This is a genomic window from Streptomyces sp. NPDC107562 (assembly GCF_055657325.1).
Map to the genome: position 1 here is coordinate 1 of NZ_JBVKBE010000014.1, position 55,219 is coordinate 55,219.

52 protein-coding genes and 3 tRNA genes (1 of these 55 cut by a window edge) are annotated in these 55,219 nt (G+C 71.5%); 25 read left to right on the plus strand and 30 right to left on the minus strand.

Translation table 11 applies throughout. The features are described 5' to 3' along the window. The first annotated feature begins 464 nt into the window (after positions 1 to 464). From ACZ7LV_RS30385 to ACZ7LV_RS30395, 3 genes are all read left to right on the plus strand, one after another. A complete protein-coding gene (locus ACZ7LV_RS30385; protein WP_471943984.1) occupies positions 465 to 827 on the plus strand; it encodes a hypothetical protein in 363 nt (120 codons plus the stop codon). Between the two features lie 163 nt (positions 828 to 990). Continuing rightward, a complete protein-coding gene (locus ACZ7LV_RS30390) occupies positions 991 to 1,572 on the plus strand; it encodes a bifunctional DNA primase/polymerase (protein WP_471943987.1) in 582 nt (193 codons plus the stop codon). Beyond that, a tRNA-Lys gene (locus tag ACZ7LV_RS30395) sits at positions 1,563 to 1,636 on the plus strand. The genes ACZ7LV_RS30390 and ACZ7LV_RS30395 overlap by 10 nt, the downstream gene beginning before the upstream one ends. A 77-nt stretch (positions 1,637 to 1,713) precedes the next feature. On the opposite strand, the gene ACZ7LV_RS30400 is transcribed toward ACZ7LV_RS30395, so the two are convergent. Then, entirely contained in the window at positions 1,714 to 3,057 is a 1,344-nt protein-coding gene (locus ACZ7LV_RS30400; RefSeq protein WP_471943989.1) for a M6 family metalloprotease domain-containing protein, read from the minus strand. A 338-nt stretch (positions 3,058 to 3,395) separates the two neighbouring features. Here ACZ7LV_RS30400 and ACZ7LV_RS30405 point away from each other — a divergent pair, with 338 nt between their 5' ends. After that, positions 3,396 to 5,231, plus strand: coding sequence for a putative bifunctional diguanylate cyclase/phosphodiesterase (locus ACZ7LV_RS30405; protein WP_471943991.1), 1,836 nt, complete (start codon positions 3,396 to 3,398; stop codon positions 5,229 to 5,231). Here the strand turns inward: ACZ7LV_RS30405 and ACZ7LV_RS30410 are convergent. From ACZ7LV_RS30410 to ACZ7LV_RS30420, 3 genes are all read right to left on the minus strand, one after another. Then, complete coding sequence (locus tag ACZ7LV_RS30410; RefSeq protein WP_471944269.1) at positions 5,210 to 6,283, minus strand: LLM class flavin-dependent oxidoreductase; 1,074 nt, start codon at positions 6,281 to 6,283, stop codon at positions 5,210 to 5,212. The genes ACZ7LV_RS30405 and ACZ7LV_RS30410 overlap by 22 nt on opposite strands. A 191-nt stretch (positions 6,284 to 6,474) precedes the next feature. Further along, a complete protein-coding gene (locus tag ACZ7LV_RS30415; protein ID WP_471943993.1) occupies positions 6,475 to 7,206 on the minus strand; it encodes a maleate cis-trans isomerase family protein in 732 nt (243 codons plus the stop codon). Then, positions 7,203 to 8,018: a maleate cis-trans isomerase family protein gene (locus ACZ7LV_RS30420; RefSeq protein ID WP_471943995.1), complete on the minus strand. Its 816-nt coding sequence runs from the start codon at positions 8,016 to 8,018 to the stop codon at positions 7,203 to 7,205. The genes ACZ7LV_RS30415 and ACZ7LV_RS30420 overlap by 4 nt, the downstream gene beginning before the upstream one ends. A gap of 208 nt (positions 8,019 to 8,226) precedes the next feature. On the opposite strand from ACZ7LV_RS30420, the gene ACZ7LV_RS30425 reads away from it, so the two are divergent. Together ACZ7LV_RS30425 and ACZ7LV_RS30430 are read left to right on the plus strand one after the other, a co-directional pair. Further along, on the plus strand, positions 8,227 to 9,174 hold the full coding sequence (locus tag ACZ7LV_RS30425; RefSeq protein ID WP_471944271.1) for a D-2-hydroxyacid dehydrogenase: 948 nt from the start codon (positions 8,227 to 8,229) through the stop codon (positions 9,172 to 9,174). Between the two features lie 17 nt (positions 9,175 to 9,191). Further along, the gene (locus tag ACZ7LV_RS30430) at positions 9,192 to 10,595 is read left to right on the plus strand and encodes an amidase (protein WP_471943997.1); all 1,404 of its coding nucleotides are present in this window, start codon (positions 9,192 to 9,194) and stop codon (positions 10,593 to 10,595) included. Here ACZ7LV_RS30430 and ACZ7LV_RS30435 read toward each other — a convergent pair. Next, entirely contained in the window at positions 10,576 to 11,070 is a 495-nt protein-coding gene (locus ACZ7LV_RS30435; protein ID WP_471943999.1) for a DUF3830 family protein, read from the minus strand. The two genes, ACZ7LV_RS30430 and ACZ7LV_RS30435, sit on opposite strands and share 20 nt — an antisense overlap. A gap of 119 nt (positions 11,071 to 11,189) precedes the next feature. Between ACZ7LV_RS30435 and ehuB the strand changes: the two genes are divergently transcribed. From ehuB to ACZ7LV_RS30465, 6 genes are all read left to right on the plus strand, one after another. Further along, positions 11,190 to 12,131 (plus strand): ectoine/hydroxyectoine ABC transporter substrate-binding protein EhuB, encoded by a 942-nt coding sequence (gene ehuB, locus ACZ7LV_RS30440; protein ID WP_471944001.1) that lies wholly within the window; start codon positions 11,190 to 11,192, stop codon positions 12,129 to 12,131. Beyond that, positions 12,128 to 12,829 carry an ectoine/hydroxyectoine ABC transporter permease subunit EhuC gene (gene ehuC, locus ACZ7LV_RS30445; protein ID WP_471944003.1) on the plus strand — a complete coding sequence of 234 codons (702 nt, stop codon included), beginning with the start codon at positions 12,128 to 12,130 and terminating at the stop codon, positions 12,827 to 12,829. Before ehuB ends, ehuC begins: the two co-directional genes overlap by 4 nt. Beyond that, positions 12,826 to 13,476, plus strand: coding sequence for an ectoine/hydroxyectoine ABC transporter permease subunit EhuD (gene ehuD / locus ACZ7LV_RS30450; protein WP_401680785.1), 651 nt, complete (start codon positions 12,826 to 12,828; stop codon positions 13,474 to 13,476). Before ehuC ends, ehuD begins: the two co-directional genes overlap by 4 nt. After that, on the plus strand, positions 13,466 to 14,254 hold the full coding sequence (ehuA, locus tag ACZ7LV_RS30455) for an ectoine/hydroxyectoine ABC transporter ATP-binding protein EhuA (protein WP_471944005.1): 789 nt from the start codon (positions 13,466 to 13,468) through the stop codon (positions 14,252 to 14,254). The genes ehuD and ehuA overlap by 11 nt, the downstream gene beginning before the upstream one ends. A 205-nt stretch (positions 14,255 to 14,459) precedes the next feature. Continuing rightward, positions 14,460 to 15,218, plus strand: a complete 759-nt coding sequence (locus ACZ7LV_RS30460) for an IclR family transcriptional regulator (RefSeq protein WP_471944007.1) — start codon at positions 14,460 to 14,462, stop codon at positions 15,216 to 15,218. A gap of 88 nt (positions 15,219 to 15,306) precedes the next feature. Further along, a tRNA-Lys gene (locus tag ACZ7LV_RS30465) sits at positions 15,307 to 15,383 on the plus strand. A 51-nt stretch (positions 15,384 to 15,434) separates the two neighbouring features. On the opposite strand, the gene ACZ7LV_RS30470 is transcribed toward ACZ7LV_RS30465, so the two are convergent. The 3 genes from ACZ7LV_RS30470 to ACZ7LV_RS30480 form a co-directional block, all read right to left on the minus strand. Next, positions 15,435 to 16,040, minus strand: coding sequence for a lytic polysaccharide monooxygenase auxiliary activity family 9 protein (locus ACZ7LV_RS30470; RefSeq protein WP_471944009.1), 606 nt, complete (start codon positions 16,038 to 16,040; stop codon positions 15,435 to 15,437). 96 nt (positions 16,041 to 16,136) lie between these two features. Next, entirely contained in the window at positions 16,137 to 17,267 is a 1,131-nt protein-coding gene (locus ACZ7LV_RS30475; RefSeq protein WP_471944010.1) for an SPFH domain-containing protein, read from the minus strand. A gap of 51 nt (positions 17,268 to 17,318) precedes the next feature. After that, entirely contained in the window at positions 17,319 to 18,452 is a 1,134-nt protein-coding gene (locus ACZ7LV_RS30480) for a peptidoglycan-binding protein (RefSeq protein WP_471944011.1), read from the minus strand. A 196-nt stretch (positions 18,453 to 18,648) separates the two neighbouring features. Between ACZ7LV_RS30480 and ACZ7LV_RS30485 the strand changes: the two genes are divergently transcribed. The 4 genes from ACZ7LV_RS30485 to glxA all read left to right on the plus strand — a co-directional run bounded on the left by ACZ7LV_RS30485 (position 18,649) and on the right by glxA (position 23,600). Next, a tRNA-Lys gene (locus tag ACZ7LV_RS30485) sits at positions 18,649 to 18,722 on the plus strand. Between the two features lie 82 nt (positions 18,723 to 18,804). Further along, complete coding sequence (locus ACZ7LV_RS30490) at positions 18,805 to 19,518, plus strand: FadR/GntR family transcriptional regulator (RefSeq protein ID WP_471944013.1); 714 nt, start codon at positions 18,805 to 18,807, stop codon at positions 19,516 to 19,518. 255 nt (positions 19,519 to 19,773) lie between these two features. After that, positions 19,774 to 21,666 carry a glycosyltransferase family 2 protein gene (locus ACZ7LV_RS30495; RefSeq protein ID WP_471944015.1) on the plus strand — a complete coding sequence of 631 codons (1,893 nt, stop codon included), beginning with the start codon at positions 19,774 to 19,776 and terminating at the stop codon, positions 21,664 to 21,666. Then, on the plus strand, positions 21,663 to 23,600 hold the full coding sequence (glxA, locus tag ACZ7LV_RS30500; protein WP_471944017.1) for a radical copper oxidase GlxA: 1,938 nt from the start codon (positions 21,663 to 21,665) through the stop codon (positions 23,598 to 23,600). The genes ACZ7LV_RS30495 and glxA overlap by 4 nt, the downstream gene beginning before the upstream one ends. 28 nt (positions 23,601 to 23,628) lie before the next feature. Here the strand turns inward: glxA and ACZ7LV_RS30505 are convergent, their stop codons facing one another. The 14 genes from ACZ7LV_RS30505 to ACZ7LV_RS30570 form a co-directional block, all read right to left on the minus strand. Then, positions 23,629 to 24,651, minus strand: coding sequence for a glycoside hydrolase family 6 protein (locus ACZ7LV_RS30505; RefSeq protein ID WP_471944019.1), 1,023 nt, complete (start codon positions 24,649 to 24,651; stop codon positions 23,629 to 23,631). Positions 24,652 to 24,744: 93 nt separating this feature from the next. Then, positions 24,745 to 25,410 (minus strand): class F sortase, encoded by a 666-nt coding sequence (locus ACZ7LV_RS30510; protein ID WP_471944021.1) that lies wholly within the window; start codon positions 25,408 to 25,410, stop codon positions 24,745 to 24,747. 6 nt (positions 25,411 to 25,416) lie between these two features. Next, on the minus strand, positions 25,417 to 25,983 hold the full coding sequence (locus tag ACZ7LV_RS30515; RefSeq protein ID WP_471944023.1) for a hypothetical protein: 567 nt from the start codon (positions 25,981 to 25,983) through the stop codon (positions 25,417 to 25,419). Positions 25,984 to 26,152: 169 nt separating this feature from the next. After that, a complete protein-coding gene (locus tag ACZ7LV_RS30520) occupies positions 26,153 to 26,932 on the minus strand; it encodes an HAD-IIA family hydrolase (RefSeq protein ID WP_471944025.1) in 780 nt (259 codons plus the stop codon). 80 nt (positions 26,933 to 27,012) lie between these two features. Further along, on the minus strand, positions 27,013 to 27,165 hold the full coding sequence (locus ACZ7LV_RS30525) for a hypothetical protein (RefSeq protein ID WP_471944027.1): 153 nt from the start codon (positions 27,163 to 27,165) through the stop codon (positions 27,013 to 27,015). Between the two features lie 209 nt (positions 27,166 to 27,374). Next, positions 27,375 to 28,436: a 2-aminoethylphosphonate ABC transporter substrate-binding protein gene (locus ACZ7LV_RS30530; RefSeq protein ID WP_471944029.1), complete on the minus strand. Its 1,062-nt coding sequence runs from the start codon at positions 28,434 to 28,436 to the stop codon at positions 27,375 to 27,377. A gap of 56 nt (positions 28,437 to 28,492) precedes the next feature. After that, complete coding sequence (locus ACZ7LV_RS30535; RefSeq protein ID WP_471944031.1) at positions 28,493 to 29,290, minus strand: ABC transporter permease; 798 nt, start codon at positions 29,288 to 29,290, stop codon at positions 28,493 to 28,495. Beyond that, on the minus strand, positions 29,277 to 30,179 hold the full coding sequence (locus ACZ7LV_RS30540) for a 2-aminoethylphosphonate ABC transporter permease subunit (protein ID WP_471944033.1): 903 nt from the start codon (positions 30,177 to 30,179) through the stop codon (positions 29,277 to 29,279). Before ACZ7LV_RS30540 ends, ACZ7LV_RS30535 begins: the two co-directional genes overlap by 14 nt. Then, a complete protein-coding gene (locus ACZ7LV_RS30545) occupies positions 30,172 to 31,221 on the minus strand; it encodes an ABC transporter ATP-binding protein (RefSeq protein ID WP_471944035.1) in 1,050 nt (349 codons plus the stop codon). Before ACZ7LV_RS30545 ends, ACZ7LV_RS30540 begins: the two co-directional genes overlap by 8 nt. Continuing rightward, positions 31,221 to 31,934, minus strand: a complete 714-nt coding sequence (locus ACZ7LV_RS30550; protein WP_471944037.1) for an HAD family hydrolase — start codon at positions 31,932 to 31,934, stop codon at positions 31,221 to 31,223. The genes ACZ7LV_RS30545 and ACZ7LV_RS30550 overlap by 1 nt, the downstream gene beginning before the upstream one ends. A gap of 5 nt (positions 31,935 to 31,939) precedes the next feature. Then, positions 31,940 to 33,073 carry a TIGR03364 family FAD-dependent oxidoreductase gene (locus tag ACZ7LV_RS30555; RefSeq protein ID WP_471944039.1) on the minus strand — a complete coding sequence of 378 codons (1,134 nt, stop codon included), beginning with the start codon at positions 33,071 to 33,073 and terminating at the stop codon, positions 31,940 to 31,942. 122 nt (positions 33,074 to 33,195) lie between these two features. Next, the gene (locus ACZ7LV_RS30560) at positions 33,196 to 33,951 is read right to left on the minus strand and encodes a GntR family transcriptional regulator (RefSeq protein WP_471944041.1); all 756 of its coding nucleotides are present in this window, start codon (positions 33,949 to 33,951) and stop codon (positions 33,196 to 33,198) included. 31 nt (positions 33,952 to 33,982) lie between these two features. Further along, positions 33,983 to 34,852, minus strand: coding sequence for a hypothetical protein (locus ACZ7LV_RS30565; protein WP_471944043.1), 870 nt, complete (start codon positions 34,850 to 34,852; stop codon positions 33,983 to 33,985). A 105-nt stretch (positions 34,853 to 34,957) separates the two neighbouring features. After that, the gene (locus ACZ7LV_RS30570; protein ID WP_471944045.1) at positions 34,958 to 36,166 is read right to left on the minus strand and encodes an ROK family transcriptional regulator; all 1,209 of its coding nucleotides are present in this window, start codon (positions 36,164 to 36,166) and stop codon (positions 34,958 to 34,960) included. A 460-nt stretch (positions 36,167 to 36,626) separates the two neighbouring features. Between ACZ7LV_RS30570 and ACZ7LV_RS30575 the strand changes: the two genes are divergently transcribed. The 3 genes from ACZ7LV_RS30575 to ACZ7LV_RS30585 all read left to right on the plus strand — a co-directional run bounded on the left by ACZ7LV_RS30575 (position 36,627) and on the right by ACZ7LV_RS30585 (position 39,192). Then, positions 36,627 to 37,712 (plus strand): Gfo/Idh/MocA family protein, encoded by a 1,086-nt coding sequence (locus ACZ7LV_RS30575; protein ID WP_471944047.1) that lies wholly within the window; start codon positions 36,627 to 36,629, stop codon positions 37,710 to 37,712. After that, on the plus strand, positions 37,709 to 38,227 hold the full coding sequence (locus ACZ7LV_RS30580) for a heme-degrading domain-containing protein (protein WP_471944049.1): 519 nt from the start codon (positions 37,709 to 37,711) through the stop codon (positions 38,225 to 38,227). Before ACZ7LV_RS30575 ends, ACZ7LV_RS30580 begins: the two co-directional genes overlap by 4 nt. 89 nt (positions 38,228 to 38,316) lie before the next feature. After that, positions 38,317 to 39,192: an LLM class F420-dependent oxidoreductase gene (locus ACZ7LV_RS30585; RefSeq protein WP_471944051.1), complete on the plus strand. Its 876-nt coding sequence runs from the start codon at positions 38,317 to 38,319 to the stop codon at positions 39,190 to 39,192. 63 nt (positions 39,193 to 39,255) lie between these two features. Here the strand turns inward: ACZ7LV_RS30585 and ACZ7LV_RS30590 are convergent, their stop codons facing one another. The 5 genes from ACZ7LV_RS30590 to ACZ7LV_RS30610 form a co-directional block, all read right to left on the minus strand. Next, positions 39,256 to 40,113: a fumarylacetoacetate hydrolase family protein gene (locus ACZ7LV_RS30590; protein WP_471944053.1), complete on the minus strand. Its 858-nt coding sequence runs from the start codon at positions 40,111 to 40,113 to the stop codon at positions 39,256 to 39,258. 129 nt (positions 40,114 to 40,242) lie between these two features. Continuing rightward, positions 40,243 to 40,962, minus strand: coding sequence for a YidC/Oxa1 family membrane protein insertase (locus ACZ7LV_RS30595; protein ID WP_471944055.1), 720 nt, complete (start codon positions 40,960 to 40,962; stop codon positions 40,243 to 40,245). Between the two features lie 104 nt (positions 40,963 to 41,066). Further along, positions 41,067 to 41,387: a DUF6412 domain-containing protein gene (locus ACZ7LV_RS30600; RefSeq protein WP_471944057.1), complete on the minus strand. Its 321-nt coding sequence runs from the start codon at positions 41,385 to 41,387 to the stop codon at positions 41,067 to 41,069. A 73-nt stretch (positions 41,388 to 41,460) separates the two neighbouring features. After that, entirely contained in the window at positions 41,461 to 42,240 is a 780-nt protein-coding gene (locus tag ACZ7LV_RS30605) for a class E sortase (protein ID WP_471944059.1), read from the minus strand. Positions 42,241 to 42,353: 113 nt separating this feature from the next. Continuing rightward, entirely contained in the window at positions 42,354 to 42,779 is a 426-nt protein-coding gene (locus ACZ7LV_RS30610; protein WP_471944061.1) for a VOC family protein, read from the minus strand. Positions 42,780 to 42,946: 167 nt separating this feature from the next. Here ACZ7LV_RS30610 and ACZ7LV_RS30615 point away from each other — a divergent pair, with 167 nt between their 5' ends. The 6 genes from ACZ7LV_RS30615 (at position 42,947) to ACZ7LV_RS30640 (ending at position 51,748) form a co-directional block, all read left to right on the plus strand. Continuing rightward, complete coding sequence (locus ACZ7LV_RS30615) at positions 42,947 to 43,963, plus strand: SEC-C domain-containing protein (protein ID WP_471944062.1); 1,017 nt, start codon at positions 42,947 to 42,949, stop codon at positions 43,961 to 43,963. A 150-nt stretch (positions 43,964 to 44,113) separates the two neighbouring features. Further along, positions 44,114 to 45,694: an ATP-binding protein gene (locus tag ACZ7LV_RS30620; RefSeq protein ID WP_471944064.1), complete on the plus strand. Its 1,581-nt coding sequence runs from the start codon at positions 44,114 to 44,116 to the stop codon at positions 45,692 to 45,694. Between the two features lie 120 nt (positions 45,695 to 45,814). Further along, entirely contained in the window at positions 45,815 to 48,733 is a 2,919-nt protein-coding gene (locus ACZ7LV_RS30625) for a Z1 domain-containing protein (RefSeq protein ID WP_471944273.1), read from the plus strand. Positions 48,734 to 48,787: 54 nt separating this feature from the next. Continuing rightward, on the plus strand, positions 48,788 to 49,216 hold the full coding sequence (locus tag ACZ7LV_RS30630; protein ID WP_471944275.1) for a very short patch repair endonuclease: 429 nt from the start codon (positions 48,788 to 48,790) through the stop codon (positions 49,214 to 49,216). A gap of 136 nt (positions 49,217 to 49,352) precedes the next feature. Further along, positions 49,353 to 50,348 (plus strand): DNA cytosine methyltransferase, encoded by a 996-nt coding sequence (locus ACZ7LV_RS30635; RefSeq protein WP_471944066.1) that lies wholly within the window; start codon positions 49,353 to 49,355, stop codon positions 50,346 to 50,348. Positions 50,349 to 50,359: 11 nt separating this feature from the next. Beyond that, positions 50,360 to 51,748 carry a DNA cytosine methyltransferase gene (locus ACZ7LV_RS30640; RefSeq protein WP_471944067.1) on the plus strand — a complete coding sequence of 463 codons (1,389 nt, stop codon included), beginning with the start codon at positions 50,360 to 50,362 and terminating at the stop codon, positions 51,746 to 51,748. Here ACZ7LV_RS30640 and ACZ7LV_RS30645 read toward each other — a convergent pair. The 3 genes in view from ACZ7LV_RS30645 to ACZ7LV_RS30655 are tightly spaced (at most 3 nt apart) and all read right to left on the minus strand, a layout consistent with a single transcriptional unit that may run on beyond the window. Next, on the minus strand, positions 51,711 to 52,601 hold the full coding sequence (locus tag ACZ7LV_RS30645) for a DUF6339 family protein (protein WP_471944069.1): 891 nt from the start codon (positions 52,599 to 52,601) through the stop codon (positions 51,711 to 51,713). The genes ACZ7LV_RS30640 and ACZ7LV_RS30645 overlap by 38 nt on opposite strands. Beyond that, a complete protein-coding gene (locus ACZ7LV_RS30650; protein ID WP_471944071.1) occupies positions 52,598 to 53,593 on the minus strand; it encodes a hypothetical protein in 996 nt (331 codons plus the stop codon). Before ACZ7LV_RS30650 ends, ACZ7LV_RS30645 begins: the two co-directional genes overlap by 4 nt. Positions 53,594 to 53,596: 3 nt before the next feature. Continuing rightward, positions 53,597 to 55,219, minus strand: partial view of a helix-turn-helix transcriptional regulator gene (locus tag ACZ7LV_RS30655; RefSeq protein ID WP_471944072.1) — the 3' portion only. 531 nt of this gene lie beyond the right edge of the window; 1,623 of the gene's 2,154 nt are visible here — the last part of the coding sequence; its start codon lies off the right edge, out of view — the gene reads right to left on this strand; it ends in the stop codon at positions 53,597 to 53,599.

A 55,219-nucleotide genomic window follows, 5' to 3' on the forward strand; every position in this document is an offset into this window, starting at 1 on the left:
CCATGACCCACGACACCGAGCACACCCCCCGCCGGACGGAGTCCGGCACGCCGCCGAAGGCGGCCGATGAACACAGCCCCGGACGGCTGGGAGGCCAACCACGCCGTGCTGGCCCACCTGGCCGAACACCGCATCCGCTGGACCCCATGACCCACGACACCGAGCACACCCCCCGCCGGACGGAGTCCGGCACGCCGCCGAAGGCGGCCGATGAACACAGCCCCGGACGGCTGGGAGGCGAACCACGCCGTCTTGGCCCACCTGGCCGAACACCGCATCCGCTGGACCTCATGACCCACGACACCGAGCACACCCCCCGGCCCCTGCCTCGCCCTCGCCGGACGCGTCCGGCGCAGGTCTGGTGTTCTGGGGCAAGGGCCCCCTTGCGCGGGCGCGAGAGAATTGAGGGTGGTCCACCCTGGACGGGTGGTGCCGTCGGAAACGTACGAGGAGGAGATGAGGACATGGCGGAGCCCACGCCGCGTCGGAACGAACCGCGGCTACGCCCCGCGCCCCTGCTCTTCGAGCCCGCGGAGGCGGCCTCCGATCCGGAGCACTTCTTCGACCTGGAGTCCCTCGACGACCCCCGGACGCTGCTGGCCCGGGCCACGGAGCTGACGCAGGCGTTCCGTGCCGCCGCCGACCGCGCGGTGGAGTACCAGGCCATGGCCGCGGCCCAGCTCGCCGACCCGCGCCGGTTCGACCGGCTCACGGCGGCGGACATCGCCGAGCGGGCCGAGTGGACCGAGGACTACGCCAAGAAGATGGTGGAGTTCGGCCGGGACCTGCTGCGGGGCGTGGAGGCGCGGGGTCCGGATCCCGTCTGAGGGCGTGCGCCGCGGGTCATCAGCGACCGGACGCCGCCCGCGCCGTCGCGACCACCCTTTCGGCATATGCCGACCGGGCAAGGTACCCCTTGTCGTCCGTCCCTGTCCCAGTTTCCGGCAACCCAGGGAAACGCGACGTTCACTCCCGGTACCTGTAGATGCCATGAGCAGCAGCACAGTGACCTCGGACGGCGCCGCCTGGCTCGCCTCGGCCGGAACGTATCCGCGTAGCACCCGCGCCCTGTGGGAGGAGCGCCCCGAGGCGCCCGTGGTGCTGCCGTGCGGCTCCGCCTTCGACGTCGTGAGCGCGCCCGCGATCTTCGGACGCGCGATGCTGGACCGCTTGTGGGACGACGGCCCCGGCTCGGGGCCGGTGGCGGTGTTCCGGGGCCGGATGCTGCTGTTCGCCGCGCCGGGCACGGCACAGCGGCTGCCGTCGCTGATGGAGTGGGAGGAGTGGGCGTCCACGGGCCCGGCCGCCGCCGGCCGTACGGCCGCCGTCCCTCCCCTGCTGTGCCACGGCACCGGCGACGCCGTGACCGTCCCCGCCCCCTCCGGTACGGATGCGGACACGGCGTCCGGATCCCGTTGGCTCGTCGCCCCCGACACCCGCCACCCCTGGCTCCCAGGCCCCGAGATCCTGCTCTGGGCGGCGGTCCGAGCGGCCCGCTCGACGGTGCGGATATCGATTTTTCCTCCCCCCGACCTGGATGCTAAGGTCTACGACGTCAGCAGGCGCCGCTAGCTCAGTTGGTTAGAGCAGCTGACTCTTAATCAGCGGGTCCGGGGTTCGAGTCCCTGGCGGCGCACGACAACGAGAAAGCCCCTCGCGGACGCGGGGGGCTTTTTTCTGCCCCGCCGCAGTCGCCACCCGTTCGCGCGACCGCTACCCGCTCGCGATCTTCACCGTCCATCCCCCGGACGCCGTGCGCCCCTCCACGTCCAACCGCACCGTCGTGCCCGGCACGGTGAAGCTCTCCCCGAGGGCGACCGGCGCGTCCGCGAGGGGCGGATACACCGAGCCCTCCCAGCACGCCTCGGTGTGCGGGTGGGCGTCGACCACCTGGACCGGGCCGCCGCCGGACTCGGCACCGGCGTGCACGCGGTAGACGAGGACGCCCTGGCGGCAGCTGTCCTGGTCGTTGCCGACGGAGCCGCGGGCCTCGATGGCGAGGGCGCTGTCGGACCCCGTACGCACGACGGCGAGCTTGGTCCCGCGCCCCAGCCCGAAGGCGGGGGCACCGGCCTGGGTGGTGGAGGGCAGTCCGGGCGCGGCGCCGAGCGACTCCAGCGTGAGCCGCACGGGGGTGCCGCCCCGCACACAGACCACCTGCCGGGGCTCCAGCCAGCCCAGCTTCCACTTGTGCCAGCCGAACAGATCCGGGGCGAGTCCGAATTGGCTGCCCATCAGGTCCCAGTCACCCACATGGGTGTCCCAGTCGCCCTTTCCGTCGTCCGGGCGGTGGTAGAGGTCCGGCAGGTCGAAGACGTGGCCGGTCTCGTGGGCGAGGACGAGCCGGTCCGGCGGGTGGTTCTCGAACACGGTGACGACCCGGCGGATGTCGGTGCCGTCGGCGCGCAGCGGGGTGTCCAGGTTGACGACTTTCGTGGCGTCCGAGTCGACTCCCGGCGCGTGCGGGTCCGCGACGAAGTAGACGACGTCGTAGCGCGAGAAGTCGACCTGGCCGTCGGCGACGGCGAGCGCGTCCCGCAGATAGGCGGCCCGGTGGGCGGCACCCCAGTCGCGCTGTATGGCGTACGCGGTGGAGGGACGCGGCATCCGGATCCAGTACGGCAGCGGGTGGGAGCGCAGCCGGAACTTGCCGTACGAGGCGCGTTCGAAGTAGTGGCTGGTGGCCGGGAAGTGGTCGGCCGCCAGCTCGGCGGGGGTGGTCAGCGGGCGGGCGTCCGGGAAGGACAGGAAGACCATCACCGCGTCCAGCGTGCCGGCCGGCCGTGGATAGGCGGCGTTCCAGGTGTCCAGGCCCTCGGAGTGGTGGGCCTGGGTGCGGGCGAGGGCGCAGGGTGCGGCCGCGAAGGGCTCGGCGACCGACGGGCAGGCGATCAGGGAGGTCGCCGCCACCGCCGACAGGGTGGTGAACACGGCCGCGGTGCTGCGCAGTCGGGGGCGGGCGGCGACGCGGCCGAGCCCCTCGAGGGCCTCACGGGTGCGTTCCCCCAAGGGCAGCTGGCGCGGCACATGGACCTCCGGATGCGGTTCGCGGGACACCGCATCCAGACTGTGTGAATTTATTGTTGTATGCCCTGTTTGCCTGCACCGGACGAGTGAGAGCGACCGAGGCCGAACGGGGTCACCAAACCGGCCGACACCCCCGAACCGCTCACGGTCCGTCACAATCGGTCGAGGGACGGGAGAACCGGGTCTCAGGCGGGCAGAAACGATCTGTCAGGAGGGCGGGCCCTTCCGCGCGTGTTCCGCGACACTGGACAGTGGGCTGCGAGCGGCGGGAGCTGCCCTCTATGATCGGCACACTTTCCTGACCCTTTCCTGCCCGGACAGAGATCGAGCAGAGATCGAGCAGATCGAGTGCACTGCGGGAGCGAGCGGTGAGCGGAACGTCCGAAGGGCCGACGCCCGCGGCAGACCTCATCGGGCCGGCCGTCACAGACAGTAACCACCAGGCGTCGCGAAGTACCGGGGCCGACGCCTCCGACTCCTACCGATCCGCCTTCGCGGCCGCACCACTGGCGATGGCCGTCGTCGACCGCGAAGGCCTGGTGGTCAGCGCCAACGCGGCGCTCGCGGACCTGCTCGGCACCGGTCCCGGCGACCTCACCGGACGGGTCGCCGCCGACCTCGTCGACCTCGCCTCCGACGCCCGCACCTGGCACGCGTACCGCGAGGTGCTGCGCGGGCGGGAGGCCCGGCTGCGGTGCAGCCGACGGCTGAAGCACCCCGACGGGCACAGCGTCTGGGTGCAGGTCACCGTCGCCCCGCTGCCCGACGGCGCGCCGGGCGTGCTGCTGAGCGCGGCCGACATCAGCGCGCGCCGTGAACTCCAGGGCAGACTGCGGCACTTGCAGATGCACGACCCGGTCACGCGGCTGCCCAACCGCACCCTGTTCTTCGAGCGCCTCTCGGCCGCCCTCGACGTGGAGTCGTACACCCGCGGCGGCACCGGCCGGATCGGCCTGTGCTACCTGGACCTGGACGGTTTCAAGGCGGTCAACGACACCCTCGGCCACCGGGTCGGCGACCGGCTGCTGGCGGCCGTCGCCGAGCGGCTGGGCCGCTGCGCGGACGAGGCGGGGTACGGCAGGGCGAGCGCCCCGCTGGTGGCCAGGCTCGGCGGCGACGAGTTCGCGCTGCTGGTCGAGGACTCCACGGGCACCGAGCAACTGGCCGATCTGGCCGAGTCGGTGCTCACGGCCCTGCAGGAGCCCTTCGACCTCGCCGGTCAGCGGCTGTCGCTGTCGGCGTCGATCGGCGTCGTCGAACGGCAGGCGGCCGGCACCACCGCGACCGGTCTGATGCAGGCCGCCGACACCACGCTGTACTGGGCGAAGGCGGACGGCAAGTCCCGCTGGACGCTGTTCGACCCGGAACGCAACGCGCACCGAATGACCCGCCAGGCGCTCGCCTCCACGCTGCGCCCGGCCATCGACCGGGGCGAGTTCGTGCTGGAGTACCAGCCGCTGGTCGGGATGGCGGACGGCCGGCTCAGCGGGGTCGAGGCGTTGGTCCGTTGGAATCATCCGCAGTTCGGCATGCTGACGCCGAATCGGTTCATCGCACTGGCGGAGGAGGACGGCGCGATCGTCCCGCTGGGCCGCTGGGTGCTGGCCAGCGCCTGCCGCCAGGCCCGCCGCTGGCAGCTCGAACGCCCCGACGAACCCCCGCTGTTCGTCTCCGTCAACGTCGCCGTGCGTCAGGTCTGGGACTCGGACCTGGTCGCGGACGTCGCCGAGATCCTCGCCGAGACGGGCCTCGCCCCGCAGCTGCTCCAGCTGGAGCTCACCGAGTCCGCGGTGATGGGCTCAGCGGGCCGCCCGTTGCAGGCCCTCCAGGCGCTCAGCGACATGGGCGTCCGCATCGCGATCGACGACTTCGGCACCGGCTACTCCAACCTCGCCTACCTCAGCAGACTTCCCGTGTCGGTGCTGAAGCTGGACGGGTCCTTCGTCCGGGGCTTCCAGTACGAGGACGCGGGCACCCACGCCAGCCCGGCCGACGAGGTCATCGTCGAGGCGATGATCCAGCTGGCGCACCGGCTGGGGCTGACCGTCACCGCGGAGTGCGTCGAGACCTCCTCGCAGGCCGGCCGGCTGCGCCGGATCGGCTGCGACACCGGGCAGGGGTGGCTGTACTCCCGCCCGGTGCCGCCGGACCGCATCTCCGAGCTGCTGGCGTGCCCTTCGGGTCAGGCGGTCGGCAACCCGTAGGCGTCCGCGACGAGTTCGTAGGAACGGAGCCTGATCTCACCGCTGTGCGCGTTGGCCGTGAGCATCAACTCGTCGGCGCCGGTGCGCTTCTGGAGACCGTCGAGGCCCGCGCGTACCTCGTCCGGGGTGCCGTGGACGACGTTGGCGTTCCATGAGGTGACGAACTCCTCCTCCATCGGGCTGAATTCGTGCGCCTCGGCCTCCTCCGGCGTGGGCACGAGGCCCGGCCGTCCGGTGCGCAGCCGGATCATGCTGAGCGCGGCGGCGCGGACCTGGCGCCGGGCCTCCTTCTCGTCGTCGGTGGCGAGTGCGGAGACGCCGATGAGGGCGTAGGGCTCGTCGAGGAGGGCGGACGGCCTGAAGGACTCCCGGTAGAGGTCCAGCGCGGGGACGGTGTTCTGCGCCGAGAAGTGGTGGGCGAAGGCGAAGGGCAGACCGAGCAGGCCGGCCAGCCGGGCGCTGAAGCCGGAGGAGCCGAGCAGCCAGACCGGCGGGCGGTGCGGGGACTGCACACCGCCGGGCGAGGTGGCCTGGACGGGGCCGGGGACGGCGTGGATGCGGCGGTAGGGGTGACCGTCGGGGAAGTCGTCGTCCAGGAACCGGGTCAGCTCGGCGAGCTGCTCCGGGAAGTCGTCGGCGCCCTCGTTCAGCCGGTCCGTGCGGCGCAGGGCCGCGGCGGTGGCACCGTCCGTGCCGGGGGCCCGGCCGAGGCCCAGGTCGATCCGGCCGGGGGCCATCGCCTCCAGGGTGCCGAACTGCTCGGCGATCACCAGCGGAGCGTGGTTGGGCAGCATCACGCCGCCCGAGCCGAGCCGGATGCGCTCGGTGTGGGCGGCGAGGTGGGCGAGGATCACGGCCGGGGACGAGGAGGCGACGCCCGGCATGGAGTGGTGCTCGGCGACCCAGAAGCGGTGGTATCCGCGGGTCTCCGCGAGCCGGGACAGGGCGACGCTCGTACGCAGGGCGTCGGTGGCGGTGCGGCCCGCGCCGACGGTGACCAGGTCCAGTACGGACAGCGGGACGGGGGCGGTGCCGGGTGCGCTACCGCGGATCCCGTTCCGGTCGCGCTCCCCGCGCTCACCGCGCTCGTCGAGCTGTTCCTGCTGGTCGTGCTGCTCGTCAGGCAAGGGGTGCCTCCTGCGTCCTCGGCCGTGCGGTCTCCTCAGGACGCGAACAGGAGACGGTCCCCGCTTATTCCCCTCCGGGCGTCCGTCGAGTCCGTCGACACCCTCACCCGCACGACTCAGACCTGCACGATCGGCTCCCTGGTGAACAGCGCCCCCAGCTGCGGAGCGTTCACCCGGCGGTCCGCCAGCCGCAGCGCCTCCCAGACGGTGACCTGGTTGGCGGTCAGGACCGGCTTGCCGAGCTCCTTCTCCAGGGCCGTGATGTGGGCCGCCGTGTGCAGCGCCGTGTCCGGGAGCAGCACCGCCTGCGCGTCGGGCGCGTCGGCCGCGCGGGCCAGCGCGAAGACCTCGGCCTCGCCCCAGGTGCCGACCTCGGCCGCCGTGATGATCCCGGAGCTGCGCACCCCGGTCACCTCGATGCCGGCCGCCCCCAGGAAGTCCACGAAGAGCCTGGCCACGTCCTCGGGGTAGGTCGCCCCGACCGCCACCCGGCCCGCGCCGACCTCCCGCACGGCGTGCACGAAGGCGAAGGACGTCGAGGAGGCCGGCATGCCCGCGGCCTGCGCCAGGGTGCGCACCTGCTCGTGGGCGCCCTCCCAGCCGTGCACGAAGCTGCCGCTGGTGCACGCCCACACCACGGCGTCGGCACCGGCGTGCCGCAGCTCCTGGACGCCGGCGGCGAGGCGGGCCGGGGCGCCCATCTCGAGCAGGGCGTCCACGCGGTGCGCGTCCTCCCCGATGTCGGTGTGCACCAGGTCCACCCGGATGTCGCTGCCCAGGAGCTGTTCGATGCGCGGATAGTCGTCCTCGGCGGAGTGGCCCGGGTAGAGGAATCCCAGTGCTGTCATGTCCAGCCTTCCTGCTGCTGCTCTTCTTCCGGCACTACGGCGCCGGGGGTGTCCCCCGGCAGTACGGGACCGGTGCGCGCCGCCGGATCGATCAGCGCCTGATACGGCCCCACCGCACGGGTACCCAGTCGTCGCAGCGCCGCCCACATCGTCACTTGGTTGGCCGAGATCACCGGTATGCGCAGCTCGGCCTCCAGTTGCGGGATCACGTCGTAGGTCGGCAGGTTGGTGCAGCTGATGAACAGGGCGTCGGCGGCGCCGCGCACCGCCCGCCGCGCCATGTCCACCACCTCGCGGTAGGGCACCTTCCAGATGTGCCGGGTCAGCCCCATGAACGCGCAGCCCGTGACGGCGACCCCGGCCTCGGCGACATAGCTCTCCAGCGCCCGCGTCACCGAGACCGTGTACGGGGTCACCAGCGCCACCCGGCGTACGTCCAGCTCGACCAGGGCCTCCAGGAGCGCGCCGGAGGTGGTGATCGCCGGCACGTTGCCCGCCCGGCTCATCGCCTCGCACATCGCGCGCTCGCCGACGATGCCGCCGACGAAGCTGCCCGAGGTGCAGGCGTAGCCGATCACCTCGGGCTCGACCGCGTTCAGGGTGCGCACCGCCTCGCTCAGCGTCTCGTGCTCGCTGACCAGGCGGGCCAGGTCCAGACTCACCTCAACCGGCACGTACGGGGTGCGGGTGACGTGCAGGGACACCTCGTCCGGAACCCAGCGCCACAGCTCGCGGTCCAGCGCGAAGTCGAAGGGGGCGACGACACCGATTCCGCGTTGCGGAGCCGGTCCGCCGAGAAATGCGACGTCCATGGCAGGCACCGGCCTCACGCTCGGAGACGAGTGGGCAACGGATCGTGGGGAACGCCCGTGTTGACGACGGTAGGTTCGGGTGCGAGCGTGGTCAATCCGCCCGGATCACTCCCAGGTCAACACCCGGTTGAACCCCGTTGACATGGCGTCACCGGCCGTCGCCCCCACGGCCGGCCGCCCCCGCGAACGGCTGGAGAAACGGCTGCTCATGCCCCTTCCCACCCTGCTCGTCCTGGACGCCGAACCCCTCCCCCGGCTGGGCCGCCTCACCGGCCGCGCCCGGATCGAGCACACGGACGCGGCGGGGCTCGCCGAGCGGCTGCCGCACGCCGATGTGCTGCTCGTGTGGGACTTCACCTCGCACGCCGTGCGCGCGGCATGGCCGGGCGACGGGCCGCGGCCCCGCTGGGTGCACACCGCGAGCGCCGGTGTGGACCACCTGATGTGTCCGGAACTCGCCGCCTGCGACACCGTGGTGACGAACGCGCGCGGCATCTTCGACCAGCCGATCGCCGAGTACGTCGCCGCCCTGGTGCTGGCGATGGCCAAGGACCTGCCGCGCACGCTGGAGTTCCAGCGGGAGCGGATCTGGCGGCACCGCGAGTCGCAGAAGGTCGGCGGGGGCCGGGCGGTCGTGGTGGGCTCCGGGCCGATCGGACGGGCGATCGTGCGCACCCTGAAGGCGCTCGGCGTCACCACCGCCCTGGTCGGCCGCACCCCGCGCACCGGCGTCCACGGCCCCGGCGACCTGGACCGCCTCATGGCACGCGCCGACTGGGTGATCGCGGCGGCGCCGCTCACGGAAGAGACGCACGGCATGTTCGACAGCCGCCGGTTCGGGATGATGCAGCCCTCCGCCCGCTTCGTCAACGTGGGACGCGGGCCGCTGGTGGTGGCGGATGCCCTCGCCGAGGCGCTGGCCAAGCGCTGGATCGCGGGCGCCGCCCTGGACGTCTTCGACGCCGAACCCCTGCCGCCCGACAGCCCGTTGTGGCAGGTCCCGAACCTGATCGTGTCCCCGCACATGAGCGGCGACACCGTCGGCTGGCGGGACGAACTGGGCGCGCAGTTCGTGGAGTTGTACGAGGCGTGGGAGGCGGGGCGGCCGCTCGCGAACGTGGTGGACAAACAGCGTGGGTATGTACCCGGACACTGACGTTCCTGGGAGGGTGGATGACCGAGCTCACCGAGCTGACCGCCATACGGCTCCTCGACGGTTACCGCAAGGGCGAGTTCAGCCCGGTGGAGGCGGTCCGCGCGGCGCTGGAGCGGGCCGAGGCGATCCAGCCGGAGGTGAACGCCTTCGTCCGGCTGACCGCCGAGGACGCGCTGCTGCGCGCCCGGGAGTCGCAGGAGCGATGGCGGCGCGGTGAGCCGGACGGGCTGCTCGACGGGGTGCCGGTCACGGTGAAGGACATCCTGCTGCTGCGCGGCGCCCCGACCCTGCGCGGCTCCCGGACGGTCGATCCCGGGGGCCGCTGGGACGAGGACGCCCCCTCCGTGGCCCGGCTGCGCGAGCACGGCGCGGTGTTCCTCGGCAAGACGACGACACCCGAGTTCGGCTGGAAGGGCGTCACGGACTCGCCGGCCTCCGGGGTGACGCGCAACCCGTACGACCTGACGCGCACCGCGGGCGGCTCCAGCGGGGGCGCGGCGGCGGCCGTGGCGCTCGGCGCGGGACCGCTGGCGCTCGGCACCGACGGCGGCGGCAGTGTGCGCATCCCGGCGGCGTTCTGCGGGATCTTCGCGCTGAAGCCGACGTACGGGCGCGTGCCGCTGTACCCGGCGAGCGCGTTCGGGACGCTGACCCACGTGGGTCCGATGACCCGGGACGCGGCGGACGCGGCGCTGCTGCTGGACGTGATCGGCGGCCCGGACCCCCGCGACTGGTCGGGGCTGCCGCCGGCGGCCACGGCCTTCACCGACGCTCTGGCGGCCGGCGTGCGCGGGCTCCGGGTGGCGTACTCGCCGTCGCTGGGCGGGCAGGTGGCGGTACGGCCGGCGGTCGCGGCGGCGGTACGGCGGGGGGTGCAGCGGCTGGCGGAGCTCGGCGCGTACGTCGAGGAGACCGATCCTGACCTGACCGACCCGGTGGAGGCCTTCCACACCCTGTGGTTCAGCGGGGCCGCCCGGGTGACCCAGCGGCTCGGGCCGGAGCAGCGCGCGCTGCTGGACGCGGGGCTGCGGGAGATCTGCGCGCGGGGAGCCCGGTACACGGCGCTGGACTACCTGGCCGCGGTGGACGTCCGGATGGATCTGGGCCGCCGGATGGGCCGCTTCCACGACACGTACGACCTGCTGGTCACCCCGACCCTGCCGATCACGGCCTTCGAGGCGGGCGTCGAGGTGCCGAAGGGGTCGGGGCACCGGCGGTGGACGGGCTGGACCCCGTTCACCTACCCCTTCAACATGACCCAGCAGCCCGCGGCGACCGTGCCCGTCGGGACGGACGGGGACGGCCTGCCGATCGGGATGCAGCTGGTGGCCGCCCGGCACCGGGACGACCTGGTCCTGCGGGCCGCGCACGCGCTGTACGAGGCCGGTGCCGCCGCCGGGGTCAGGCCCGCCGGAAGCTGAGCGTCTCCCCGGCGGCGCCGGTCCGCCACAGGTCGTTGCAGGCCTCGGCCATCGCGGGCAGGCCTTCCACGATCTGCCCCCAGACGATGCCGGGGACCCAGCCGACGTCACCGTTGAGCAGCAGGTTGTTGCGTTCGTAGAAGAGCGCGAGGTCCACGACGGTGGTACCGGCGCGGACCTCGCGGTCGTAGCCGTAGGCCTGGGTGCCCAACTCCGAACCGGCAAAGGCGAAATAGCACAGATCGCCCGGAATGGGGGTGACAGTCGGATTCTCCAGGGGTGGCTCGGATGCCGCGAAGGGCGGGAAGAGTCCGTAGATCTCGTTGCGGGCGTATTTGGCGTGGTAGACGTCACCGGACAACGGGAGGGCGTCCCAGACGGCCGCGCAGGTGATCGGCGCACGGTCGTCGAGCAGCCTGGCCGTGCAGGTGACGGCGCGTTTGTCCAGCGAGACCTCGATGTAGCGATCAGCCATGGGTTCCATGGGAGTGCCCGGCGGCGGCGCGGTCAAGGGGGCCCGCGCACCCGGACCCGGAGGGTGCGGGGCTTGAAAAGATCGGCATAACCCGCGTGCGGTCGGGTAGCCGCGCGCCCATGGCTCCACCACGCAGAAGCCCGACGAGAAACACCGACCACATATCCGAACCCGCTCCGGGACGCGCCCTCGGGCCCGCCCGCCGGTCGCTGCTCGCGGGGGTCGCGGCGCTCGGCGCGCTGGGCGCCGCCGGCTGCACCCGGGTGGCCACCGCCTCCGGCACGGCGGGCGGTGACCTGCTCGACCGGCTGAAGGCCGCCGGTGTCGTGCGCCTGGGCATCGCGGGCGAGATCCCCTTCGGGTACATCGACACGAACGGCGAACTGACCGGCGAGGCGCCCGAGCTGGCAAGGGTGATCTTCCAACGGCTCGGGGTGGACCGGGTGCAGCCCGTGCCGACCGAGTTCGGCTCGCTCATCCCCGGCCTGAACTCGCAGCAGTTCGACGTCGTGGCCGCGGGGATGTACATCAACCCCGAGCGCTGCGAACAGGTCATCTTCTCCGACCCCGACTACCAGATGCTCGACTCCTTCATCGTGCGCAAGGGCAACCCGCTCGGACTGCGCGACTACCGGGACGTCGTCGAGAAGAAGGCCAGGTTCGCCACCGGCACCGGCTACGCCGAGATCGAGTACGCCGTGGAGGCGGGCTACAAGGAGAGCGACATCCTCATCGTGCCCGACCAGGTGGCCGGGCTGAACGCCGTCGAGGCCGGGCGCGTGGACGTGTTCGCCGGTACGGCGCTCACCACCCGCGAGGTGGTGAAGAAGTCCGCGAAGGCCGAGGCGACCGAGCCGTTCAAGCCGATCGTCGGCGGGAAGCCGCACGTCGACGGCGGCGGGTTCGCCTTCCGGCCCACCGAGACGGGGCTGCGGGACGCCTTCAACCGGGAGCTGCGAAAGCTCAAGGAGAGCGGCGAACTGCTGCGCATCCTGAAGCCGTTCGGGTTCACCGAGGAAGAGATGACGGATCTGACCGCGAAGGAGCTGTGCGGCGGATGACCTCGGGACTGTGGGAACTCGTACTTCAGGGCATCTGGGTCACGATCCAGCTGCTCGTCCTCAGCACGCTGCTGGCCACCGCCGTGTCCTTCGCGGTCGGCATGGCGCGCACCCATCGGCTGTGGGTGGTCCGCTTCCTGGCGGGCCTCTACACCGAGGTGTTCCGCGGCACCTCGGCGCTGGTGATGATCTTCTGGGTGTTCTTCGTGCTGCCCCCGGCCTTCGGCTGGCAGCTGGTCCCGCTGTGGGCGGGCACCCTGGCGCTGGGCCTGACCTACGGCGCCTACGGCTCGGAGATCGTGCGCGGCGCGCTGAACGCCGTCGACCCGGCGCAGCGGGAGGGCGGGATCGCGCTCAGCTTCACGCCGTGGCAGCGGATGCGGCTGATCCTGCTGCCGCAGGCGGTGCCGGAGATGATCCCGCCGTTCTGCAACCTGCTGATCGAGCTGCTCAAGGGCACCGCGCTGGTGTCGATCATGGGCATGGGCGATCTGGCCTTCAGCGGCAACCTGGTGCGCCTCGCCCTCCAGGAGAGCGCGGAGATCTACACGTACATCCTGCTCATCTACTTCGTGATCGCCTTCCTGCTCACCCGGGTGATGCGCGGGCTGGAGAAGAAGCTGAAGGCCGGGGTCGGCAAGGCGCCGCAGCGCAAGGTCCGGACGCCTGAGCCGGCCGTGGTGGAGGGGGTCCGATGAACTGGGAGTGGAGCGCGGTCACGGACTTCATGCCGCACTTCTGGGACGGTCTGCTGGTCACCCTGCAGATCCTGGTGATCGGCTCGCTGATCTCCTTCGTCCTGGGCCTGGTGTGGGCCCTGTTGATGCGGGTGCCGAGCCGCTGGGTGACCTGGCCGGTCGGTGTGGTCACCGAGTTCGTCCGCAACACCCCGCTGCTGGTGCAGCTGTTCTTCCTGTTCTACGTGCTGCCCGAGTGGGGCGTGACGGCCTCGGCCCTCACCACCGGTGTGATCGGTATCGGCCTGCACTACTCGACGTACACGATGCAGGTCTACCGGGCCGGCATCGAGGCGGTGCCCGTCGGCCAGTGGGAGGCCGCGACGGCGCTGAACCTGCCGCTGCGGCGGACCTGGACGGCGGTGATCCTGCCGCAGGCCGTCCGCCGGGTGGTGCCCGCCCTCGGCAACTACGTGATCTCCATGCTGAAGGACACGCCGATGCTGATGGCGATCACGGTGCTGGAGATGCTCGGCGAGGCCCGGCTGTTCTCCCAGGAGACCTTCCGCTTCACCGAGCCCCTGACGGTGATCGGCGTGGCCTTCATCGTCATTTCCTACCTGGCCTCCCTTGTTCTGCGAGCCCTGGAGCGACGCCTTGCCCACTGAGACCCTCCCCAACCCGGAGAAGAACCCCGCCACCGACCGGAGCGCCGAGCTGATCCGACTGGAGCAGGTGAGCAAGCGGTTCGGCGACAACCTGGTCCTCGACCACCTCGACTTCTCCGTCGAGGCCGGCCGGCACGTCACCCTGATCGGGCCGTCCGGATCGGGCAAGACCACGATCCTGCGGATGCTGATGACCCTGATCAAGCCCGACGAGGGCACGATCACCGTCGACGGGGACAAGCTCTTCCCCGCGCCGGAGAAGCAGATCCGTGAGATCCGCAAGAAGATCGGCATGGTCTTCCAGCAGTTCAACCTGTTCCCGAACATGTCCGTGCTGCGCAACGTCACCGAGGCGCCGGTCACCGTGCTCGGCCTGTCGAAGGACGAGGCGGAGGCGCGCGCCCGGGAGCTGCTGGAGCTGGTGGGCCTCGCCGACAAGTGCGACGCGAAGCCGTCCCAGCTGTCCGGCGGACAGCAGCAGCGGGTGGCCATCGCGCGGGCGCTGGCGATGCGCCCGCAGGTGCTGCTCCTCGACGAGGTGACCTCCGCGCTCGACCCGGAGCTGGTCGCGGGCGTGCTGGACGTGCTGCGGGACATCGCGCGCAGCACCGACATCACCATGCTCTGCGTGACCCACGAGATGAACTTCGCCCGGGACATCTCCGACCAGGTCCTGATGTTCGATGCGGGACGGGTGATCGAGTCCGGGCCGCCGGAGAAGATCTTCGGTGACGCCGAGCACGAGCGGACGCGGGAGTTCCTGAGCGCGGTGCTGTGATTTTTTCCGGTCCGTCACACTACGCGCCGGTACCGTCACCCGAGGTCGGGGCGGCGGGGCATTCCGTTGGCATATGCCAAGTGGCTACGCCCCTGCTGAGAAGGTCGTCATCTCGTCAACTGCCGCTCATTACCGGCCTCTTGCCGGTTATCGTGGAGAGCGAGAGCAGGCCCAGGACGGAAGCGAGCGAGCGCAGGGGGAGACCGTGGCGCTGAAGCACGAGCCGACCGTGCCGTACCACTCGGCGCAGGACGCGCTGCGCGTCCTGGAGACGGTGGCACGGCACCCCGCCGGTGTCACCGTCACCCAGATCGCCCGCCGGACGGGACTGCGCGCGGAGCGGCTGACCGGACTGCTGCGGATGCTGCGCCGCGAGGGGTACGTCGACCAGGGCTCCGACGGGGCCTACGTCACCGGCGCGGCGCTCGCCCGCCTCGGCTCGGCGCACCATCACGACGAGGCCCTGCGCGAGCAGCTCCAGCGCACCCTCGACCGGCTGCGCGACTCCGTCGGCGCGGCCGTCTACATCAGCCGCTACGTCGACGGCGAGGTCCGGGTCACCCAGTACGCGGCGGGCCCGGCCACCCCGGCGGTCAACGAGTGGGTCGACTTCCGCTACTCGGCGCACGCCACGGCGGTCGGCAAGAGCCTGCTCGGCCAGCTGGACCACAACGGCCGCCGCGACCACCTCGCCCGGCACAAGATGGCCCGCCTCACCTCGCGCACCATCACCAGCGACAAGGTGCTGCTCTCCCGGCTGGAGGCCCAGCCGCCTACGGTGCCGGTGCTCGACCTCCAGGAGTACGCGATCGGCACGGTCTGCGCGGCCGTCCCGATCACCGCCGGTTCCGCGGTCGGCTGCCTGGCCCTGTCGCTCCCGGTCGAGCACGCCCACCGGCTGCGCCAGGCGGCCGACACCCTGAACCGCAACGCGGCTCCGGTGCTGCTCTCCCTGGCGCTGTAGCGCCCTGGGGCGGTGGTCCGGAGCACCCGCGCGGACCGGGTATTATTTTCTCCGTCGCCGACCGCGCACAGCGGACGGCGGGAGTCATGCGCCGCTAGCTCAGTTGGTTAGAGCAGCTGACTCTTAATCAGCGGGTCCGGGGTTCGAGTCCCTGGCGGCGCACCACGCAGGAGCCCCTCGCGGGAAGCGAGGGGCTCCTTCGCGTGTCCGGCACACTCAGAACGTGACGTCCGAGCAGGCGTAGAACGCGTTGGCCGTGTCCGCGATCGTCCACACCGCGACGATGACGTGCCGGCCGCTGAGCCCGGACGGCAGGGTGCCACTGTGCGAGAGGGTCTGCGGCGGACGCTGGTTGTTGTAGGGGACCGTGAGGAACGGGGTCAGGTTGAGGTCGGACCGGGCGAGGTTGTGGTTCTGGTTCCAGCCCGGCTTGGTGACGTAGTACTTGAAGTCGGTGGTGGAGTGCATGGCGGTGAACTGCCAGCGGAACGAGTAGCTCTGGCCGCCGTTCACCTTGGTCGCCGGCCATGCGCCGCCCGAGGGGGTGCGCGAGCTGTCGAGCTGGCCGAACTGCCCGTTGTTGCCGGAGCAGATCCGCCCGTCGGCCGGGCCGGAGGAAGGGAAGCCCTTGGGCCCCTCGACGCTCTGCGGCTCCCACTGGATGTTGCCGCAGTTGGTCACGGTGCCGTTCTGACACAGCTTCTGCCTGCTGATGGGCAGGTCGGTGTAGCCGTGGCCGCTGGCTCCGCCGGAGGAGAGAACCAGGGCACCGGTGGTCGCCATACCCACCATCAATGCGGACACTTTGGTCTTTTTACGCATACTGCCGCTCCTGGAGAACGTGGGGGAAGTTCACTGAGCTTGCAGGTCTAGACCAAGGCTGAGTTTATTGCCGCGAGTTGAACATGTCCATACCAATCAGGGACCGGTTTCTCCCCGCCCCGCGCAGAACGCCACCGTCAAGTCCTTGACCAGCACCTTGCGTTCGTTGTCGTCCAGCGCCACGAGCCCTCGCATGGTCAGCCGGGTCACGGTGTCCTCCACCGAGTCCACCACCGAGGTCAGCACGCTCGCCCGGTGCTGGGCGTCCAGCGCGGCGATCCGCCGGCGGTGCATCGCGGCGGCCACCTCGGGGGCGTACTCCACCCGCACCGGCTGCACCGAGAACACCTCGATGCCGACCGGCGTCGCGTCCGCCGCCACCAGCCGGGTCAGCGCGTCGGCCGCCGCGTCCACCGCGGGCTTCGCCGCGCCCGGCATCTCGACCGGCACCCGCGCCAGCGCCGCCTCCACGCACACCCGCAGATACGACTCGTGGTCCTCCACCGCCAGCACCGCACGCGCGGTGTCCCGCACCCGCCACACCACCAGGACCACCACCCGCAGCGCGAGCCCGCTCCCGTCGGCCGCCGGCATCGGCTCACTGCGCCAGTGCCGCAGCCGTACGTCCACCCGGCGGCGCGGCAGCAGCGGGTTCACCCACATCAGGCCGGTGCGCCGGACGGTCCCCCGGTAGCGGCCGAACACCCCGAGCACCCAGGCCCGCCCGGTCCGCCCCCGCGCCAGGCCGCCGAACCCGAACAGGCCGAGCGCCCCGGCCCCGGCGTACGCCGCCCACTGCGCCGGGCCGGCACCGGCGCCCGCCGAGGCCGGCAGCCCCAGGGCCGAGACCACGGCCGGCGGCATCGCCCCCGCCCACCAGGAGGTGAACGCGCACCCGGCCGCCCCCGCGGCACCGGCGAGCAGGCCCGCGGCCGCCGGCAGGACCCGTGCGGGCCGCTCCACCAGATCGGGGTCGATCTGCGGCACCGGCCGGGCCCGCGCCCCCGCCGGGCGGCGCAGCCGCGGCTGCTCTCCCGTGCCCTGACGACGGTTGACCACGGCGGGCCGCAGCTGCACGGACACCGGATCGGGGTCGTCCCTGAACAGCAGATGGACGGGGATCTCGGTGGTCGCCTCGTTGTGGATCACCCGGGTGGCCCGGTGCGCGGGCGGCGGGGTCTGCTCGGCGCCCCCGGGGTCGGGTGTCTCGGGAGTGGTCGTGGTCATGCGTGTCTCCAGCCTCCGCGCCAGATGCGTTCGTGGGGGGGGAACAGCAGGTCAGGAGAAGAGCCGGCGCCAGGTCTCGGGCCCCGGGTAGCCGTCCGCGGCACCGCCCCGCCAGCCCTGGGTGCGCTGGAAGGCCTCGACCGCCCGCCGGTCCGCCTCGCCCCAGCGCGGGCCCGGCCCGTCCGGGTAGTGCCTGCCGAACCCCTTCTTCACCAGCTGTCCGCCGAGCTGGGTGACGTACGGATTGTCGGCGCCGGGCCGGAACATCGCCCGGCCCGGATAGCCCGGCACTCCGTGCGAGGCGGGCACGTGGGCCCCGGTGCGCGGCGCGGCGGACGACCCGCCACCCCGCTTCGGGCCGGTCCCGGGCAGTGCCGGAGTCGGCGACGGCGTCGCGGACGGGGTCTCGGGAGGAGTCACGGGCGGGGTCTCCGGTGAGGTCGCGAGCGGGGTCTCCACCACGCCCTTGTAGCGATACGGGACGTACCGGGCGGAGTTGCTCCAGTAGGCGTACGGCGTCACGGCCCGGCGGGCGTGCGGGCGGGTCGACTCGAAGGCGATGTAGGACGTCCGGGTGTAGTCGGTCCAGCCGCCGAACAGCACGACGTGCGAGCCGTTCTCCGGGTTGTCGGGGTTGTGGAACAGCAGCATGTCGCCGGGCTGGAGCTCCGCCTTGGCGATGCGGGTGCCGAAGGTGTGCAGGGACCCGGTCCACTCGTTCTGCGGCAGGCCCCATGCCATCGAGACATAGCCCGAGCAGTCCTGCCGGTACCCGTCCGACCAGTAGGAGGTCATGCTGTACGGCACCTTCGCGTCGACCCACTTCTGGGCCCGCTGGATGATCTTCTCGCGGGTCGTCTCGGGCGTCTTTCCCGTGTCCGACGGGTTGCCCGGGGTCCCGGCCGGACCGTGCAGGGGCGCCGTGCCGCCCTGGGGGGTCTCGGGCTCGTCGTCTGCGGGAACGCCAGGCCGCAGCGGGGCGTGGGCGGCCGCCGGGGTGGGCGCCGTGTGGTCGGCGCCGAGGGCCGCGGAGGTCAGCGCGGCCAGGGCGAGGGCGCGTCGGGCGGCGGGGTGGGCGAAGGGGCGGTGCGGGGTGGGATGCGGGAGGACGCGGCGCCAGTGCGCGCATCCGGGGCAGTCGCAGTCGCTCGCGGGATCGATTTCCTCGAATACCGGGGTCTCCATGCGATTCCCCTCACACTCCTGGCGAGAATTTCCGAACCTGTGCACGTTGATCAGTTTCACAACTGTCTTCCGGGCGCGCATGTTGACGGTCCGAATGATGTACGGCCCCCCGGGGCCCCGTTCCGGGGCCCGGGCGGCCCCTCCGCGGTGGTCCGGAGCACGCCCGGAGGTCATGTAGGGTTAACGACGTCAGCAGGCGCCGCTAGCTCAGTTGGTTAGAGCAGCTGACTCTTAATCAGCGGGTCCGGGGTTCGAGTCCCTGGCGGCGCACCGACAGCGAGGCCCCTCACCACGGTGAGGGGCCTTTCGCATGGGAGGAGCCGCCCCGGTTATGGCCGGTTACCCTCTGGCCATGGCAGCGCGTGACCTCCAGGAACGGATCAAGCAGCTCATCGTCGACCGTCGGCTGGCCTCCGGGGCGCCGCTGCCGACCGAGCCCGAGCTGATGGCGTTGCTCGGCGTGAGCCGGAACTCGGTCCGGGAGGCACTGAAGGCGCTCCAGGCGATGGGGATCGTCGAGATACGCCATGGCTTCGGCACCTATGTCGGCCGGATGTCCCTCGCACCGATGATCGAGGGCCTCGCCTTCCGTACGGTCGCCGGACACCACCGCGGCGAGGACAGCCTGCGCCAGCTCCTCGATCTGCGCGAGGCGATGGAGACGGGGCTGGTGTCCCGGCTCGCGGGGCGGCTCCCGGCGTCGGACCTCGCCGAGCTGGAGACGCTCGTGGACGCCATGGACGAGCGGGCGGCACGGGGGGCCGGCCTCGCCGCGACCGACCGGACCTTTCACGCCACCCTCTACCGGGGGCTGGACAACGTCCTGCTGAGCGAGGTGCTGGAGGCGTTCTGGGACACCTTCCACCGGGTGAGCAGGAAGCTTGTCGAGGTGCCGCAGGATCCGCGGGTCACCTGCCGGCAGCACCGGGAGATCCTGGACGCGGTGCGCTCCGGCGACACGCACCGTGCCGAGCAGGCCGTCAGGGACCACTTCCACCACCTTCGTACCCGACTGCACTCAAGCGCCCCAGTCAACGCCAACTTGCGTCCGAATGAGCCCGTTTAACGGGTAAATACCGTGTATCCCATCTTGCGATCATGTGGAAGGGCGTAGAACCCTGGTCGCAAGTGGCCGCGGCGACACGCCACTTGGGGGGGAAGGAACCGGTTGCCGGTGGTGCGGGGAGAGGGGCCCCGTTCCTGAGGTGATGCCGAGGGGGGCGTCACGCGACCGGACGCGCCCGTGACGGCCGAGGGGGGCCGGAGCGGGTGAAGGGACCGACAGACACGCGGTGCCGACCCGCGTGCGGGGGGATGACTCATGACGTCGACGCCGACGGGCGCCCGGCAGCACCTCGACCCGTCACAGACCTCGAGGCTCCGGGCGGGTGCGCACCGGAGCGGCCACACGGGAGCGTTCCGCCGGCTCAGAAGGACCCTGCCGCGCTACGACTACGAGCACTACAGCCGGCTGGCCGGCCCTCTGACCGAGCCCGATCCGGGCAGGCCCTACCGGGTGCGGTACCGCTCGCTGATCTCGCAGGAGCCGCACCGCGTCCGGGTGGCCCTGATGCTGGCGGCCGCTCCCGTGCTCTCGCTGGTCCTGCTGGTCTGGCTGCTGCAGCCGGCGCACTGGACCGCGCGCGACCACCCGGCGTACGCCTTCCTGCCCGCGCTGGACGTCGTGATGCTGGTCGCGATCGGTCTGATCGAGTTCTTCCGCTGCATGAACGTGCTGTCCAACGCGCACGCCACGCTGGTCGCCCGTGACCCGGTCCCGGTGGTGCCCGAGGCCGGCACGTCGGTCGCCTTCCTCACCTCCTTCGTGCCCGGCAAGGAACCGCTGGAGATGGTGACCCGGACCCTTCAGGCGGCGGTGCGGATCCGCCACCGGGGCCTGCTGCACGTCTGGCTGCTCGACGAGGGCGACGACCCCGAGGTCAAGGAGGTCTGCGCCCGCCTCGGCGTGCACCACTTCACCCGCAAGGGCGTCCCGCGATGGAACCAGGCCAAGGGACCGCACCGGGCACGGACGAAGCACGGCAACTACAACGCCTGGCTCGACGCGCACGGCGACGCCTACGACTTCTTCGCCTCCGTGGACACCGACCACGTGCCGCTGCCGAACTACCTGGAGCGGATGCTCGGCTACTTCCGCGACCCGGACATCGCCTTCGTGATCGGCCCACAGGTCTACGGCAACTACGACTCGTTCGTCACCAAGGCCGCCGAGTCGCAGCAGTTCCTCTTCCACGCGCTGATCCAGCGGGCCGGCAACCGCTACGGCGCCCCGATGTTCGTCGGCACCTCCAACGCCGTGCGGATCAAGGCCCTCCGGCAGATCGGCGGTCTGTACGACTCGATCACCGAGGACATGGCGACCGGCTTCGAGATCCACCGGCACCGCAACCCCGTCACCGGCAGGAAGTGGCGCTCGGTCTACACCCCGGACGTCCTCGCGGTCGGTGAGGGCCCGACCGCCTGGACGGACTTCTTCACCCAGCAGATGCGCTGGTCGCGGGGGACCTACGAGACGATCCTCAAGCAGTACTGGAAGGGCTGGTACTCGCTGCCGCCGGCCAAGCTCCTCAACTACACGATGATGATCATCTTCTATCCGATGTCGGCCCTGAACTGGATACTCGCGGCGCTGAGCTGCGCGCTGTTCCTCGGGCTCGGCGCCTCCGGCGTGAACATCGACCCGGCGGTCTGGCTGATGCTCTACGGCAACGCCTCCGCCCTGCAGATCGGCCTGTACGTCTGGAACCGCCGCCACAACGTCTCACCGCACGAGCCGGAGGGCTCCGGCGGCGTCGCCGGCATGGTGATGTCCGCACTGTCGGCGCCGCTGTACGCGAAGGCGCTGATCGACGCGGCGCTGCGGCGCAGGAGCCGGTTCGTGGTCACGCCGAAGGGCGACTCGGCGAGCCCGGACCGGTGGTTCGGGACCTTCCGCTACCACTGGTACTTCATCCTGGTCTTCGGCGCCTCGCTCGCCGCCGGCCACCGATTCGGCCACTCCCACCCGGCGATGGTCGTCTGGGCGTCGTTCGCGCTGCTGGTCACCGCCACGCCGGTGCTGGCCTGGCGCTGGGAACTGCGGCAGGCGCGGAGACGGACCGCCGCGGCGCCCGAGCCGCAGGACGCGGTGCCCGCCCCGACGCCGGCGCACGGAGTGCCCGCGCCGACGCCCGCCCACGGGGTGGCGAAATGACAGGGCGTGCCGAACGCCGGCGGCTCCGCCGGTTCGCGATCGGCACGGCGGTCGTCCTCGCGGTGGCCGGGATGAACGGACCCTGGCTCTACCGGGTGGGTTCCGAGAAGTACCACGCGTACCGGATCGACCGGCCCGGGTACAAGGCGGAGAACGGACGCTGGGAGATCGTCGAGTTCCCCGACGCGTACCGGCAGAACACCATTCACGCGGCACTGCTGCACACCGGCAAGGTGCTGCTGGTGGCCGGGTCGGGCAACGACCAGGACAACTTCGACGCGAAGAGGTTCGACACCCGCCTGTGGGACCCGGTCGAGGGCACCGTGAAGAAGGTCCCGACGCCCAACGACCTGTTCTGCACCGGGCATACGCAGTTGGGGAACGGCAATCTGCTGATCGCGGGCGGCACCAAGCGGTACGAGAAGCTCCAGGGCGATGTGCGCAAGGCCGGCGGCCTGATGATCGTCTACAACGAGAACCCGGACAGGCCGATCACCCTCCCCGCCGGCACCCGGTTCACCGGCAAGGAGAACGGCAGGACGTTCGTCTCCAAGGATCCGGTGCTGGTGCCGCGCGCGAAGAAGGTCTTCGACGAGGCGACCGGGCGCTTCCTGCGCAACGATCCCGGATTCGGGCGGATCTACGTCGAGGCGGCACGGGAGGGCGCGCGGTACGAGACCGGTACCCAGGACAACTACCGCGTCCACGGGCTGACCGGGCCGGACGCACGCAACACGTACGGCATCGCGCAGAAACTGGCGCTCGACAAGAAGGACTTCCAGGGGATCCGGGACGCCTACGAGTTCGACCCCGTCGCCGAGAGGTACGTCAAGGTCGATCCGATGAAGGAGGCCCGCTGGTACCCCACGCTCACCACCCTGGGTGACGGGCGGATCCTCAGTGTCTCCGGGCTGGACGACATCGGGCAGTTGGTGCCGGGCAAGAACGAGGTCTTCGACCCCGCGACGAGGAAGTGGAGCTACACCGCGAAGGAGCGGCAGTTCCCCACGTATCCGGCGCTGTTCCTGATGCAGGACGGGAAGGTCTTCTACTCCGGGGCGAACGCCGGGTACGGGCCGGACGACGTGGGCCGGGAGCCGGGCGTCTGGGACGTGCGGACCGACACCTTCTCCGTGGTGCCCGGCATGAGCGACCCGGACATGCTGGAGACCGCGAACTCGGTGCTGCTGCCGCCCGCCCAGGACGAGACGTACATGGTGATCGGGGGCGGTGGGGTCGGGGAGTCCGCGCTGGCGAGCAGCAGGACGCGGATCGTCGATCTGTCGGCGAGCCGGCCGCGCTTCGTCGACGGGCCGTCGCTAGGGAAGGGCACCCGGTATCCGCAGGCCTCGCTCCTGCCGGACGACAGCGTGCTGATCGCCGGGGGCTCCGAGGACTACCGCGGGCGCGGTGACTCGGACATCCTGGAGGCACGGCTGTACGACCCGTCGACCGGCGAGCTCGACCGGGTGGCCGATCCGCTGCTGGGGCGCAACTACCACTCCGGGTCGCTGCTGCTGCCCGACGGGCGGGTGCTGTTCTTCGGCTCGGACTCGCTGTTCGGGGACGCGGCGAACACCAGGCCGGGAGAGTTCGAGCAGCGCATGGAGATCTACACGCCGCCGTATCTCCACCGGGGTCCCCGGCCGGCGCTGGACGGGGGGCCGCGCACGCTCGCGCGCGGGGAGTCGGGGACGTTCACGTCCCGGCAGGCGGCGTCGGTGCGCACGGTGCGGTTGATCCGGCCGAGCGCGTCGACGCATGTGACGGACGTGGATCAGCGCTCGGTCGCGCTGGACTTCACCGTGACCGGGGACGAGGTGACCGTGACCGTGCCGGAGAACCGGAACCTGGTGCCGTCGGGCTGGTACATGGTGTTCGCCGTCGACGGCACGGGGGTGCCGAGCGCGGCCCGGTGGGTGCGGGTGCCCTAGGACCTGGCGGCGCGGCTGCCCGGGTGCTTCACGAGGCGCGGGCCAGCCGCAGCGCGTACGCGGGCCACCAGGTGCCGGCTCGGGGGCCGCCCTTGCATTCGCCGTCCGACTCCCCCGGGCGTTTGATCCACAGGTAGGCGTCCGCCGACGGGTCGGCCGTCTCGGTGGTCGGGGTCTCGCCGAGCGCGCGGCCGGGCGGGTTGCACCAGCGTTCACCCGGATCGCCCTCCGTGTAGGGGCCGTTGCCGTTGCGGCTGGTGTCGATGACGAAGTGCTTGCCGCCGACCTTGGCGGACAGTTCCTTGCCGTAGGCGAGGGACTCCTCGGTGGAATAGAAGTTGGAGACGTTGACCGAGAAACCGTCGGCCTCGGCGATGCCCGCCCTGTTCAAGGACGCGAAGATCTGGTCGGGGTGGCCCCAGCCGGCGTTGCCGGCGTCCAGGTAGACCGCGGTGCCGGGCAGGGACGTGAGCTTGCCGACCGCGTACCCGAGCAGGGCATAGCGCTCCTCGTGGAACTCGTCCGGCGTGCAGCCGTCCACCAGGTGCAGCAGCGCGTCGGGTTCCAGGATCACCGTCGCGGAGCGGTCGCCGATGCCCTCGGCCACGCCGTCCACCCAGGCCCGGTAGGCGGCACCGTCGGCGGCACCACCGCCCGAGTACTGGCCGCAGTCGCGGTGCGGGATGTTGTAGAGGACGAGCAGGGCCGTCCGGTCGGCCCGCGCGGCGGCCTCGGTGAAACCGCGCGCCTCCCGCCGCGGGTTCTCCGGGCCGATCCATTCGGCGGTCGGCTGCTCGGCGATCTTGCGGATCTCCTCCGCCTCGGCCTCCCTGCCGTCGCGCACGTAGGCGGCGACCTGCTCGGCCGCGTTCCCGTGCGGGTTGACCCAGAACGGCGTCGCCGTCTGGGGCCGCCGGGTGCTTGCGCCGCCCGCGTCGTCGCCGTCCCCGTCACCGTCTCCGTCACCGGACGTGCAGCCCGCGATCAGCAGTGCCGCCCCCAGCACCACCGCGGTCGCCCGCACTCCGGCCGCCCCCCTGCTGCCGTACATCCAACTCCCCCTTGGGTGCACCGGTCCAAGGCCCAATCCTGACATACGCCGCGTTGCTCCCACGAGGTGGCGAAGGGGCCCGGCCGGGAGCTGTTACACGACGGTTCCGGTGAGATACGCCGAGACGACCACGTTCGCCGTGTAGCTGCCGGCGGCGCGGTCGAAGGTGCCGCCGCACGTGATCAGCCGTAGCTCGGCACGCCCCGACTCCCGTGTCCCGTAGGCCCGCTGGGCGTCGAAGCGGTCCCGGTCGAGGACCGTGACGTCCTCCACCGTGAACTGCGCGACCTTGCCGTCGTCCCGGACGACGCGGACGGTCTGGCCGGGGCGCAGCGCGCTCAGCGCGTGGAAGACGGCGGGGCGGGTCTCGGTGTCGAGATGGCCCACCATCAGCGCGGTGCCCGCCGCGCCCGGCTCGGTGCCGGCCCCGTACCAGCCGACGACGCCGGGCTGGTCGTACGGCGGCGGGTCGACCGCGCCTTGCGCGTCGAGGCCGCGGGCCACGACCGGCGCCTGGATGCCGAGGCCGGGGATGTCCAGGCGCTGGGGCCGCGCGCCGGTCAGCGGCTCGGCGGCGGGCGGCAGGGCGGCGACGGGCGGGCGGCCCGCCGCCGCCATGTCGCCCGTGGCGGGCGACATCGTGCCGTGCCGTACGTCGGTCACCTCGCGGCCCCACAGCCACAGCCCGAGCAGCAGCACCGCCCAGACCACGCCCGTGACCAGCCGTCCGGTGCCGGTGGCTCCTTCCCGGTCGGACATCGCCGCTCAGCCCGTCCTGCGGCTCCGGCGGCCGCCGAGCACCTTGACGGCGACGCCGGCCGCGCCGGCCAGGACCAGTCCGGTGACGGCGTGCGCCGCGTTGGGCCCGGTCGCCCGGGCGTCCTCGTCCCCGGCGGCGAGCCGCGCGGTGCCCCCGCCCCCCGCCTTGACGGGGGCGATCGGCGAGGCATGGCCGGACGGGTGCTGCCCGTCCGAGGACCGGACGGATCCGTCGGCGAGGGTGAGCGGCGCGGTGATCGACCTGGGCCCGTCCGCGCCGTCGCAGGTGACCTGGACCTCGTAGGACCGCTCCGGCCGCAGCGCCGAGCGGATCCTGGTCTCGCCGGTCAGCGTGCCGTCCATGCCGCTGAGCCGGGCCTCGCCGACGAAGGCGGCCGAGGTGGCGACGCCGGTCCTTCCCGTGCATCCGGTCACCCGCAGCCCCAGGTCGCCGCCGGGGGCCGGGGTGGTGGGGCTGACCGAGACGCCGCCGTCCGCGGCGTGCGCCACCGGTGCGAGGGTCGCGGTGGCCGCCAGTACGCCCGTACAGAGAGTGAGTCGCAGTGAACCCATCGTGGTGAACCTCCAGACTCCTGGAGACTCCCCCGCACGACCCGCCCCTGCATCCTCAACAGGGGCGGGACTGCTCCGAACGGGTGGGGTTCACCCCGATCTGCCCCGGGCCTGGTTTCAGTGCGGCGCGCGCGGGCCCGGGGCCTGGCTGACGGGCCGGCCGGCTGCCCTAGATGCGGTCGACGAGGTCCGCGATCGAGTCGACGATCTGGGAGGGCCGGTACGGGAAGTCCTCGACCTGTCCGGGACGGGTCAGTCCGGTCAGCACCAGGAAGGTCTGCATGCCGGCTTCCATGCCCGCCAGCACGTCGGTGTCCATCCGGTCGCCGATCATGGCGCTGGTCTCGGAGTGGGCGCCGATCGCGTTGAGACCGGTGCGCATCATCAGGGGGTTCGGCTTGCCCGCGAAGTAGGGCTTGCGGCCGGTCGCCTGGGTGATCAGCGCGGCCACCGCGCCGGTCGCGGGGAGCGGGCCCTCGGTGGAGGGGCCGGTCTCGTCCGGGTTGGTGCAGATGAAGCGGGCGCCGCCGAGGATGAGCCGTACGGCCTTGGTCATGGCCTCGAAGGAGTACGTCCGGGTCTCACCGAGGACGACGTAGTCCGGCTCGTGGTCGGTGAGGATGTAGCCGATGTCGTGCAGCGCGGTGGTCAGGCCCGCCTCGCCGAGGACGTACGCCGAGCCGCCGGGCCGCTGGTCGTCCAGGAACTTCGCCGTGGCCAGCGCCGACGTCCAGATGTTCTCGATCGGCACGTCCAGGCCCATCCGGCGGAGCCGGGCGTGCAGGTCGCGCGGGGTGTAGATGGAGTTGTTGGTCAGCACCAGGAAGGGCTTGCCGGACTCGCGCAACTTCTTGATGAAGGAGTCGGCACCGGGGATCGGGATGCCCTCGTGGATCAGGACTCCGTCCATGTCGGTCAGCCATGAGTCGATGGGCTTGCGGTCTGCCATGTGCGTCGATCACTCCTGGCGTACGTGCGAAACGAGCTGGGGGCGCCGGAACCGCGGCGTACCGACGCCCCTAAGACTAGTCAGGACTGGGTGATCCTGACTCCGTCGATCACCCCGTACCAGTTGTTGCCCGCGGTGTACCGGAAGCGGACGCGGACCATGCCGACGCCGGCGGGGATCTGGAGCGTGACGTTTTCGGTGCGCGAGGGGACGTCGGCGGTGTAGGTCCGCACCAGGACCGGGGCCGCGCCGTCGTAGGAGACGAGGACCTCGCCCTTCTGCGGGGACTCCTGGCGGTAGTAGGTGGTGCAGCTGAGGGTCGCGGCACGGCCGCCGGTGACCGGGTACGCCGGGAACCTCCGGACGGATGGGCGGACGCGGGCATGGCGACGCCCCCGGTGGTGGTGCCAGGGGCGTTGCGTCTTCCGTGGTGCGGGGTGGCTCAGCTGCCGGTCGCCGACTTCCAGGAGTCGACGTACTTCGTCAGGTTCTCGCCGATGTCGTTCCAGTCGGGCTCGAAGATCTCGACGCCGTCCATGAGCTTGGTCAGGGCGATCGCGTTGGCGTCGGTCGCCTTGACGTCCTGGCGGGCCGCGAAGCCGCCGCCGATCTCGCTGACCTGGGCCTGCGCCTTCTGGCTCAGCATGTAGTCGAGGAGCTTCCTGCCGTTCTCGCCGTGCGGGGCGTCGGTGACCAGGCCGCCGGCGTAGGGCAGGGCGAAGGAGGTGGGCTTGCCGCCCTCACGGGCCGGGAACCAGATGCCGAGGTTGGGCATGGACTTGGACTGGGCGAAGTTCATCTGCACATCGCCGTTGGCGACGTGCAGTTCGCCCTTGTCGACCTTGGGCGCGAGCTTGCCGGTCGAGGCGGACGGACCGACGTTGTTGGCCTGGAGCTTGCCGAGGTAGTCCATCGCCTGCTGCTCGCCGCCGAAGTCGTGCATGGCCTTGATGAGCACGGCGGTACCGTCGCCGGCGACTCCGGGGGTGGAGTACTGGAGCTTGTTCTTGAACTTGGCGTCGAGCAGTTCCTCCCAGGTGGTGGGGGCCTGCTGCAGCTCCTTCGTGTTGTGGACGAACCCGAAGTAGTTGTTGACGACCGAGGTCCAGGTGGCCTCGGCCGACTTGTCGGCGCCGTTGACCTGGTCGGAGCCCTTCGGGGCGTACTTCTGGAGCAGGCCCTTGTCGTCGGCCTGCTGGATGAAGGGCGGGAGGGTGACGAGCACGTCGGCCTGCGGGTTGCGCTTCTCACGGACGGCGCGCTGCACCATCTCTCCGGAGCCGCCCTCCACGTACTCGACCTTGATGCCGGTCTCCTTCTCGAAGTCCTTGAAGACCTGGTCGTACCAGCCGTCGCCGTTCTCGCCCTTGAGGCCGTCGGCGCTGTAGACGGTGACGACCTTCTCGTCGGAGGCGGCGGAGCTGCCACCGCAGGCGGTCAGGGAGGCGGCGAGGGCGAGGCTGCCGAGGACGGCGGCGATCGGCTTGAGGTTCTTTGCGGGCATGGCGAGGTGAACTCCTTGCGTGACCGAGCTGTTCGGGGGGCGGGCAGAGAGGTGGACTAGCGGTACGAGGCCTTGGTGCGGATCTTGGACACGGCGAGCAGGACCAGGAGGGTCGCCGCCATGAGCACCACGGCGATCGCGGACCCCGCGAACAGGGCGCCGCGGTCGGTGGCCGCGTAGATGAGGACCGGAAGCGGTGTCCAGTCGGGCGGATAGAGCATCATCGTGGCGCTCAGCTCGCCCATGGACAGGGCGAAGCAGAGGCCGGCGGCGGCGGTCAGGGAGGGCAGCAGCAGGGGGATCCTGACGCGCCACAGGACGTACGAGGGCCGGGCACCGAGGGAGGCGGCGGCCTGCTCGTACGCCGGGTCGAGGCGGACGATCGCGGCCGCCACCGACTGGTACGCGAACGCGGTGACCAGGACGGTGTGGGCGGCGATCACGATCCAGCGGGTGCCGTTCAGCAGGAAGGGCGGCTGGGAGAAGGCGACCAGGATCGCGAGGCCCACGACCACCGAGGGCACCGCGACCGGCAGCACGAACAGGGCGTCCAGCACCTTGCGGTACCGCCTGTGCAGGGCGGCCGCCGCCAGCGCCGCCCAGGTGCCGGCGACGAGCGCGAGCAGACTCGCGGCGACCGCCGTCACCAGGCTGGTGGTGAGGGCCTGCAGGGCCTCACCCCGGGTGGCCGCGGAGTAGTGGCCGGTGGTGAAGCCGGAGGGCAGCACGCTCGACCAGTTGGTGGCGAAGGAGGCACCGAGGACGACGAGGAGCGGCAGGGCGAACAGCGGCAGGAAGAGGAGGAAGAAGACCGTCCACACGGTCCACTTCGCCTTGCGGCTATGCACCAGCACGACGGCTCACCACCCGGTACAGGCCGTACAGGCCCACGGAGATCAGGACGTTGACGACGGCGACCACGCACGCGCCCGGGTAGTCGGACTCCAGGATCGCCTTGCTGTAGACGAGCATCGGCAGGGTCGTGACGCCCTTCGCCCCGGTGAACAGCACGATCCCGAACTCGTTGAGGCAGAGCACGAGGACGAGGCTGCCGCCGGCGGCGAGCGCCGGGAGTGCCTCCGGCAGGATGACCTGCCGGATGATCCGCGGTGCCCGCGCGCCCAGCGAACTCGCCGCCTCCAGCTGCGCGGTGTCCAGCTGGGAGAAGGCCGCGAGCAGGGGGCGGATCACGAAGGGCGTGAAGTACGTGATCTCCGCGAGGAGCACGCCCCAGGGCGTGGTGAGGAACTGGAAGGGCCCCTCCGCCGTGCCCGTGACGTCCGTCCACAGCCCGTTGGCCATGCCGACCGAGCCGTAGACGAACAGCAGGGCGAGCGTGATCAGGAAGGACGGGAAGGAGAGGAAGACGTCGATGAACTTCGACACCGCCCGGGCGCCGGGGAACGGCACGAACGCGATGACCAGCGCGAGCACGAAGCCGAGGACGAGGCATCCGACGGTGGCCGCGACGGCCAGCCAGACGGTCGTCCACAGGGCCTCGCGGAACGCCTCCGAGGCGAAGACGTCGGCGTAGGGCCGCACGGAGGTGCCGCCGGTGTCCGGCTGGAGGGACTGCTGGACGACCAGGGCGAGGGGGTAGAGGAAGAACAGGCCGAGGAGGGCGACGGGGGGCAGGGCCCAGATCCAGGCCGGCACCTTGCGGGACGGGGCCGGGGTCGCGGGCACCGGAGTCCCGGGCGCCGGGGTGCCGGGCACCGCGGTCCCGAGTGTCGCGCTAGCCATCCGCACTCACCCCCGCGGGCAGCAGCACCGCGTCCTCGGGCGCGAAGTGCAGCGCGACGGCCTCCCCGAGCGCCGGCGGATCCCGCAGCTCCCGCAGGTCCGCCAGCACCCGGTGTCCGTCCACGTCGACGTACAGCCGGTGCGTCGCGCCCCGCCACTGGATCTCCGAGACGGTCCCGGCGAGCTGGTTGGGCCCGGAGCCGAGCCCGACCAGGTGCGGGCGTACGCACAGCGTGGCCCGGGCGCCCGGGGCCACGGACCCCGTGTCCAGCTTCAGCTCGGCGCCGGCGAAGGCCACGCCGCCCTGCCCCACCGTGACCGGCAGCAGGTTGGCGTTGCCGACGAAGGACGCGGTGAACTCGTTCGCGGGTGCCCGGTACAGCTCACGCGGGGTGCCGCAGGCCTGGAGCCGCGCCTTGTCCATCACGGCGATCCGGTCGGCCAGGGTCAGCGCCTCGACCTGGTCGTGGGTGACGTAGAGGATCGACACCTCGGGCAGTTCCCGGTGCAGCCGGGCGAGTTCGGCGAGCATGCCGGAGCGCAGCTGGGCGTCGAGCGCGGACAGCGGCTCGTCGAGCAGCAGGACGCCCGGCCGGATCGCCAGCGCCCGCGCGATCGCCACGCGCTGCTGCTGGCCGCCGGACAGCTCGCGGGGGTAGCGGCGGGCGTACGCCGCCATCCCCGTCATCTCCAGGGCCTCGGCCACCCGCTGCCGGATCCCGGCGCGGTCGGCCTTGCGGGCCTTCAGCCCGAAGGCGACGTTGTCCTCGACGCGCAGGTGCGGGAAGAGGGCGTACTGCTGGACGACCATCCCGATGCCCCGCCGGTACGGCGGCAGGTCGCTCACGTCCCGGTCGCCGAGGAAGACCCGCCCGGAGACCGGCCGCACGAACCCGGCGACCGCGCGCAGGGCCGTGGTCTTGCCCGAGCCGGACGGCCCGAGCAGGGCCATCACCTCGCCGGGGGCGACGGTCAGATCCAGGGAGTCGAGGACGACGTTGCCGTCGTAGGCGACGGTGACCGAGTCGAAGCGGATGCCCATCAGCCGGTCCCCCGCAGGAGCGCGGGCAGGCCGGCGACCGAGTCGAGGACATGGCCGGCGCCCGCCTCGCGCAGCGCCTCGTCGCCGTGCGCCCCGGTGCGGACTCCGGCGACGAGACCCGCCCCGGCGCGGACGCCGCTGAGCATGTCGTACGAGGTGTCGCCGACGACGGCGACCTGCCGGACGTCCTCGGCGGCCTGGGTGCGCAGGAAGGCTTCGAGCACCATGTCCGGGAAGGGCCGCCCGCGTCCGCCCGCGTCGGCGGGGCACAGGGTGAGCGGGACCAGGTCCTGCCAGCCCAGGGCGGCGAGGATGGCGTCCTGGGTGACGCGGGCGAAGCCGGTGGTCAGGACGACGGTGCGGCCGCCGGCCAGGATCTCCTCGATGGCCTCGCGGGCCCCGGGGACCGGGGCGACGAGCCCGCCGTCGACCAGTTCGCCGTAGGCCTTCTCGAAGGCGGTGTTGGCGCGCCGGGCGAGCTCCTCGGTGCCGAACAGATGGCGGAAGACCGAGATCTTGGACTCGCCCATGGTGGCGCGGACGTAGTCGAGCTTCTCGGCGTGGTCCGGAGTGCCGGGCTCGACGCCCAGCTCGCGGCCGGCGGCGTCGAAGGCCCGCTCGACGAGGCCGCCGTCGGCGACGGTGGTGCCGGCCATGTCGAGGACGACGAGGCGTATGTCGGTGGGGTGCGTCGTGGTCGACGGGTTCGTCATGGTGTTCACCAGCCAAGTTCGTTCGCGGTGGTTTCGGCGATCGCGGGCGAGCAGGTCATGCCGCGCCCGCCGGGCCCGGTCACCAGCCATATGCCGTCGCGGACCTGCTGCCGGTGCACGACCCGGGAGGTGTCGGTGCACTGGGCGTACACCCCGGCCCAGCGGCGCCGGATCTTCGGCAGCGGGCGGCCGAGCAGGGACTCGACGACGCCGGTGAGGTGGTCGTAGGGGTCTTCGAGGGTGTCGAAGGCGAAGGGGTGCTCGTACTCGTGGGTGTCGCCGATGGTCAGCCCGCCGTCGGCCCGCTGGACCATGAGCAGCTGCATACGGTGCTCGGCCGCGGTCCGCGGCTGCGGCTGCCCGGCGTTGAGCTCGTCGAGGGCGGCGCCGCGGTAGGCCGGGTAGTAGCGGAAGCTGTCGGCGTCGGCGATCGAGGTGGGGAGCCGCTCGCCGAGGGGGTCGGTCTGCATCATCTGCAGGCGGACCCGGCGGACCGGCAGGTCGGGGCCGGCCAGCTCGCGGACCAGGCCGCCGAGCCAGGCGCCGGTGCAGAGCACGACCACGTCGCCCTGGTGGACGTCGCCGTGGTCGTCGCGGACGGCGTTGGCGCCTATGACGTCACGGACCTCGCGGCCGGGCAGGAAGCGGTAGCGCGGCGAGGTCAGCAGTTCCTCGCGCAGGGCGAGCTGCGCGGTGCGGGGCTCGACGGCCGCGTCCCGCTCGCAGTACAGGGCCGCGGTGAACTCGCCGCGCAGGGCGGGGTTCAGGGCGCGGGCCTCGGCGGGGTTCAGCAGCTTGTAACCGCGGGCGGCGGCGTCCGGGCGGGCCACGGCGGCCTCGGCGACGGCGAGTTCCAGGTCGCCGCGGACCGGGGTCAGGGAGCCGTTCGGGCGGAAGCCGAGGGCCGGGACACGGCCGCCGATCTCCTCCCAGAGCTCACGGGCCCGCAGGGCGGTCTCCAGTTCCTCACCGCCCGCGCGGCCGCTGACCCAGATCTGGCCGAAATTGCGCAGGGACGCGCCGCGAGCCTCCGCCTCGCGCTCGATCTGTACGACCTCGTGGCCACGGTTCACTGCATGCCAGGCGTGCATGGTGCCCACCACGCCGGCTCCGACGACTATCACTCTCACGACTGCCACGCTCCTCGCGCTGGGGGAACCGGAAGGGACCGGCCGACAACGAGAGCGTGAACGAGCCATCAAGTTTGGGCTAGACCCGTTATCATTCCGTGACAGTTCGAGCGGCGTCGGACCGAAGAACTTCAGCCCCCCAGATGCGTCGTGAAGGAGAACCTGTCGCCCCGGTACAGGGACCGCACCCGCTCCAGCGGCTGCCCCTCCGTGTCCCGGGAGACCCGGTGGATCAGCAGCATCGGCAGCGCGGGCGGCGTCCCGATCAGCAGTGCCTCGCGCGGGGTGGCGAGCACCGTCTCGATGCGCTCGTCGGCGTCGCCGAACCCGATGCCCTGCTCCCCCAGCCACGCGTAGAAGGAGGAGTCGGGGTCGAAGTCGGTGTCGAGGCGGGGCAGCCGGGACACGGCGACGTACGTGCTCTCCAGACCGACCCGCTCGTCGTCGGCGAGCAGCAGGCGCTCCAGGTGCCAGACGGGCTCGCCGCGCCGCAGCCCGGTCTCGGCGGCCAGCGTGTCCGGACAGGGGAAGCGGTCGAGGGTGACGAGATGCCGGCCCGGGGTCAGGCCCTGCCGCCGGACGCCCTCGGTGTAGCTGGCGAGCGACAGCGGCTGCGCCAGCTTGGGGCCCGCGACGACGGTTCCCCGCCCCTGCCGGCGCAGCTTGCCCTCCAGCACCAGCTCGCGGATCGCCTGTCGGACGGTCTCGCGGGCCACTTCGTAGCGCTCGGAGAGATCGCGCTCGGTGGGCAGCAGCCCGCCCTCCCCCAGGTCCTCGATCAGCCGGTCGAGGCGCGCCTTGACCGCGTAGTACTTGGGGATGCGGCCGTGCTCCGGAATGCCGTAGCGGACGGGGGCGCCGGGGGCCTGGTCGTTCGGGTAGTCCACGCAGGGATCGTCGCACGGGCCATGCGGCGGCTCAGCGCCGCCTGCGCACCATCACGAGGGCGGTGCCGGTCAGGACCAGCAGGAAGGAGGTGGCCGCGAGGGCACCGCGCGGGGTGGTGAGGCCGGTGCGGGCGAGTTCGTCGGCGAACGAGAGGCCCCCGTCGGGGGCGGCGGACGCGGCCGCGGACGGGTCGTCGCCGCCGGGCTCCGCGGCGCCCTCCGACTCCGGGGCCGCCCGCACCCGGAACCGGTAGTCGTTCGACTGCCCGACCCAGTCGCCGTCGTCCGCACGCCGTTGTACGACGGCCGCGTTGGCCGTGATGTCGTTCGGTACGGCGTCGGAGGTCAACGCCAGCCGCACCCGCACCGTCAGGGTCTGCCCCGGCTGGACGGTGAACCCCGCGAAACCGTCGTCGAAGACGCCGACCAGCTCGTCCTGGTCGGTCCGCTCGAACCGCACCGCGCGGGGCTGTGCCCCCTCGTAGAACTCCAGCCGGGGCTGCGACGGCTTCAGTTCCCGCTCACCGTCCACGAGCACGACGACCGGGTGGATGCCGGCGCAGGCGCTCCGCGTGGTGTTGCTGAGCTCGATGGACCAGGTCCCGTACCCGCCGCCGGCGTCGTAGGAGGCGGGACCGCCGACGATGCGGGTGGTGATCGGGAACTGCCGGTCGTCGGAACCGGCGCACTCGGCCTCGGGAGCGGCTCGCGGGGCGGATACCGAGGACGCTCCGGGCGCCGAGGACGCTCCGGGCACCGAGGACACGGAGGCCGCGGGAGAGGCGGGCGCGGAGGCCGCCCGGGGGGCGGGTGCGGGAACCGCGTGCACGGGCGGTGCGGCTCCGGCGAGGAGGGCGGCGGCTGCGGCGAGGCAGAGGGACACGGGCGTGCACAGTCGCATGTCCCCATTGCGCGTCACCCCCCGCCCGCTCCGCGAGGACACCGCGCCGTACGGCCCAACGGGTCCGCCCGATCGGGCAGGTTCACGCCTGCCCTCTCACCCCCCTCACCCCCCGCCCCGCCCGAACAGCGGCGCCAGCAGCAGCTGTGCCGCGCCCTCGGCGACCGCGCGGCTGCCGCCCTCCGCGATCCGGACCGGCACCGCCTCCTCGCCCGTGCGCCGCGCGCGTTCCGCGAGGACCTCGGCGACCCCGTGGGCGAACCGCTCCGGCGCGGCCTCGACGATCCGGCCGCCCAGCAGCACGCGGTCGACGTCGAGCAGTGCGATCAGGTTGCTCGCGCCGACCCCCAGCACCCGCGCCGCCTCCGCCACGTCCCCCCGCGCCACCGCGTCCAGACACAGCGCCTCGACGCACCCACGGTTCCCGCACCCGCACACCGGCCCGTCCAGCTGCACCACCTGGTGGCCGAACTCCCCCGCCCCGGTCCGCGCCCCACGATGCACCGCGCCCCCGATCACCAGCCCGCTGCCGAGCCCCGCCGCGAAGTGCAGGTACGCGAAGGACCCGCCGCCGCCCGCCACGGCGAGCCGCAGGGCGGCGGCGTTCGTGTCCTTGTCGACCACCACCGGCACCCCGAGTCGGCGGCCCAGCACGTCGCGCAACGGGAACCCGTCCCACTCCGGGAACCCGGTGACCCGGTGCAGCACGCCGTGGACGTGGTCGAGAGGTCCGGGCAGCGCGACCCCGGCGCCGAGCAGCGACCGCACCTCGCGGGCGGGGGTCCCGCCGAGCACCTCGGCGACCAGTGCGGCCACGTCCCCGACCACGGCCTCGGCGCCCGCCCCGAGGTCCATCGCCGTACGCCGCTCCCCCACCACCGTCCCGGCCAGGTCGACCAGCACCACCCGCAGCTCGTCCCGGTCCAGATGCACGCCCACGGCGTGCCCGGCCCCCGGCACCAGCCGCAGCACCGTGCGCGGTTTGCCGCCCGTGGACACCTGTCGCCCCGCCTCCGTCACGAGGCCCTCGTCCCGGATCCGAGCGATGATCTTGCTGACGGCCTGGGGGGTCAGCCCGGTCCGCCCGGCGAGCTCCAGCCGGCTGACACCCTCCGTCCCGGCCCCGCGCAGGAGTTCGAGGACGAGCGCGGCGTTGTGACTCCGCACGGCCAGCAAATTGGCCCCCAACCGCCCCCGCCCGACCCCCTCGGCACCGCGCCCCGCACCGCTCGCGTCGGGCCCCCCACCCTCCGCGCCGCCCGCACCTCGCCCGGTATCCCCCGCACCGCTCCCCTCCCGCCCGGCACCGTCCACACCACGCCCGACGCCACCCGAAGCCCGCCCTGCGCTCTTTCCAACCAGCCCCCGGCCGTCCGCACTCCGCCCGGCACCGCCCGTGCCGGGTCCCCCACCGTCCGCACCTTGTCCCGCATCGCCCGTAGCCCGCCCCGCGCCGCCCGCGCCGGGTCCCCCACCGTCCACGCCCTGTCCCGGGCCATCCGTAGCCCGCCCGGTGACATCCCCACCCCGCCCCGCACCGCCCGCACCCCGCCGCACCGCACCGCCCACACCCCGCCCCGCCCCATCCCCGCCGGGCCCCCCGCCAGCCGCACCCCGTTCCGCGCCGCCCGTAGCCCGCCCGGTGCCGTCCACTCCCCGCCCGGCGCCGTCCGCGCCGGGTCCCCCGGCCGCTCCTGTGGTGTTGTTCGCCCTGTTCACCATCCCATTCTCCCCCGCGCTTGCACTTTGGCAACAGCGTTGCGAAAGTGGACGCATGACTGGCACACCCCCTGGCTCGCCCCTCCGCGTCGGCCTCGTCGGCTACGGCCTCGCGGGCTCCGTCTTCCACGCCCCGCTGATCGCCACCACCGAGGGCCTGGCCCTGGACACGGTGGTCACCTCGCACCCCGAGCGGCAGGAACAGGCCCGCGCCGAGCACCCCGGCGTGCGGGTCGCCGCCACCCCGGACGAGCTGTTCGAGCGGGCCGACGACCTGGACCTGGTCGTCATCGCGTCCCCGAACAAGACGCACGTCCCCCTCGCCACCACCGCCCTGAAGGCCGGCCTCCCCGTGGTCGTCGACAAGCCGGTCGCCGGCACCGCGGCCGAGGCGCGCGAGCTGGCCGCCCTCGCCGAGGAGCGCGGACTGCTCCTCTCCGTCTTCCAGAACCGCCGCTGGGACAACGACTTCCTGACGCTGCGCCACCTCGTCGCCGAGGGCGAACTGGGCGACGTATGGCGCTTCGAGTCCCGCTTCGAGCGGTGGCGGCCGCAGCTCAAGGGCGGCTGGCGCGAGTCCGGCGACCCCGCAGAGATCGGAGGTCTGCTCTACGACCTCGGCAGCCACGTCGTCGACCAGGCCCTGGTCCTCTTCGGCCCCGCCGCTTCCGTGTACGCCGAGGCCGACGTCCGCCGCCAGGGCGCCGAGACCGACGACGACACCTTCATCGCCGTCACCCACACGAGCGGCGTCCGCTCCCACCTCTATGCCTCCGCGACGACCGCCCAACTCGGCCCGCGCTTCCGGGTGCTGGGCTCGCGGGCCGGCTACGTCAAGTACGGCCTCGACCCGCAGGAGGCGGCGCTCAAGGACGGGCACCGCCCCGCCACGACCGCCGGCTGGGGCACCGAGCCCGAGTCGCTGTGGGGCCGCCTCGGCTCCGGCGAGTCCCCGCTGACCGGTGGCGGGAGCCCCGTGCCCACCCTGCCCGGCGACTACCCCGCGTACTACGCCGGTGTCGCCGCCGCCCTGCGCGACGGCGCCCCCAACCCGGTGACCGCCCTGGAGGCGGCCGCCGCCCTCGACGTACTGGAAGCGGCCCGCCGTTCGGCCCGCGACGGAGTGACGGTGACCCTGTGACGCACAGCCACACGACCACGACGACCCCGGCGACCACCCCCGAACTGACGCCCGGCATCGAGGAGTTGGAGGCCCAGGAACGCCGTCTGGTGTTCCGCCGGTTCACCTTCGACGACGCCTGGGCGCTCGGCTCGCTGCTGGTGGAGGTGGCCCGGGAGTGCCAGGCCCCGGTCGCCATCGACATCCACCGCGGCGGCCAGCAGCTCTTCCACGCCGCCCTGCCCGGCTCGACCCCCGACAACGACGCCTGGATCGCCCGCAAGCGCCGGGTGGTGGAGCGCTATGGCTCCGCGTCGTACCTGGTGGGCGCCCGCTTCCGGGCCAAGGGCACCACCTTCGAGGAGTCCTCCCGGCTGGACCCCGACCGCTACGCCGCCCACGGCGGCTCCTTCCCCATCACCGTGGAGGGCGTCGGCGTCGTCGGTTCGGTGACCGTGTCCGGACTGCCCCAGCTCCAGGACCACCGCATGGTGGTGGAGGCGCTCGAACACTTCCTGAGCGGCGACCGGGCCTGATTCCCGTCCCTGCTGCGGGATTAGCCCGAGCGGCCCTCCGGTTACACATCGGTGTAACGGCCGTCACAGCAACCGGAGGGATCGCTTCCATGGACAAGCCCGCAGCCTCGTTGAAGGAACGGCTGGGACGGTACGGCATCTGGAGCACCGGCCTGCGCTCCGAGGACCCCGCCGCGCGCGGCGAACTGGCGGACGCCGCCGCGGAACTGGAGGACCTGGGCTACGGCGCCCTGTGGCTGGGCGGCAGCCCCGGCGCCCAGCACGCCGCCCCGCTCATCGGCGCGACGGCCGAGATCACCGTCGGGACCAGCATCCAGAGCATCTGGCAGTACGAGGCCAAGGACAGCGCGGCGGCCTTCGCGGACCTGGAGGCCGCCCACCCGGGCCGCTTCGTCCTGGGCCTCGGCGTCAGCCACGAGAAGTTCACGCAGCAGTACCGCCGCCCGTACTCGGCCCTCGTCGACTACCTCGACGCGCTGGACGCCGCCGGCGTACCCGCCGGGCGCCGCCTCCTCGCCGCGCTCGGCCCGAGGACCCTGGAGCTCTCCCGCGACCGCTCGGCGGGCGCGATCCCGTACCTGGTGACGCCGGAGCACACGGCCTACGCCCGGGAGATCCTGGGCGAGGCGCCGATCCTGGCCCCCGAGCTGAAGGTCGTCCTGGAGCGGGACCCGGACCGGGCCCGCGCCGCCGCCCGGGACTACCTGGCCATGTACCTGGCGCTCCCGAACTACACGAACAACTTCCTGCGGCACGGCTTCACCGAGGCCGACCTGGCGGACGGCGGCAGCGACCGCCTGATCGACGCGGTGTACGCCTGGGGCGAGGAGGACCGCATCCGGGAACGCGTCACCGCCTTCCATGAGGCGGGCGCGGACCATGTGGCGCTCCAGGTGATCGGCACCGGCTCCGGCGACGCGCTCCCGCGCGAGGAGTGGCGCCGGCTGGCCGCCCTGCTGGCCTGACGACGACGTCCGGCGGGAACGCCGGGAGGGCGGCGCGGCGCGCCGCCCTCCCGGTGCGACCCTTCAGGCGTCCTTCAGCTCCTGCCGCTGCCGCCCGAGCCCCTCGATCTCCAGCTCCACCACGTCCCCGGCCCGCAGGTAGGGCTTGGGCTCCGGCTGCCCCATCGCCACCCCGGCGGGCGTCCCCGTGTTGATCACATCACCGGGGTACAGGGTCATGAACCGGCTCACGTACCGCACGACCTCCCCCACGGGGAAGATCTGGTCGCGGGTGGACCCGTCCTGCTTCAGCTCGCCGTTGACCCACAGCCGCAGTGACAGACCCTGCGGGTCCGGCACGTCGTCCGCCGTCACCAGCCAGGGCCCCAGCGGGTTGAACGTCTCGCAGTTCTTGCCCTTGTCCCAGGTCCCGCCGCGCTCGATCTGGAACTCCCGCTCGGACACGTCGTGCGCCACCGCGTACCCGGCGACGTGCGCGAGCCCTTCCTCGGCCGACTCCAGATAGCGGGCCGTACGGCCGATGACGACCGCCAGCTCCACCTCCCAATCGGTCTTGCGCGAGTCCCGCGGCACCAGCACCGTGTCGTGCGGCCCGACCACCGTGTCCGCGGCCTTGAAGAACACCACCGGCTCGGCGGGCGGCTCGGCCCCCGTCTCCCGGGCGTGGTCGTGGTAGTTCAGGCCGATGCACACGACCTTGCCTATCCGCCCGAGCGGCGGCCCGATCCGCAGCCCCGTGCCGTCCAGTACGGGCAGGTCCCCGGCATCGGCGGCCGCACGGATCCGGCCGAGCGCCGCGTCGTCGGCGAGCAACGCGCCGTCGATGTCCGGCACCAGTCCGGACAGGTCCCGCAGCACGCCCTCGGCGTCGAGCAGCGCGGGCTGTTCCGCCCCGGCCGTTCCGACTCGCAGCAGCTTCATGGTCACAATCTCCCTCGATCGTGGGGCGCCCCCTGACGTGTGCAGCCATCGGAGGACTGGTCGATCCTCCAAGCTGACGGTCCGGTCCGCAATACCCGTTCACGTACTGGACCGTAGGCAGCGCTCCGCTCAGCGGTACAGCACGGCCCGCTCCACCGCGCTCCACGTCGTGCTGGTGACCACGTACAGGGCGGCCGCCAGCGGCACCACCGCCACCGTGACCAGCGTGAAGAAGGACATGAACGGCATCACCTTGGTGACGGCGCCGACCGCGCCGAGACCCGGCAGCCGCTCACCGTCGGCCGGTACCGGACCGCTTGCGGCCGTCATCCGCCGCGTACGGCGGAAGTTGAACACGGCGACGACCGCGACGAGGGCGAACAGCGCCACGTACACCAGCCCCGCGGTGCCGAACGCCCCGCCGTCGGCCAGCGCGTCCAGCCACCGGTCACCCAGCGGCGCGGCCAGCAGCTCGTGCCCGAGCAGGGCGTTGGCCTCACCGCCGATCGTCGGGTTCGAGAACAGGTGGTAGAGCAGGAAGAAGGCGGGGATCTGCAGCAGACCGGGCAGGCAGCCCGCCAGCGGGGACACCTTCTCCTTCGCGTGCAGCTCCAGCACGGCCTGCTGAAGCCGCTCGGGGTTCCTGCGGTGCTTCTCGCGCAGCTCGGCGATCTTCGGCTGCAACGCGGTGCGCGCCTTCTGCCCCCGGGCGGACGCCCGGGACAACGGCAGCACCAGCAGCCGTACGAACGCGGTGAACAGGACGATCGCGGCGGCGGCCGCGGACGCGTGGAACAACGGCTGGAGCAACTCGGCGAGCTGCTCGACCAAGTTGGCGAAAACGGACATGGGTGAGCCCTCCGTGGTGGGTCTCGTCGTGCCGGGACATGGGATGGCGGCAAGACGACCCGCGCGGGGGGTCACGGTGAGGTGCTGCTCCGGGGTGGCGTGCCCTACGCGACGGTCGTCAGGAGGGCGTGTCCCGGCGCTCGGGGGCGGGTGCGCCCCTTGGCGTCGGGGTCGCGTTGCGGCAGGAAGGCCGTCCGCAGGTCCCGGTCGCGCATCGCCGTACGCACCCGCGTGGGCGGCACGGCGGGCGCGCAGCGCGCGGCGACCAGCTGGGAGAGCGCGAACGCCGACCCGGCCGCGGCGGTCGCGGCGAGCGCGACGGTGGCGGTCAGGGTGCCGGCGTCCAGCGGCACGAGGTCGAGGAAGAGGACGAAGAGGGTCAGGAGCAGGAGGCCGGCGCGCGACCTCGCGCAGCGCTGGATCATCGCGGCTCCCCCTCTCGTGTCCCTCGGGCGCGTACGGCGTGCTGTCGTTCGTTTATACCTCACCGGGGGCGCCTCACCGGGGGCGCAGGGAAAGGAGTGTGCCCCAGACCACCAGGCGGTACGTGGAGGTGTACTGGGGGGTGCAGGTGGTGAGGGTGATGTAGTGGCCCGGCGCGCTGTAGCCCCGGCCGGGATGGACGAGGCTGCGCGGCACGGGGCGGATCACCCCGGTGTCATGGGCAGAGGTCCGCACGAGGGTCTGGTCGACGGCGTACGTGTACACCGCGGCCCGCGTCTCCACGACGATCCGGTCGCCGTCGCCGAGCCGGTCGAGGTACCGGAAGGGCTCCCCGTGGGTGTTGCGGTGCCCGGCGAGCGCGAAGTTCCCGGCGCGGCCGGGCTGCCCGGTGCCCGGGTAGTGACCGGCGTAGCCCTTGTCCAGGACGTCGGGCTTGCTGATGCCCTCGGCGACGGGGACGCGGAGGTCCAGGCGGGGGATGGCGAGGATGGCGTAGGCACGCGAGGGCCCGGACGCGGGCGCCGGCGCCGTGGCGGGCCCGCCGGTCCGAGCGCCGGGCCGCGCCCGGACCGGTGGGTCCGCGTCGTCGTGGTCCGCCGGGTCGCCGCCCTCCCCCTGGACCGGCCCGCGGGCCCCGCCCCACTCCCGCTCCAGGGCGGCCACCTGCCGCTGGGCGCCCTGCCTGGCCTGCCGGTTGGTCCACCACAACTGGTGGACCACCAGGAGCAGGACGACGACGCCGACGGTGACGAGGGCCTCCGCACCCGTCCACAGCGCGCGCCGCCGCCGGGCGCGCCGCCGCCGGTCGGTGTGCTGCACGACGGGCACGCGCATGGGCGGACGCCTCCTCCCCCGTCGCCATGGGACGGGCCGCCCGCACGATAAGCGGCGAGGCGTGAGGTCTCCAGACCCGCGCGGGTCCTTTCGCCCGCGGTCACGGATGGGTGTCAGACGACGGGCTCCCCGATCCCGAGCAGGTTCCCCTCGCTGTCCCGGAACCAGGCGGCACGCTCGCCCCGCGCCCCCTTGCTCGGATAGTGCCCCTCGACGTCGGCGATGCCGTCCTCCGACGTCCGCAGCCCCGGCAGGTCGACCACCTCGAAGACGACACCGCGCCGCCGGAGCGCCGCGACCACACCGTCGACGTCGTCGACCTGAAAGCCCATCTGCGTGAAGGTCCCCGGCGAGGCCCCCGCCGACAGGAACAGGGCGAACTCCACGCCGCCGCTCCGGTACAGCAGCCCGCCGGGCCGCTCGTCGACGGGTTCGAGACCGAGTTTCTCGGAGTAGAAGCGGCGGGCCCGCTCCAGGTCCTGGGCGGGCAGCCGGGTGGCCGGTCGGGCCCCGGCGAGACCGGTGTCCCTGTCATCCATACCTTCACTGTGCCGCAGCGGGGCGACGCGGTCACACCGGCGGGCGCCCCGGGCGACGGGCGGCCCGTCCCGCCGGACGCGGGCGCAGGGCGGTGTTCGTCCTGCCGGCCGGCCACGGGCGGGGGACGGACTCTCCTTTGTCACCGCTCGGCAGTACGGTGTCCCCCATGCGCCCCGACACGCCTGCCGAAAACGTCGACCACGCCACCGAGGCGGCCCGCCTGGAGCGAACCGCCGGCCTGTACCCCGAGGACGCCGAAGCCCTGCTGCTGCGGGCCGCGGCCCACCTCGAACTGTCCGGCGACCGCCCCGCCGCGACCGCGCTCTACGACCGCCTGCTCTCCTCCGGCGACAGCCTGGACGACCCGTTCCTGGTCCGGGCCCTGAAGGCCGCGAACCTCTGGGAGTACGGCCACGAGGCCGAGGCCCGGGCGATCATCGACGGCATCCGCACGGCGTCCCCGCGCGACGCGGCCCCCTGGGTGATCGTGGCGGAGGCACTGGAGGCCCACGACGAGTTGGAGACGGCGCAGGAGGTCCTCACGCAGGCCGCCCGGCTCCTCGTGACGGACGGCGCACGCCCCCCGCAGCCCACGCACCCCCTCTTCTTCGGCCGCCACCGGGTGCGCCGCATGCTGGGCCTGCCCCACGACGAGTGGGACACCCTGGCCGACACCCTGCACTCCATGCCGGTCTCCCTGGACGAACTCCACGACCCGAAGCGGGTGTGGTCCCTGGGCTCGGACAACCCGGCGGAGCTGGAGGCGGAGATCTCCCGCCTTCGCGCCGAACTCGGCGCCTACCGGGAGGCCCTGTCCCGCCCGTTCCCCGTCGCGGTCCTGCACTGGCCGCAGGGCGAACTGACGGAACTGCTCTCGGCGTACCCGGCGCTGTCGTCGGAGTACCCCTCCCACGAGGAGCACCTGTCGACCATAGAGACCTCCCTGCGGGAACTGTCGTCCTCCGGCACCCCCAACCTGGGCGTCGTCACCGGCACGGTCCCCTCCTTCGAGGCCTTCGCCGCATCGGAGGGCACGACCCCGGACGACCCGACCCTCCTCCCCCAGTACGCCACCACCCTCGCGGCACGGGGCCGCGCGGTGGCTTGGCCCCCGGAGGGGACGGGGGCTTGCTGGTGCGGAACGGGGCGGAGGTACGCGGAGTGCCACGGGGCCGTGGCCTGACGTCGGCGGCGTAACACATTCCCTGGGCGACGGCCCTATTTGTTCCGATCCCACTACTCCTCCACAACTCGCGCACGCTAACGTCATGGGCGATCAGCTGAATCGGCATGCCCGCAGCGGCAGGCATGTCCCGGCCCGCGAGGAAATGACATGCCGCCCTACCAGTCTTCATCGGAGTGGCAGTTCGACGTACCCACCAGCGGGAGCAAGCGGCTCCCTCCGGCGGCCAGGTCGTTCGAATCGCTCGCGCACCAGGGCTACGGCTTCGAAGCGGCCATCGCCGACCTGATCGACAACTCCATCGACGCGCAGGCCCACAACATCGTCGTGAGCTTCCTCCGGGACACCGGTGAGCGCGGCGGCCGCGACCGCCTCGTCGGCCTGCTCGTCATCGACGACGGCGACGGCATGGACGAGGGGAGCCTGGACACGGCGATGACCGTGGGCGGGCGCGAAGAATACGCCGTCGGCGCCCTCGGGCACTTCGGCGCCGGATTGAAGGCCGCCTCGCTGTCGCATGCTGACGCGCTCACCGTGATCAGCCGGACCAAGCGCAGCCCGTCGGCCGGCCGCCGTTGGCTCACCGCCCGCGCGCAGGCCGACTTCACCTGCGACATCGTCGACGCGAGCTATTGCCAGAACCTGGTCGACCGCTATGACGGCGTGATCGGCTGGCACGGCACGATCGTGCGCTGGGACGATGTGCGCGCGTTCGAGACCATCACGGACGGCCAGACCGACCGCTACCTGAACGACGCCATCGAGCGGTTGGAGACCCACCTCGGCCTCTACCTCCACCGCTTCCTCGCCCGCGACGGCTTCCACATCGACATCGTCGTCGAGGATGTCCACACCCGGGAGGAACTGGACCACCGGGGCGTGGAGCCCATCGACCCGTTCGGCTACCGCGTTCCGGGCCGCGCCGGGTATCCCCGGACGTACGTCGCTCCCGTCGAGGGCGTCGGCAACGTCGCACTCGAGGCGCACATATGGCCGCCCAAATCACCACTCGTCGCATTCCGCGGCATCGGCCCGCTCGCCGAACGCCAGGGCTTCTACCTCTACCGAAACGACAGGCTCGTCCAAGCAGGCGGCTGGAACGACACCCGCAGCCCGGAGGGCCACCTCGCCCTCGCCAGGATCGCCGTGGATCTTCCACCCCAGCCCAATGACGTGTTCGCGCTGACCGTCAAGAAGGACGGCGTCCAGGTCACCCCCGCGTTCGCCCGGGGGTTGGAGAAGGCGGCGGCCCCCACCACTGGCCACACCTTCACCGAATACGTTCGAGAGGCCGAGGCGACCTACCGCGAAGCCGCCAAGCGGCGTACCGAGGTCAAGCGCGTCGCCGTCATCCCGCCCGGCAAGGGCATCGACCCCAAGTTGAAGCGCACGCTGCGGGACGAACTGCCGCAGCTCGAGGGCAACGACCCCATCACCTTCACCTGGGCCAGGCTCGACACGCCACCCGGAGTCGACTCCACCGAACTGCTCTTCACGATCGACCACAAAGAGCGCCGGGTCGTCCTCAACAAGGACTACCGGCACGCCTTCAACGGCGACCGACGCGGAGGCTCCAACGACGCTCCGGTCCTCAAGAGCCTCCTCTATCTGATGCTCAACGAGATCTTCCAGAAAGAGCGGGTCTGGGCCAATCAGACCGACAAGGTCGCCCTGTGGAACAGCGTGCTCGTCACCGCGGTACGGGCCGAACTCGCCCGCGACGAGGGTTAGTCCGCCGTCTCCCCCTCACACCGTCCCGTACGTCAGAAAGGCCGGCCCGCCGCCGTGACCGCAGAGAACGCGCCCGCTTCCGACCACCTCACCGACCTCCACGGCGAGGTCCTCGACGCGATGAGCCGACGCGGCCCCAAACCCTTCGCCAACCTGGCCTCCGCCCTCGCCGACCCCGACGAACCCGCCGACACGGACTTGTCCCGCTTCCGCGATCGCGTCCTGACCGCTGACCCCGGCGACGAGTTGCTCGCGCTCTGGCGCCGCAAGCTCATCGCCTGGGACTTCGAACAGTCCCCCGCCTGGTCGGCCACCGCGCCGCGCACACCGGAACGCCGAGCCGAGGTCCACGAGCGGCTCGCGCTCGGCGCGGACCTGAGCAAGGCGCTCGACGCGGCCGTCCCGGTCCACGTGGAGCCCGGCCCCGTCACCATCAGCCGTGAGTTCCAGGCCTGGTACACCAAGGAGCATGCGGCGAACCGCTCGTTCTACTGGGCCTCCTACGAGCGGCTGCTGCGTCGCAAGGGCTGGAACGACGCAGCGGTCTCCGGTCTGGACGAGGCCGCCCACGCCGTCGTGGAACGGCTCGCCGACCCCACCCGCGACGACCCTTATGGCGCGCGCGGACTCGTCGTCGGCTACGTGCAGTCCGGCAAGACCGCCAACTTCACCGGTGTCACGGCCAAGGCCATCGACGCGGGCTACCGTCTGGTGATCGTCCTGGGCGGCACCCTGAACCTGCTGCGCGGCCAGACACAACGCCGCCTCGACATGGAACTGATCGGCCAGGAGAACATCCTGGGCGCCGCCGACCCGGACGACCCGGACGCCTTGGTCGGCATCGACTACCAGGACGACGAGGACTGGCCGGCGAAGTTCGTCTCGTTCGGCGCCCGTCCCTCCACGCTCGGCGCCTTCGACATCGAGCGCCTGACCTCTCGCGACCGTGACTACGTGTCCCTGGAGCGCGGCATCAGCGCCCTGGAGTTCGACAAGCCGGACCCGACGCGCCCGCTGTTCGACCCCGCGAACCTGCATGCGGCCCGCGCCCGCGTCATGGTCGTGAAGAAGAACAAGTCGGTGCTGGAGAATCTGGTCAGGGACCTCAAGAAGATCGGTCCACTCCTCGGCGAGATACCGGCCCTGATCATCGACGACGAGTCGGACCAAGCCTCGGTGAACACGACGGACCCGAAGAAGTGGGAGGACGGCAAGGTCACCCGCACCGCGATCAACGACCAGATCAGCAAGCTCCTCACCCTCCTGCCTCGAGCCCAGTACGTCGGCTACACCGCGACCCCCTTCGCCAACGTGTTCATCGACCCGGGTGACGAGAAGGACCTCTTCCCGCGCGACTTCCTGATCTCCCTGCCCCGCCCGACGGGCTACATGGGCGTTCAGGACTTCCACGACCTGGACTCCGTCGACGGCGAGGAGGGCGAGGCCGAGCGGAGACATGTCCGAGGCATCTGCGACTACACGGGCGACCCCCTCATGGAGGCGGAGTCCACGGGCGACCGTCTCCAGGAGGCCATGGACGCCTTCGTCCTCACTGGGGCTCTGAAGCTATACCGCGAGAAGCACGGCGTACCCTCCGGCCCGTTCCGCCACCACACGATGCTCGTGCACGAATCGGTCCGCATGGCCGAGCACGCCGTGCTCGCCGAGCGCATCCGGACGATGTGGCGCCACGCCGCCTACACGGGCCCTGCAGGGCACACCCGTCTGGCGTCCCTCTTCGACAAGGACTTCCACACCTACGCGGACAGTTCCCTGCCCACGCCCGAGACGTACGCGGACCTGAAGCCCTTCATCTCCGGATCCTGCCAGCTGATCAATCGGGGAGGCAGCCCCGTCATCGTCGTCAACGGCGAGAGCGAGCGCGACTACGCCCAGCCCGACCTGGACTTCGACCGCACCCCGAACGTCTGGAAGATCCTGGTCGGCGGCACCAAGCTGTCCCGCGGCTTCACGGTCGAGGGTCTGACGATCACGTACTACCGCCGCACGACGCAGCAGGCCGACACCTTGATGCAGATGGGCCGCTGGTTCGGCTTCCGGCCCGGGTACCGGGATCTGGTGCGCCTGTACATCGGCCGTGAGGAGACCCTCGGCCGCAGTCGCAACGCCAAGACCGTCGACCTCTACGAGGCCTTCGAGGCGATCTGCCGGGACGAGGAACTCTTCCGCACCGAACTGGCGCGCTACGCGCCATTGGTGGACGGCCGGCCCCAGGTCACCCCGGCCCAGATCCCGCCGTTGGTGGCCCAGCATCTGCCATGGGTGAAGCCATCGGCCAGGAACAAGATGTTCAACGCTGAGTTGGTGGAGGTGCGGTCGCCGGGCGTCTGGGAGGAGCCCACGGCATACCCGGAGGAGCCCGACGCGCTGCGTCGCAACACCGAGTGCTGGGCGCCGGTCCTGGAAGCACTGTCGCCCGCTCCCGTCTCTCTCGGTGTGGACGGGGGTCCGCACTATGACGCACTGGTGGGCACCGTGTCGCACAGCGACCTGCTCACGGTGCTGTGCGACCTGCGCTGGTCCGTCCCGGAGCAGTTCTCGCCCCATCTGGAGTTCTTGCTGGACGCCGGGCGGGAGCCGGGCACGATCGACGACTGGTTCGTGATCGCTCCGCTCCAGACGTCCGCCGGCCGCAACGAGGCGCGCGTTCTGGGGCACGGCCCCTTCTCGCTCGCCCGCCGCAAGCGTCGCCGCGGGGCACTGTTCGGGGCGATCCGTGACCCCAAGCACGTCGATGCGGCGAAGCGCCTGGCGGGGGCCACGAACCTCACCGGAAACGTCACCGTCGAGCAGAACGTCCGTCCGCGTCGGGGTGCGCTGGTGCTCTATCCCGTGGTGGAATCGGAACCCCGGATCGCGTCCGACGGTTCGATCGATCCGCGTGACCTGGTCATGGCCTTCGCCTTCGTCGCCCCGCCGTCGACGGCTCAGGGCGACCGTCCCTTGGTTCGGTTCCGTGCGATCGACTCGACCAAGGCGGAAGCCGCGATCATCGACCGTGACGATATGCGTTCGTGAGGCTCGACGACAGTGGACAACGTGATGCCTTCCTCTCTCGGCGTCTCGGCCCGGATGAGCAAGCAGGCGAGCAAGAACACGGGTGTCGAACTGTCCGTGCGACGGCTGCTGCACGCGGCTGGGCTGCGCTATCGCGTGGAGTACCCCGTGCCGGGCATGCCCAGGCGACGCATCGACGTGGCATTCCCCCGGGCCAAGGTCGCGGTCCTCATCGACGGCTGCTTCTGGCACGGCTGCCCTCAGCACGCCACTCAACCGAAGGCCAACGCGGAGTGGTGGCGCCGCAAGCTGGACCGGAACATGGCCCGCGATCGGGAGACCACGGAGCATCTGCGCGCGATGGGGTGGACGGTCCTGCGGTTCTGGGAGCACGTACCGACCGAAGAGGTGGCGGCGACGGTACGTACAGCGGTTGACCGGGAGAAGCTGGACCGGGACCGACGGAAGCAGAGGGCGCTGAAGCAAGTTCGCCGGAGTAGCTGAGGGGGAGCGAATGGCTGATCGCGGAAGGCTGAACGGCGCCGCGGTTCCGGGTACATGAGGCCCCGAGCAATTGGCCGTTGGGGTGAAAGCAGCAGTGCAGCTGTGTTCGGCAAAGCGTATGAGGAGGGGGAAGACAGTGGGGGACCTGACCTTCGTCGATGTGTGCTCCGGAGCGGGCGGCCTCGCCCTCGGACTGGAGCAGGCGGGGTTCGAGCCGCGCCTGCTGCTGGACGACGACGACCTCGCTGTGAAGACCCTGAGGACCAACCGACCGCGGTGGAACGTCCTGCGCACCGACCTGCTGGACTTCGATCCGGTCGAGCACCCCGTGAGTCACGATGTGGACCTTCTCTCGGCCGGCCTGCCGCGGGTGAGGTCGAGCGCGACCGCCCGACGTGTGGACACCGGCTCGGAAGAGCGGCTGTTGGAAGCAGCCGTGTATCTCGTTCACGCGATCAGGCCGCGGGCCGTACTCATCGAGAACGTACCCGAGCTCGTCCACTCGGACATCCATCAAGGGTTCCGCGACTTCGTCCACGCCGAACTGGATCACCTGGGATACGCGTTCAGTTGGTTCGTCGTGAACGCCGTCGACTTCGGCGTACCGCAGAGCAGGAAACACGGCGTGCTGGTGGCTGTCCGACGACAGTGGGCCAGGGCCTTTCGGCCGCCGATGCCGACAGCGCGGGAATCGATGACGGTCGGTGCCGCCTTGGAGTCGTCGATGGCCGCACGTGGCTGGACGGACGCGGCCCGCTGGGCTGCACAGGCCGATCAGCCCGCTCCCACGCTGGTCGGCGGGTCGAAGAACCGCGGCGGCGCCGACTTGGGACCCACGAGAGCCAAGGAGAAGTGGGCAACGATGGGTGTCAACGCACACACCGTGGGGGACACGGTTCCCGGCCCGGACTTCTTCTGGGATCCGAAAATGGGCAGGGACAATATGGTGAAGCTCACGGTCGAGCAGGCGGCGCTGCTGCAAGGCTTCCCCGCAACATGGCAGATCAGCGGGCTCAAGACCGCCCGCTACCGCCAGGTCGGCCACGCGACCCCACCCCCTGTCGGCAAGGCGCTCGGGCGAGCCGTCGCCGAAGCGCTGGAGAGTGACTCGACGATCTTCGCTGCCGGCTAGACTTCAGCCCCATGACCAGCACGGCGTCACACCAGTCCATCCTCGACAGACCTTTTGTCCTGGATCTCTTCGCAGGACCCGGAGGGCTGGACGTCGCCGCGCACAAGCTCAACATCCAGAGCCTCGGCATCGAATGGGACAAGAGCGCCTGCCTGACCCGATACGCGGCGGGTCTGCACACCCTCCACGCCGATGTGAGCGCGGTTCGCCGGAATGCCTTCGAGTCGCTGCCGCCGGACATCAACGTGCTGGCCGGTGGACCGCCCTGCCAGACCTACTCGGTGGCCGGTCACGGCGCCGGCCGTGAGGCACTGAAGGAAGTCGAGCGGTACATCGACCAGCTGGTGGCGGGCAAGCCCGACGAAGAGATCGATGAGGACCTGAAGAAGTTCAGCGACGACCCGCGCACCGCCCTGGTGCTCGAGCCTCTTCGCTACGCCATCCAGGCAACCAGGAGCCCGAACCGGGCGAACCGCCCGTACGACGTCATCGTCCTGGAGCAGGTACCCACGGTCGCCCCGGTCTGGCACCGCTATGCCGAGGTACTGAGAAACCAGGGCTTGCCCGATGGCACCAAGTACGAGGTCGTCGTCGATGTTCTCGCCACCGAGACGTACGGAGTGCCGCAGACGCGATCCCGCGCGGTGCTGATCGCTCGTCGTGTGGAACTCGGTGAACCCTCACTGCCTGAGGCGACCCACCATGCTTACGTGCCGAAGCAATGGAATCGCAGGAGCGACCTGGCCGAGGGCCAGATCCATCAGCCGACCCTGGACGAGTCGAGCACGACGGAGGCGGAGAAGCTCCAGGAAGAGGCCGTCGAGAAGCCGCGTCCGAAGCCGAAGCAGCAGTGGAAGTCGATGGGTGACGTCCTACGTGACCACGGGCGAACCACGCCCTTTCTGGTCCGCTCGAACTACGGAAGCTCCGGGAACCCGGGGCGCCGTGGGGTACGCACGGATCAGCAGCCCGCCGCCACCGTCACCGGCCGGATTTCCCGCTTCGTGGTCTTCGAGCACCTCGACGAGAACATCGTCCACGAGGGTGCGCGTTTCAGCATGAACGAGGCAGGGATACTGCAAAGCTTCCCGCCGGGCTATCCGTGGTCCGGTACGGCACAGGCTCAGCAGGTGGGCAATGCCGTACCGCCCGCGTTCGGTATGCACCTGCTGAGCGCCGCGCTCGGTCTTCCCATCCCCGACACAGAGGTCCTGCGCGAGCTGTGGCCCGCAGCCTCGGAGGACCAGCGGGCCGAGCTGAGGAGCCGCGGCTGCGGGGACCCGGACGAGTGCACGGACAAGTGCCCGCGCGCTCAGGACCAGGTCCCGCCTCCCTCGTCGCGTCCGCGCAGGAAGAAGTCGGTCAAGCAGGAGGACGGTCCGCGCCCACTCGGCCTCTGACCGGCGCGGTCTCGAAGAGCTCTGCGAAGTAGCCGGTGAGCGCGGCCACGGACTTCTCCGGGGCAGGGTCCTCGTCGGGTCCCCTCGGGAGTTCGTACCGCTCGACCGGTGGCGCCGATTCCGCTTCCGCGATCCAATCCCGCAGACGCGCGGGGTCACGGCGCTGGTCCGGCCCGAGGATGTCGTAGATCAGGGTCGCGCCGGCCGCATTGATCGCGACGCTGAGGCCGAAGATCTCTCGTCCTGTGGTGACTGCCCCGTTTTGCAGCAGCCGGACCAGAGCCTGGGCGGTGGGCCGGTGGTCGATCAGCTCCATCCGGAGGACCGTGTGGATGAGGTCCTGATTCCCACAGGCGGCCTCGACCGGTTGATAGTCCGGCCCGTTCCGGAAGAGCTCAGCCGCCCACCACAGGCGAGAGAAGCACTGACGGTCCGCGGGGCCACGGAAACGTTCTGCGGCGATTCGCCTTTCCGGCCTCTTCGCCGTCGGCTCCGACAAGTGGCGCCACGCGACGTAGTCAGGGGCCACAGCCAGGGCCAGGTGGTTCCACAGACGCTTGTCCGCCGCGTCCCGCCGCGTCAGGCGCAGCGTGGCATGAAGACGTGGCGCCAGCCACGCGTCGGCTCGGGTGCGGTCTTCCCGGAACTCGAACATGGCGTCCTCCACCAGGCTTCGGATCGGCTCGACCCACCATCTGGCGTCATCCTCGGCAAGTGGCTCGACGACCTTGGCGAGATTGATGCCACCGTGGACCTGTTCGCCTTTGAGCAGTTCCTCGGTCAAGAACGGGTCCACGGCAGAGGTGGCGAGCAGCGCCAGGCGCTCCGGTACATGGTTCGGTTGGGTGATCACGTCTCGCTCTCCCTGTTCATCTGTTCCAGACCGCGGATGACATAGGCGAGCGCCTTCGTGGCGTCGGCACGACGGATCGCCGCGTAGTGGATCCGGGTCTGGAGCTCGACCCAACCCGAGTCGCCGGTGCGCCGACGATGGACCTGTCGCAGAGCCTCCTCGACATGGACGCCAGGAACGACGTCCGGAAGCATCTCCCGGAGCACCTCGCCCTGCCAGTCGGTCGGGAACACAGGGCCGCCGCCGGGCTCCACCTCCAGGTCGCCGATCGCACCGTGGAAGACCGCGGTCCACACATCGGTGGCCATCTGCGCGACCAAGAGGTCACGCACCTTGCCGTCCACGCCCGAGCTGTTGCTGTCCAACAGACCGATGGCGCCCTCGACATCGGTGTTGACGAACACGGTGGGGACCCTGGCCGAGGCATCCACGATCCAGGGCGCATCGGCGTATGCCTGCAGCCATTCCCGGGAGCTCTTCCGGAACGACGCCGTCTGGACGTCCAGTTGGAGACCGCGGACCGGCTCGTCGGAGACGGTGTCGACGATCCAACTCCGGTCGGTCTCGGCGATGGATCTACCGTCCACTCCGTCCACGGTCCCGACGGCGTACACGGCGAGGGAGGCCCGCCCCAGGTGGTCGTCTCGCAGCACTTCAACGGAACCCGACCAGTCCCGGCCGCCCGGGGCATCACACGTGAGTGCGCTGGAGGTGCGGAGGTTCGTCTCGCCGTCCGTCACGACGGCGAGGACACACAGATCGGACCATGCCGCGTCCGGCACGTTCGCCCCGGGTGGCAGGGTCGCCGAGAGGCCGATGGTCGCGCTCACCCAGTCCGTGTGGCCTGCGATGCCGAGCGCGACAGCCTGCTGCTGCGACGAGTACGCGGTGGTCTCCAACTGATCGCGGGTACCGTCGGAAAGCCTGAGGGAGACCGAGGTCACCCTGAGCGTGATCGGTCGGTTGAGCCTCTTGTACGGGTAGATCTTCACGCGTCACTCCCCCTTGCCGGCGCGGAGTTCGACGACGAGCCGGGTGAGCGAGGTCCTGACCGGATGACTGGTGACATCGGTGGACCCTCGGAACTTTGCGCGACGCACGCCAGGAGTGAAAAGCAGCGTCCCGTCCTCCACCTCACAGCCCTCGACGGCCACGAGCTCCGCCCAGTCCAGCTTCGGGCGGCCTCCGGAGCGCACGTCCAACTGAGCGACCGGCACCATCGGGACCACCTCGTCACCACGCGGAATGCTCACCTCGGCGGCGATCTGCCACTCCCCGGCGTCCCCGATGATCGCGTCGAGTCCCTCGAGCACCGGAACCACGGGCCCGGCGGGTGCCTTGGCCTTGGGCTTCGCTTTCACGGTCAACGCCCTGCGCACAGCCTCTCCGCCCTCGCGGCTGCTGCGCTTCGGCCGTGCGACAAGTTCCCTGACCGCGTTGTTGACCTCGGCAGTCAGCGCACTGATGCGCCGATACGCGGACGGGGACCAGCGCAGGGTCAGCTCCTCCGTCTGGCCCCATCGGTCGTGCTCGGGCGGTTCCGCCGCTCGCAGGAACTCCTCAGCCTCCTTCGCGAAGGGGGCAGCTTCGCCGGCCGCCTCCCCCACCAACAGAACGGCCTGGAAGGGATTGGTCCCCAGCGGCAACCTCTGAACCCCGGCCCTCTTGACGGTCATACGGTTGCCGCGCAGCGAGTGCACCTGGTTCTTTCCCCCGTCGCCGTCCCTGTCCCCCTCGGCCTCGGTGACCAACAGGACCGCCTGGTGCGTGCCGAGCGTTCCGTGACCACCACCGGACAGCGGCAGCTTCAGCGGCACACTCCGCGCCACCACCTGCCCGGACTCGGTGAGACGATCGACGGTGGTGCCCTCGTAGTGCGCTCTGAGGGCACGGGTCCGAGACGGCTGTTCGACGGACGGGTCCACCTGCCTCTCCGGCACGACTTCCTTGCCGTTGCGCAAGGCGCGGACAGAGACTTCGAGGAGGGGAAGTCTGTTGCCCCCGCCGGTCATCGCCGCCCAGAAGTCCCGCCCGAGCGCCTCGACGAGCCGGCCGTGCATCTTGCGGATGTCACGCGTGTCCTCGTCGCCCTCCTCGTCACCGATCGACTCGGCATCGGCGTCGGACGTGGTCCCCTCCAGACTGGCCACGTCGTGCGCGCCGACGATGAGGAAGGACGTACCGGGTTCGTCGCTTTCCCTGGCCAGATGCAGATTTGCCACGGTCTCCTCGTCCGCCCACCACGAACGGGCGACCATGGCACCGGGTGAATCGGGATCGGGGCGCCCGAACCATGCGGGGCCCGCGTACGGCTCGCCATCCACCTCACGCCAGGGCAGTTCCAGACGTCCGATGACCCGTCGCTCGGTGCGGCCCTCATGGGGCACGGACAGGGTGGAGTTGATGAGCACGAGTCCGAGCGCACTGGTGGCCCACAGCGTCGCCTTGCCCAAGCCGTACGAACCGCCCGCGCCGGGGCCGGACTTGAGGCTCTCCAACTGACGCCTGACCACGGCGGCGAACTTGCCGTCCGCGTAGTCGTCGCCGATGAGCCCGGAGGCGTTGTAGTCGTCGACGCGCAACAGGACCAGACGGCCCTTCTCGTACATGTCGCGCAC

Excerpts from the sequence above, each read along its gene's own strand:
- ACZ7LV_RS30385 (WP_471943984.1), top strand. The coding sequence starts at position 465 with ATGGCGGAGCCCACGCCGCGTCGGAACGAACCGCGGCTACGCCCCGCG.
- ACZ7LV_RS30390 (WP_471943987.1), top strand. The coding sequence starts at position 991 with ATGAGCAGCAGCACAGTGACCTCGGACGGCGCCGCCTGGCTCGCCTCG.
- ACZ7LV_RS30415 (WP_471943993.1), bottom strand. The coding sequence starts at position 7,206 with ATGACAGCACTGGGATTCCTCTACCCGGGCCACTCCGCCGAGGACGAC.
- ACZ7LV_RS30420 (WP_471943995.1), bottom strand. The coding sequence starts at position 8,018 with ATGGACGTCGCATTTCTCGGCGGACCGGCTCCGCAACGCGGAATCGGT.
- ACZ7LV_RS30425 (WP_471944271.1), top strand. The coding sequence starts at position 8,227 with ATGCCCCTTCCCACCCTGCTCGTCCTGGACGCCGAACCCCTCCCCCGG.
- ACZ7LV_RS30430 (WP_471943997.1), top strand. The coding sequence starts at position 9,192 with ATGACCGAGCTCACCGAGCTGACCGCCATACGGCTCCTCGACGGTTAC.
- ACZ7LV_RS30435 (WP_471943999.1), bottom strand. The coding sequence starts at position 11,070 with ATGGCTGATCGCTACATCGAGGTCTCGCTGGACAAACGCGCCGTCACC.
- ehuB (WP_471944001.1), top strand. The coding sequence starts at position 11,190 with ATGGCTCCACCACGCAGAAGCCCGACGAGAAACACCGACCACATATCC.
- ehuC (WP_471944003.1), top strand. The coding sequence starts at position 12,128 with ATGACCTCGGGACTGTGGGAACTCGTACTTCAGGGCATCTGGGTCACG.
- ehuD (WP_401680785.1), top strand. The coding sequence starts at position 12,826 with ATGAACTGGGAGTGGAGCGCGGTCACGGACTTCATGCCGCACTTCTGG.
- ACZ7LV_RS30470 (WP_471944009.1), bottom strand. The coding sequence starts at position 16,040 with ATGCGTAAAAAGACCAAAGTGTCCGCATTGATGGTGGGTATGGCGACC.
- ACZ7LV_RS30475 (WP_471944010.1), bottom strand. The coding sequence starts at position 17,267 with ATGACCACGACCACTCCCGAGACACCCGACCCCGGGGGCGCCGAGCAG.
- ACZ7LV_RS30480 (WP_471944011.1), bottom strand. The coding sequence starts at position 18,452 with ATGGAGACCCCGGTATTCGAGGAAATCGATCCCGCGAGCGACTGCGAC.
- ACZ7LV_RS30490 (WP_471944013.1), top strand. The coding sequence starts at position 18,805 with ATGGCAGCGCGTGACCTCCAGGAACGGATCAAGCAGCTCATCGTCGAC.
- ACZ7LV_RS30495 (WP_471944015.1), top strand. The coding sequence starts at position 19,774 with ATGACGTCGACGCCGACGGGCGCCCGGCAGCACCTCGACCCGTCACAG.
- glxA (WP_471944017.1), top strand. The coding sequence starts at position 21,663 with ATGACAGGGCGTGCCGAACGCCGGCGGCTCCGCCGGTTCGCGATCGGC.
- ACZ7LV_RS30505 (WP_471944019.1), bottom strand. The coding sequence starts at position 24,651 with ATGTACGGCAGCAGGGGGGCGGCCGGAGTGCGGGCGACCGCGGTGGTG.
- ACZ7LV_RS30510 (WP_471944021.1), bottom strand. The coding sequence starts at position 25,410 with ATGTCCGACCGGGAAGGAGCCACCGGCACCGGACGGCTGGTCACGGGC.
- ACZ7LV_RS30515 (WP_471944023.1), bottom strand. The coding sequence starts at position 25,983 with ATGGGTTCACTGCGACTCACTCTCTGTACGGGCGTACTGGCGGCCACC.
- ACZ7LV_RS30520 (WP_471944025.1), bottom strand. The coding sequence starts at position 26,932 with ATGGCAGACCGCAAGCCCATCGACTCATGGCTGACCGACATGGACGGA.
- ACZ7LV_RS30530 (WP_471944029.1), bottom strand. The coding sequence starts at position 28,436 with ATGCCCGCAAAGAACCTCAAGCCGATCGCCGCCGTCCTCGGCAGCCTC.
- ACZ7LV_RS30540 (WP_471944033.1), bottom strand. The coding sequence starts at position 30,179 with ATGGCTAGCGCGACACTCGGGACCGCGGTGCCCGGCACCCCGGCGCCC.
- ACZ7LV_RS30545 (WP_471944035.1), bottom strand. The coding sequence starts at position 31,221 with ATGGGCATCCGCTTCGACTCGGTCACCGTCGCCTACGACGGCAACGTC.
- ACZ7LV_RS30550 (WP_471944037.1), bottom strand. The coding sequence starts at position 31,934 with ATGACGAACCCGTCGACCACGACGCACCCCACCGACATACGCCTCGTC.
- ACZ7LV_RS30565 (WP_471944043.1), bottom strand. The coding sequence starts at position 34,852 with ATGCGACTGTGCACGCCCGTGTCCCTCTGCCTCGCCGCAGCCGCCGCC.
- ACZ7LV_RS30575 (WP_471944047.1), top strand. The coding sequence starts at position 36,627 with ATGACTGGCACACCCCCTGGCTCGCCCCTCCGCGTCGGCCTCGTCGGC.
- ACZ7LV_RS30585 (WP_471944051.1), top strand. The coding sequence starts at position 38,317 with ATGGACAAGCCCGCAGCCTCGTTGAAGGAACGGCTGGGACGGTACGGC.
- ACZ7LV_RS30590 (WP_471944053.1), bottom strand. The coding sequence starts at position 40,113 with ATGAAGCTGCTGCGAGTCGGAACGGCCGGGGCGGAACAGCCCGCGCTG.
- ACZ7LV_RS30595 (WP_471944055.1), bottom strand. The coding sequence starts at position 40,962 with ATGTCCGTTTTCGCCAACTTGGTCGAGCAGCTCGCCGAGTTGCTCCAG.
- ACZ7LV_RS30600 (WP_471944057.1), bottom strand. The coding sequence starts at position 41,387 with ATGATCCAGCGCTGCGCGAGGTCGCGCGCCGGCCTCCTGCTCCTGACC.
- ACZ7LV_RS30605 (WP_471944059.1), bottom strand. The coding sequence starts at position 42,240 with ATGCGCGTGCCCGTCGTGCAGCACACCGACCGGCGGCGGCGCGCCCGG.
- ACZ7LV_RS30610 (WP_471944061.1), bottom strand. The coding sequence starts at position 42,779 with ATGGATGACAGGGACACCGGTCTCGCCGGGGCCCGACCGGCCACCCGG.
- ACZ7LV_RS30615 (WP_471944062.1), top strand. The coding sequence starts at position 42,947 with ATGCGCCCCGACACGCCTGCCGAAAACGTCGACCACGCCACCGAGGCG.
- ACZ7LV_RS30620 (WP_471944064.1), top strand. The coding sequence starts at position 44,114 with ATGCCGCCCTACCAGTCTTCATCGGAGTGGCAGTTCGACGTACCCACC.
- ACZ7LV_RS30625 (WP_471944273.1), top strand. The coding sequence starts at position 45,815 with ATGAGCCGACGCGGCCCCAAACCCTTCGCCAACCTGGCCTCCGCCCTC.
- ACZ7LV_RS30630 (WP_471944275.1), top strand. The coding sequence starts at position 48,788 with ATGAGCAAGCAGGCGAGCAAGAACACGGGTGTCGAACTGTCCGTGCGA.
- ACZ7LV_RS30640 (WP_471944067.1), top strand. The coding sequence starts at position 50,360 with ATGACCAGCACGGCGTCACACCAGTCCATCCTCGACAGACCTTTTGTC.